Raw genomic sequence first — 57,671 nt, forward strand, 5'->3', positions numbered from 1 at the left:
CATTGATGCAGGCAATACGCGAGTAACTAATGTTGCGCCGGGCCGCGTCACAAAAGATAGTAAAGATGCAATCAATGGCGGTCAATTACACGCAGCATTAACCGACGTGGGCAATAAATACAACGCGCTTGCAGGCCAAGTAAACCAAATGGGCAAACGTGTGAATGCCGGCGTGGCCAGTGCGTTAGCGGCATCCCAATTGCCACAAGCCTTCATGCCGGGTAAAGGCATGGTGTCTGTGGCTGCCGGTAACTACCAAGGCCAAAATGCCGTCGCGGTAGGGGTATCGAAAGTTTCTGATAATAGCAAGTATATTATTCGACTTTCCGGTACCAGCGATTCGCAAGGCAAAGTTGGTGTAGCGGTAGGCGCCGGAATGCACTTCTAATCAACCTAAAGCAAAAGGCACAGATAAATTTCTGTGCCTTTTTTATTAAACAACAACACGAAAGTGCGGTCGTTTTTTGGTTCATTTTATTAGCCCCTTCTTATTCAAGATCTCTATCGACAACATTCATAATAAAAACCCACCGCACTTTCACGCTTGTTTTTTTTAAAAAAGACAAAAGCAATCGTTTGCGTGAAAACTAAAAATCTACTAAAATTCCGCCCTTATTATTCTCTCATAATTTTTTCCCTTTCTAAGGATCCTCACATGGAACATGAACAACAAACTGCCGAAGCGGATTTAGTCTATCGTTTAGAAGACAAACCGCCCTTTCTTAATGCCCTAGTCAGTGCCATTACGCATTTATTAGCGATTTTTGTCCCCATGGTCACCCCTGCCCTTATCGTCGGTGGTGCTCTTGGTTTACCGGTCCACATGACCGCTTATTTGGTCTCCATGGCCATGGTAGCATCCGGTATTGGCACCTATATTCAAGTGCATCGTTTCGGTTTTATTGGCTCCGGTATGCTTTCCATTCAATCGGTGAACTTCTCTTTCGTCAGCGTAATGATCGCCGTCGGGCTAAGTATGAAAGACAATGGTATTGATGAAAACACCATGATTTCTACCTTGCTTGGCGTGTCTTTTGTCGGGGCGTTTCTTGTGTGCGCTGCCGCTTGGGTTCTACCTTATTTAAAGCGTGTTATCACCCCAACCGTCAGCGGTGTGGTCGTGTTATTAATCGGTTTAAGCCTGATTGACATCGGCATCACCGATTTCGGTGGCGGTTTTGGCGCCAAAGGCACCGCCGCGTTTGGTTCGTTGCAAAATATCGGCTTAGCCTCCTTAGTCTTGGTTGTCGTACTCATTTTTAACTGTATGCGCAACCCGTTTTTACGCATGAGCGGCATTGCCGTAGGACTCATTGCAGGCTACATCGTAGCATTAACCTTAGGCATGGTTGATTTTTCACCGTTAAAAGACGTGGACTTTTTCACCATCCCTATGCCGTTTAAATATGGTTTTGCTTTTGATTGGTCAGCCTTTTGGGTGGCGGCCATCATCTATTTATTAAGCGTTTTCGAAGCCGTTGGCGACTTAACCGCAACGGCGATGGTTTCCGGTCAGCCTTATGAAGGCGAAGAATTCCGTCAACGTTTACGCGGCGGGGTCTTTGCTGATGGATTAGTTTCTGTGATTGCCACCGCGTTAGGTTCCCTACCGCTTACCACCTTTGCCCAAAATAATGGCGTGATTCAAATGACGGGCGTAGCTTCCCGCCATGTAGGGAAATTTATCGCGGCTATTTTGGTGTTATTTGGTTTATTCCCGATTGTCGGTCGCGCTTTCACCACCATTCCAAGCCCGGTACTCGGCGGCGCTATGGTGTTAATGTTTGGTCTCATTGCCATTGCCGGTGTACGAATCATCATGACTCACGGCATCAACCGTCGTGAAGCCGTCATTGCCGCAACGGCCGTCGGCGTAGGCTTAGGTGTCGCTTTTGAGCCGGACGTATTCAAAATGTTGCCTGAAGTCTTCCGTAATGCCATTGCGGCAGGCGGAATTACGGCAGTGGTGTTAAATTTAATTCTGCCGCGTGATAAACAGGATAAAAGTATTTATTTGACCGAAAAATAAACGAATGTACGATAAAAGTGCGGTGATAAAAGCATCTAAAAAAACGTTGTGATTTATCACCGCACTTTTTCTATGATCTATTTCAAGTTTTCCACATAAAGCCGTTTACAACCGCTTTATTTTTTCGCTAAATTCACCCTTCCGGTAACTTATTTAAAACCTAAGGAGATATTATGGATTTAATCATCGGGTTAGTGGCGATTATTCTGGTCGCTTACTATATCGTGAAAGGCTATTCCGCGACGGGCGTGCTCATGTTCGGCGGTTTAGTATTGTTATTGATTTCTGTGTTAATGGGACATTCCATTTTGCCGGAAAATGTGAAAAGCACCGGCTCAGCCTATTTCGACATTCTTGAATATGTGAAATATTTGCTTTCCAACCGCAGTGGTGGGTTAGGCTTAATGATCATGATCTTATGCGGTTTCTCCGCCTACATGACCCACTTAGGCGCCAACGACATGGTGGTAAAAATCGTTTCCATGCCGTTAAAAAATATCCGCTCCCCTTACATTCTCATGGTATTCGCGTATTTTCTCGCCTGTTTGATGTCCTTTGCGGTGTCCTCTGCAACAGGCTTGGGCGTGTTATTAATGGCAACCTTATTCCCTGTCATGGTCAATATGGGTATTTCTCGTGGTGCGGCGGCAGCCATTTGTGCATCGCCGATTTCCATCATCTTATCGCCAACCTCCGGCGATGTAGTGTTGTCCGCTGAGATTTCCAAACAATCATTAAGCGAATTCGCCTTTTCCACCAGCCTGCCGGTGTCCATTGTAGCGATTTGTGGTATTGGTACCGCCCATTTCTTCTGGCAACGTTATTTGGATCGCAAAGAAAAAGTGAACGCAAAACCGGTCGACATGTCCGAAATCAGAACCGATGTACCGACCTTTTACGCTATTTTGCCATTATTACCTATCATCGGTGTAATCCTGTTTGACGGTAAATGGTTTAACTTACCTGAATTACACATCGTCACCGTCATTATTCTTTGCTTTGTGATCACCGCAGTCATCGACTTCATACGTAATTTCAGTGCGAAAAAAACCTTCGACAATTTAGTGATTGCCTATCGCGGCATGGCAGATGCCTTTGCCGGCGTGGTGATGTTATTGGTTGCCGCCGGCGTGTTCGCACAAAGTTTAAGCACCATTGGCTTTATCACTAATCTGATTAATTCTGCCCAATCCTTCGGTGGTAGCGGAATGTTTATGATGTTAGTCTTGGCGGTGATTACGATTTTAGCTACCATGGCAACCGGCTCGGGCAATGCGGCATTCTATGCCTTCGCCGAATTAATTCCAAAACTTGCCACCCAAATGGGCGCAAATCCGGCCTATTTAACCGTGCCAATGTTACAAGCCTCCAACTTAGGTCGTGGCTTATCCCCGGTGTCCGGCGTTGTGGTTGCCGTATCCGGTATGGCAAGAATTTCCCCATTTGAAATTGTCAAACGAATGTCCGTACCAATGGCTGTCGGTTTCATTTGTGTGATTATCGCCACCGAATTTCTCATTCCGGCGGCTTAATCGCCTGCACTTAAAGTGCGGTGAGTTTTCGCAGCGTTTCGAAATTATGTAGCAGTTGCACAAAGCTGAAATGACGGTCACTGAGCTTGTCAAAGTGTAAGTCATTTCAGCTTCTCCGATACACAAAACGAATGCTTCGACAAGCTCAGCAAGCGTTTTGTGCATTTGCTACATAATACCGCAACGTTTTAAAAAACGCGCCGAAAAACCACCGCACTTTTGTTATAATCCCCGCTCGATTCCTTTTTCATTAATGCTATGTACTCAAATCGCTTTGCCGTCATCCTGTTGGTCATCGGCTGTATTTTATTCGGACTCGGCAGCCTTATCGTAAAATTTGTCCCCGTTGGTGCCTACGCCATCGCTTTTTGGCGTTTGCTTATCGCGTCGGGGATTTTTTGGGTATTAATGAAACTTTACCGTAAGCCCATTCCCAAAGCACCAAAAGCAATATTTTGGGCCGCTACTTCCGGTGTGATTTTAGCGTTTGACTTAGCCTTTTGGCATGAGAGTATTTACGCCGTCGGCCCGGGCATTTCCACCTTGCTAAACAGCCTGCAAATTTTCTTTCTGGCATTTATCGGTTGGTTGTTTTTCCAAGAACGGCAAAGTAAATTGCAACGGATAAGTTTGTTTATCGCCACTATCGGCGTTCTGCTTATTACCAGTCCCGAGTTGCAACATAACTTCAAAGCAGGCTATGGTATTTTCATCGGCCTACTCTCCGGCGCCTGTCTCACCGCCTCCATGGCAGCCATCCGCCAAGCACACAGCATTGAACCGATTTCTATTTTTCCATTAATGTGGCTTATCAGCTTCAGCGGCGCCGTAGCGTTAATACTTCCTGCGCTTATTTTTAATGCCGATTCCCTCTACCCAACCACGCTCACTGATATCGGCTTAATCCTGATTTATGGCGTGGTTATGCAATGTATTGCTTGGGGTATGATCGCCTACAACATCCCTCTACTCAGCCTAAGCTTAACAGGATTATTGTTACTCACCGAACCCGTCGCCGCCCTCGTCATCGACGCCTTTTTATTACACAAACCCATCAACACATGGCAATGGCTCGGTGCCTTTTTAACCTTAGCCGCAATTTATTTGGGATCGTTAAAAACCAAGTAAAAAAACGACCGCACTTTATGCCACAAAACGTTGCAATCGTTTACGTTAGATGGGGGAAATGGTAGAATGCGCCACGGTTTTATGTGCTAAAGTAAAAATTATTAACTATTCTTTTTATAGGTAATACTATGGGTGATTTTAATTTAAGTCCTATTAATATTACATGTGACCTAACACCATTAGTGAAAAGTATACCTAATAGTGTTAGTAAAATATTTGATTTAGTTTTTGGGAAAATGGTTGCTAAGACAGAAGCTACTAAAAAATTAATAGACGCACAAACAGAGAGACATACTCGATTGATTCTCGATGGTAAAGCCTGTTTAGACGTCAATAACAAACTTATTAATTTTGAGCAAGTAAAATCAGATAACGCCCAACAATGTTTAGAATACGCAGTAAGAGAAGCCTTACTTAAAGAAGGTGAACCGTCAGATGATGAGGTTTCTCGTACTTTTTTCAATAAATGGAGAGAGCAAGCACAATATATTGATGAAGATTCACTAAAGGAATTTTGGGCTAGAATCTTAGTTGAGGAAATTTACAAACCAAACACCATCAATCTCAGAGCATTAAATACGCTATCAATGATTTCATCAGATGATGCTAGAAGATTTAATGAAACAATGAAATATATTATTTTTGATAAATACTTAGCAATAGATTTCATTCCACTTGAAAATAAACAGTCAACAATTGAATTTTTATATGATATTGGCGTTATATCTAGTATACCTAAATCAGGATTACGGTTAGGTACCCAAATCTGGAGATTTAAAAAAGATAGCCATAACTATCATTTTTTCTACCAACAAAATAATAACTTCTGCATAACATTAAATGTTGAAGACTTCACCGATAACAATAATGATGGTTTATCCCTCGAACTACTAGAGCTTACAATAATAGGAAAAACGTTATACAAGCTAGCCATATCTATTGACGAAAACCTTTCTATTAACTTAACTAAAATGATAAATAGAGACATATTAGATAAAATAGATAGAGAAAAATCATCAAAAATTACTTCAATTAACGTATACCGATTAGAAAATCAGACTGTCACCGATAGTTTATTTTCTAAAAACTTTACATAACAGGGAAAACCATGACCAACATTCACAACCATAAAATCCTCATCCTCGACTTTGGTTCCCAATACACCCAACTTATCGCCCGCCGTGTACGTGAAATCGGTGTGTATTGTGAGCTTTGGGCGTGGGATGTCACCGAACAACAAATCCGTGATTTCAACCCGACAGGCATTATTCTTTCCGGCGGTCCGGAAAGTACCACGGAAGAAAACAGCCCACGTGCGCCTGAATATGTCTTTAATGCCGGTGTTCCTGTGCTGGGCATTTGCTACGGTATGCAAACCATGGCGATGCAGCTTGGCGGCTTAACAGAAACCTCAGATCATCGTGAGTTTGGTTATGCTTCCGTTTTAATGGAAAATCCGACCGCACTTTTCGCTCATTTAAATGATGGCGACAGCAAATTGGACGTGTGGATGAGCCACGGCGATAAAGTCACCCGCTTACCACAAAATTTCCAAATCACCGGCACCACGCCGACCTGCCCGATTGCGGCAATGTCTGATGAAAGTCGTCATTTCTACGGCGTGCAATTCCACCCGGAAGTCACACACACCAAAAAAGGCTTGGAATTATTAACCAATTTCGTGGTGAATATTTGCGGTTGTGAAACTAAATGGACCGCCGAAAACATTATTGAAGACGCCGTTGCCCGTATTAAAGAGCAAGTGGGCGATGACGAAGTCATTTTAGGTTTATCCGGCGGCGTGGATTCCTCTGTGGTAGCCTTATTATTACATCGTGCTATCGGTAAAAACTTACACTGCGTATTTGTGGATAACGGTTTACTCCGCTTACACGAAGGCGATCAAGTGATGGAAATGTTTGGCGACAAATTCGGTTTGAACATCACCCGCGTGGATGCTGAAAGCCGTTTCTTAGGTGAACTTGCAGGCGTATCCGATCCTGAAGCAAAACGTAAAATTATCGGTAAAGTGTTCGTGGATGTATTCGATGATGAATCGAAAAAACTGACAAAAGTGAAATGGTTGGCACAGGGCACCATTTATCCTGACGTAATCGAATCTGCCGCCAGCAAAACAGGCAAAGCCCATGTCATTAAATCCCACCACAACGTAGGCGGCTTGCCTGATTATATGAAACTTGGCTTAGTCGAACCGTTGCGTGAATTGTTCAAAGATGAAGTGCGCAAAATCGGCTTAGCGCTCGGTTTACCGGCTGAGATGATCAATCGCCACCCATTCCCGGGCCCGGGTTTAGGCGTACGTGTACTCGGTGAAGTGAAAAAAGAATACTGCGATTTATTACGCCGTGCCGATGCGATCTTTATCGAAGAATTACGCAACAGCGGTTGGTATGCCAAAACCAGCCAAGCCTTCAGTGTATTCTTACCGGTGAAATCTGTAGGCGTGATGGGCGACGGACGTAAATATGACTGGGTGATTTCCTTACGTGCCGTAGAAACGATTGATTTTATGACCGCACATTGGGCACATTTGCCTTATGATCTGTTGGGAAAAATCTCCAACCGCATCATCAATGAAGTAAACGGTATTTCCCGCGTAGTCTATGACATTAGTGGCAAACCGCCTGCGACGATTGAGTGGGAATAGTAATACCGCGGTTTCTACTGGTTTCAGATAATTCCAAAATAGCGATAACCCCTGACAAGTTCAGGGGTTATTTGTTTCTGGTAGATTCACACAGTTTCTAGCTATTTTACTTTATGGACGGTATAATCCACGGACCGACGCTGTAGATAGAGGGTAAAAACACCCCGTACCGACACCTGGCGACGGTATAAGGAGAGATTATGCTAACCGACACGAAACTAAAGGCTCTTAAACCAAAAGAGAAAATGTATAAGGTTACTGACCGCGACGGACTGTATGCGGTTGTGCGACCGACCGGACGGATTGTGTTCCGCTACGATTACCGAATCAACGGTCGACGGGAGACAGTCACGTTCGGGCACTATGGCCCGGACGGCATCTCGCTGGCAGAGGCTCGAGACCGATTGGTGGCAGCACGAAAACTCGTCAACGACGGCATCTCACCGGCGAGCGAGAAACAGGCAAAGAAAACCCAGCTCAAAGGGCCTGGTACGGTGACTGAGTTCGTACAGCAGTATATCGACAACGCCCCCATTGTGGGGAGTACTCGTGCTTTACGGCAGGCGACTCTCGACCGCGAGATTCGGCCGACGCTTGGCGGACGATTTATGGGGGAGGTGACAACCCAACAGGTGCGTGCGTTATGTGAGAAGATAAAAGACCGTGGCGCGCCATCGACTGCGCTCCTCGTGAGAGAGTTGTTGAATGCGACCTACCGGTACGCTATTAACAAAGGGCATCGACTGACAAATCCGGTCGAAACAATTACAGGAAGCTCGATTGCCACATTTAAGCCACGTGAGCGGGCGTTATCACCGCGTGAGATTGGTATATTTTTCAGTGCACTCGACAATATGCAATCGGACTTTGCCCTACGTAAAGCACTACGGCTTATTCTCTACACACTAGTCCGTAAAGGTGAAATCGTCAACGCTCGGTGGGACGAGGTCGACTACCACAATCAGGTGTGGACAATACCCGCTGAGAGAATGAAAGCCGGACGAGCGCACAACGTCTATCTTTCCAGACAAGCGATGGATATAGTTGTCGCCTTCCAGATGTACTCAGAGGGGTCAGAGTACCTGCTCCCCGGTCGGATGAACCGGAAAAAGCCGATAGCCCATAGCTCACTGAACCGGGTGATTTACAAGACACTGGAGCAAATTAATAAGGATGGCCGGGTAATGGACGATTTCACCGTGCATGACCTGCGTCGAACGGCGTCAACACTACTCCATGAAGCAGGCTACAATTCGGATTGGATAGAAAAATGCCTCGCGCACGAGAACGGAGGCATAAGAGCAGTTTACAATAAGGCTGAGTACGCCGCCCAGCGCAGAGATATGCTCCAAGCGTGGGCGGACATGGTCGACGGTTGGATTTACGAATTTGGGACGTAAGCCTCGTACGCAAGTTCAGTGTCAGCGCCGGCGTAGTTGCTCGAGAACGTGAACCCGGTCGTGGTAATGTTATATACCATCATTACTGCCACAAGACGCGAGTCGCGGAACTGGCAGATGTTAACGAACGGCGGCTCTGAGAACGTTTTCTTAAACGTGACATGCCACTCCTGGCTGTTACCCGCACCGGTTACTTTGAGTGATGACCGTAATACCTTGCGATGCTCATACTCCTTATATGGTGAGCTGCCACCTCCTGACGACGGTATTTTTGCGAGGACTGCATCTACGATAGTTTTCATTAGGCCATCGGGATTCAGTCCTATGTCTTGCTTGACAGCGGTAACCGCAACGCCTGGGATCTGGTTGACGACCTGACTCTTTAATACAGATAAGTCGTCTTTTCTCGCTAGTTCATGAGGGTCGTCAATTGCTGCGTACAGCCCTTGTAAAATCACTAACTCGCGGCGGATTGAATCCTCTACCCGCGTTAAATCATCACGATTTATGCCGGGAGGCGGAATCTCAGATTTTTTAGCATATAAGGTCAAATCCGGGATTTTTGGTAGCTCGGATTTCTTGGCATACGGGCTGAGGTCAACTGTCGGATAGTTTATTCCGGCGATCGCGCTATTGACATAGTTTGTTGTTGCGTATCCACCGAGTGCGGTGCTGACAAGCTCATTGACTTTCGTCTCTGTTACCCCACCTGACGGCCCCGAGATACTAGCCACCGCGGAGTTTATCTGCTCCGTGACCTGAGATTTAGTCGGGTAATTTGACAAGTCTGTCGGCGCCGGTAGTTGAGACGTTTTCACGTAACCTTTTAGTAATTCGCCGACCGCGGCATGTGAGGCAAACTCCGAGAAGTTAGGTAGAGCCGGTAACTCGGTGTTTTTTACGTATCCTGCCAGCGCTCGTTTTACTGATTGTGCAACAAAATCCTCTGTCGCAAGACCCGAGAGTGATGGCATCTGAGGGAGCTCAGATTTCTTGGCATACAGGCTGAGGTCAGGTGTTCTAGGTAGTTCGGATTTCTTGGCGTACAGGCTAAGGTCGGGTAACTCACTTTTCGTCGCGTACCCTGACAAGTCTGCCGGTTGCGGTATAGCGTCAATTCGGCTGTTCACAGCCGTAATGTCTGTCGCGACAACAGAAGCGAAATCTGTGCCCGCTTTACCGCCCTTGGCATCGTTGTAGTTTTTGAGTTGTTTCTTGTTAAATTGATTTAGGTCAAGTTCCGGGGTCGGTTCTGCGGTAACAGTAACCTTCGGCTTTGGAGTTATACGGATCCGTTTCATGTGAGAATGCCCTCATAAGATTTAAAGAGGGCGTGGGGCGTGTGGCAGGGATTATAGCATATACTATATCCAACCGACATTAGTCGGCTTATTAATCACTATCGGTATCGGATTATATATTTCTCTGGCCCCGCCTGACACTATCATATTGTCGCCGTGCCTATCACCAAGATTAGTGTTATATATCGGGCATATAAATGCCGCGCTAAACGACAGAAATCCGTCGTTTATTATCGGTAACGGTAGAGTGTACGAGTTTACGTGACCGCCTTCATGTTTAAATTTTCCGCGATACCCGAGATAAACTAGTTTATCTTTTCCGACGTTGCGGCCCCTACCCTTCTCAGCACAGATGTCGTATGGGTGATACCGGTCTTGGAATAGAGGCATAAAACCACCTGCGTTTACATGGTTCTGTTCGGGTAGTTCTTGTATACTCTGCACCGGTCGAACGACGTCCCAGTCACTCCGATAGAGCACTTGACCTGACGCTGAGCTTATTTCAATTCCGTACTCGGCATTCGGGAGTTTCTCTGCGTCTTTTATTCGGTAGAATACGTAGTAGTTAGCCGAGTAAAAGGAAGATGTGGCTCCGTCCGGTTTTAGCACCGAAAGCCACCACGAGCCGTCCCGCAAGAAGACTTGGGCATCAGTTGGATTAGCGTAGAACACCGTATCCGCGATGTCAATAGACCCGGGTATCCCGGTCCCACCTCCATTCCACCCGGCTAGTTTATCTACACTAGGACTGTAATCGCACTCCGTGAAAACAAGCGGATATTTATGTGCGGGTCCGAGCCGGATTTCTTTATAGTAACGTTGAGCAGGGTTCAGTTCGCTATGCCCCGTAGAGGCCCTCGTAATCTCCTCATACCGAATAAGTCGTTGGAATATTAAACACTGTTCTTCCCCTAGGAACAGTGGCAATGCGTCTGAGTAGATACCGAAGGTCATACTTTTACCCTCCAGACGAGGACTGCTACAACCGACATATCTATAAGCCACGGGTACGGCGCTTTGGCAGTGTCCCATATAAACTCAGTTGCGGATCCATCAGAGTCTTTTCTGCCGATATTATCTCTTGCAATAACAATGTCCGGGTACGTGCCCGTGTGTGACGCCCGGAGATATTCCGAACGACCGAACTGTGTGTCAGAGGTTAAGTACGTGCAGAAATGTTTGTGCCCTTCGACCGGGGTAATTTTATGGGTACCTTTTGTGTTTGGTGGGGTTGGGATAATGTCAACGAGCATTGCGACGTTTGAGTTATCACTTTTACCGTCGATGAAAATACCGTGGGTAGGTTCAGCCATTAGTAAGCCCTTTTCTGGCTTGGTTTGGGTTTATTCAGATTATTCCGGTTCACAAATTCGCGGCGCGCTGTCTCTGCCCAGTTATGGGCGCGCTCTAGTACTGCAAGCGCGTTATCGAAATCCGCGAGCTTTGTCGACGGATTTGTGACAAGGGCAAAGAAGTGCTGCTCGACGGCAGCGACAGCATTATTGTACACTTGCACTAGCGACCTCGCGTTGACGAACGTTACGAGAGAACCAGTCATCGACTTGCTTGGCGTCGAATAAGCAGATGTTATGTTTAAAGGTCGTCTCCAGCGGAGCCGGGAAAGGGTCACTTTCCCGGTTACGTAGACGCCAGATGGAGGTTTTGGAGATATTGTAAATGTTACGAATATCGTTAAGTTTTAGTAGTTTTTTGTCTGTCATAGTGTCATCTTGCGTTCTGTCCCCACTCGTGAGAAGTGGATACCGATTACGTGATAGACTTTGTCGCCTCTTTTCAGTTCGTGATAACGGGCAGTATGCTCGTCAACTTCCTCACGCACTGCCCACGAAGAAGCGTACATGTCCGGTTTGTACTCAAGGACGCCGAAGATAATCCGTTCGTCCGTCATTAAAACGACATTGTCGAGGTCGCAACAACTCAGGTTTTTATCAACCATGAGCACCGCGCCGCGGCGTAATTTAGATGTTGGTGTGTCAACTTCGATGCCGAATACCGAATCAACCACATTTAAAGCCATAATCTCGATTTCCTTAGTAATTTCTTTGCCTGACAAAAGGTATTTTATCGGTAAATTTTGTCTGGTGTATGTGTCAACAACAAAGGTATCTAGCCGGATGCCAAGGGCTTTCGTGAAACGCTCTAAGAATGATTGATTCAGTTTTAGTGTTCCGCGTAAGTACTTGTATAGTGCCGGCTGAGATATACCCATCTTATCGGCTACGTACTGCTGACCGTTGCCGGTCTCCCGCTTGAAATTATTGAAGGCTTCAACAACTTTGCGATGAAGGTCTGACGTGTAAACCGGTGTCCCTGTCGGGATGCCGGAAGTATTTGAATATTGCATAAAATAATCTCCGTAGTTATAAGCGACGGTGATTATGACATAAACTTTTTTACAATACAGCCTTTATAGCTTCTACCAATTGTTTGTACGACTTCAGCCGCCGCTCAAATTCATGTTTTGGTAGCCCGTTAAGCCATTCCTCCGGTGAGGTGTAAATGGCCCCGGCGCTCTTGAAACCTACAATCACCATGGCTTGTTGTCCACAGTCTACGGTCTCTTGTAGCAGTTTCTTTTGTAGCCCACTTAGTGCGGGTACAATGAGCGTAGAATCTTTTACAGGGAGTTTCTGTAGGTACTTGTACTCTATCCAGAGTGCTTTTCCTGTAACTTTACTACGATAATACGCGTCCGGAATTCCGCCCATGTATTCATCGCAGATTTTCCACGCCCAGATGTCGGGCGGTAAATGCTTATGTACCGCCCTCGTGAACTCAGACTCTATCATTGTTTCATAAGACCAAAATCTTCGTACACTTTCTTGAGTTGTGCGTATAACGCATCGCCCGCGTTACCGGCAAATTCAATGTCGAAGTTGTAATACACCGCGCCGTTCGGGGCTTTCGCCGGTTTACTGGACAGTGTCCACACCGAAGCAAAACGAGCAGCTTCACGGATTTGTGGCATGGAGTTCCATTGACGACTGACACGTAACTTGGAGCCTGACATCTGACATAAGACCGGGGTTTTAATTTCTCCGTTCTCGTCCAACAACACTAACAAGTGATTGTGAGTCTCTTGAATGTCGTATTGTTTCGGGTCGATAGTCGGGTCTTTTAATGCTTCGCGTGCTAATTCTTCGGTGTCAAATGACCCCAACATACCGCCGCCCGCGTCGCGTTTACGCCATACGGTGTATTCACGAGTGAAGTGCAAGTTAACACAGTACACCGCTTCGAAGAAGTCTTCGGTAAGCGTATTCATGAGTAAGCCTGGTTGTGCACCCTCGATATACTTTTCACTGCCGCGTGTGACTTCCGGCGACATCGCCTGTAGCAGTACTAGGCGTGGGATAAGTTGGTCTTCGGCAGCGACATTTTCGTTTCCTAAGCCCGCGTCAGCAATTGCTTGTGCAGCGAGCATGGCTGCCGGGTTAAAAGTTGTTACTGCGGTAGATTCAGATGCTTGAGTTTGTTTAGTCATGGTAGATGTTTCCTTTATATGATGTATGGTGGGTTCTATCTAAACCCACGTAGTGCATTTTATAACTTTATAGGTTATAAAACAAGTTAAAAATCAACTTTTAGGCCTTACGTACAGTGATTTTCGCCACCGTTGTAGGCTCTAGCCCTCTGACTTCGACCCCTTGCGCGAGCAGTTCACGGTAGGCGGTTGCATTTAGTCGGCGCTGGAATAGGTACAACATGTCATTGTCACGGGCGAAGGCATTGAAGTCATCCCAGTCAGTGATATTCGGTACAATCTCTTGGGACTTGATCACCTGACCGACACCGCGGACAGTGGCGTTGTCTAGACCGGTTTTATCGAGCGCGACCATCAGTTGCAGTTCGATTTCGTCTAGCTGTTCTTTAAGGGCTTTATCAGTTTTTGATAGCTCTTGGCGCTGTGCACGGATATGTTGGTATTCTGTAATGAGTGTTTCTAAAGTTTGTGGTTCGCTCATAGTCCAAAATCCTCCGGCTGCGCTACACGTTCAGTGACTTCAACGGCTTCGAGCTCGTTGCTGATGATATATTTCAATTTGCCGATGTTTTCGTCGATTTCAGTTAATTTATCCGCTTGCTGTTCGCGGTTCTTGCGCAGCGCTTGTAATTGGCGAGCGGTGTCTGCAATACCTTCAACAGCCTCCGGGTCTTCGGCTAGTTCGGTAAGTCTAGCTTTGAGCTCTGCTTCCTGTTCGGCGCTTTTAGCGGCGTCTGCATACACCGCTCGGCGTTGGATAAGTAGTTTAAGTTTTTGGATAGCTTTTAAGGTGCGGTCGTAGTTAAAGTTGATAGTTGCCATAAGTTAGTTTTCCTTTTTGAAGTTAGTAGTTAATGCGGCGTAGGATAATAACTCGTCCATCGCGTCGAGTTTCACACCGAGCTTGTCGTAGACGTCAAGTTCGACTGTGTTGGTTGCAGCAATCCGGATAGTCTCCGTCTTGCGCGTCTGTCCCGCCCGATAAATACGATGGCAGAACTGTTGGTAGTGTTCAGCATTATATGTCGGTGACGCCCAGATAGTGCGGTTACCCCGGGTCAATGTCAGCCCATGGCCGGCCGATTGTGGATGCGCAAATACCACTCGAAGTTTGCCCGACTGGAAGTCATCGACAATTTTTGCTCGTTCCTGGGCGGGGGTTTCACCGTCAATTACAGCAAACGCCAGTTTTCGTTTGGCTGCTTCTTCGGTCAACGCGATTCGCTCGTGGCGCCAGTTGAACGCCACAACACAATGGTCGGTTTCTTCGACGAGGTCGAGCACCAGTTTATAGCGTTCGGTATGGATGACATGTGCTTGGCCTTGTTCGTCATACACTGCACCTGTTAATAATTGGAGTAATTTACGTAAGCGTACGCCGGCGTTCATCGCACTGATTGCGCCGCTCTCGAGCATGAGCACGGATTCACGTTGGAATTCACGGTACTGCTGCATGATTTTTTGCGGCAGTTCAGTGTAGATAGTCCGGACATGATTCGGTGGAATTTCAATTACGTCCTCGAATTTCACGCGGAACGTGATGTCTGCCGTCATCGCAGTGCAAAGCGCCGTTGCTTTTTCTTTGTCTACCCACTTTGTAATCTGCTTCCCGCCCACAGCCAGAATTCGAGGCTCACAAACATGTGCACGGAAGCCGAAGAAGTTTTTCCCGAGGCGCTCACCGTCGTCTACGAGGTAGAGTTGATGCCAGAGGTCGGTTACAGTGTTTGAGTTCGGTGTCCCGGTTAGTACTACACGATAGGTGAAGCGGCTCGCGAGTTCTGCCATCGCTTTTGAGCGTGTACTTGTGCGATGTTTATAGGCAGTAGATTCGTCAATGACAAGAGTGTCGAAATCTTTCAAGAGATCCAGGTCATCGGCAAGGGCTTTGACGCCGTCATGGTTAATCAGCACGATGTCAGTGTCAGCGGCGAACGCTTTTTTACGGTTCTTGGCGTCGGCAACCGAATAAGTTAGCTGTGGCGTGAACTTTTTAATGTCTGCGCCCCACGACGCTTCAAGGATTGAAAGCGGGGCTACAACTAAAGCACGTTTACCCGTGTTGCGGGCAGCAATGGCGTCGAGGGTTGCTCGAGTCTTGCCGGTGCCCGGGTCGGAGAAGTTGCACATCCGCGGATGGGTAAGCCAGAACTCGGTAGCCGCTTTCTGGTGGGCAAATGGGGCCGGAATCATAATACTCTCCTAGATATTTGAGGCGTCGAAATAGTTTTTACAATGCCCTTCTTTGCCGTACCAGCAGAAGCGACAGGCGTTAGCGGACGGGGTTGCCGGGAATTCGGTTGCGGTCGTCATAATCACCGCGCGTTTATGTAGTTGCGGGCGGAACGCGAGTGCTTGTTGTCGTGTGTACTCACGAATTAATTTTTCGCCTTTGTCTACGTACCAGAATTCAATTTTTACAAAGTCTAGTTCGGGGTAACGCATGAATGCAGCAATAGCGTAATCCAGACCCTGTTCACCGTGCTTGAGCTCGTTGCCAAATTTCTTACCTGTTTTGTAGTCAATAATCAGCGCTGAGCCGTCACCTTCTGTATAGAAACAGTCGAGTTTGAACATCGCCCAGTAGACTTTTTCGTCAGGGTCTAATACTGACCAGTGTGGGTCGAACTTCCAGTTCTCCTCGCATGTAACCTTGCCCTCGGTATAAGCCTCGCGTAAGGCTTCGAAACCGCGGGTGAATTTGTTAAGCGGAACGGGGATGTCCGTTGGAATCTCGCCACGAACATATTTTTCTGCGACGTCATGGATTTCGGTTCCACGAGCAGCGGCTGGTGATGTCGGTTCGTAAATTTTATCGATGCGACTGAATGCTACCGAGCGCGGGCATTGCTCATACTTACTTAAACTCGAGAACGACCAGCTTGGCACCGGGCCGAGGATAAGGTCGGTCTCTAGCTCGTCTTTCTTTTTGTGAGGTTTTGGTACAAAAACCTTGGTATCTGTTTCAGTGGCGGTAGATTTCTCCACCGCTTTGCCAACTTTACCGTTCGGGGTGAATTTCACTATCTATCTCCTACTTGATTGAGGTGGATAACTTGGGTCGCCATCTCGACTTTTGTTTTTTCTTCGTTTGGCAGACTGTTAACAATGGCATCGACTTGGTCTTTTGGCATGTACCAAGTGACACGGGTACCGCGGGCTCCGGAAGGTTGTCTCCTACTCTCAACCCCATTCGCTGACAACAGACGACCGAACTTGTTTGCGGTCATCTCTCTCGTGCCCTCAACGAAGTGGTACATAATACGTAACTCCTCGTTTTCGACGAACGTTTGGCGTTCGAATTTGGCGTCGTGTAGCCATTTGAGCACCACCGTCCGACAACGGGCGGCGACACTCGCCATGGTCGGGTCGACCTCACGAGCTTCTAGCACTGTGGTGAAGTAATCCAAGTCGCCGCGACGGACTGCGCTAAAGAACGCTTCACTCGACGTTTTACCTGCTTCACGGGCCATTTGTTTTGCTTCGTTGTTCAGCGCAATAAATGCCTGCGGAATATTGACTTTGAAGTTGTGCAGGAACGCCGCCATTGCTTCAATCTCGCTTTCAAGTGCTTTATCTACATTCTCACGGTCATAGATAAATTCCGGGAACGCATCTTTGAGCATGATCTCTTGACGAGGGGCGACATTAAACCGACGGTCATTGTCCGGGATTGTCAACGCGTTTAAATCGTTAGTTGACATAATCAAGGACGCGTACGAGCGAATCTGCTCCTGCTCTTTACGCATAGCGCGGAGCGTGCGTTCATCGTCGGTGATTAAGGACTTGAGTGATGCCTCGGTCTTCTTGTGATTGCTCAATGTTTTCATGTTGAGTTCGTCAATCAAGACCAGTAGCGCGTATCGTTCCCAACCGTTCTTGTCGTCTTCAAAGTTACTGAGTTGCTTCTCGTAAGCGTACTTCTCGCCCCAGAGCGGGCGACACACGGTGCGGTAGAAGATACCTTTACCTGTGCCTTGTGTCCCTTGTAACACCCAGCAGGTCTGGGCCTTTTTGCGGGTCTGAAAGATATACGCAAACCAGTTTAAGAAGTGACAAATCACTTGGTCATCGTATGCCAGCATGTGCGAAATGACCTTGTAAATAGTCGGGCACACGAACTGCAACATGGTTGCTGTGTTGTATTCGATACCCTCGACCGGTGCCTCGTATTGTTTGCGCATATACTCGGTCGGTCGGAACGTGTTTACCAGTGTGTACCCTGTGAGCGGGTCTTCGGTAAACGGCTTAGTTGTCGTTGGGTCGAATAGGAGTTTTGCCGGTGGTACTTGCTCCGGAAGTGTGCGTCCGTAATGGTTAAACCATAACTCTGCTTTACCTTTGTCAGTGGCAGTTTCGTCCATGATAATGGCGTCTTCTTCCGGCGAATATAAAGTTAGTAGATAGTTGGTTGCACCCTCTAGAAACACCATAGGGCGTTTTTCAGTATTTCTGTCTTCTTTGGCCGGCGTGTGTCCTTTGAACCGTTCAAGGTGCTCGGCGTAAGTGTCCGGGTCAGCAGCCTCAAAGAGGAATGGGTCTTCACCTTTGAAGTTGTAGACGATCGTCGGGTTGGATAGGTGTACGTAATAAGCATTACTGTCGCCGGTCGGCCCTACGTTATAGTAGCAAAAGCGATCACTATGGTAAGCGTAACGCATACTCATGCGTGACGGGTTGTTAATGACCTTGTTGTTACTAATGACCGAATAGGACGCTCTAGTGTATTTGAGGCCCTTATCCTTATAGCATTTAGTTATAATAGCCTGTTGTAACTGCTCGTTTTGTTCTAAGTCGAGCTTTGCCACCTCAGCCGAGATAGAGGCGAGTTGTCTTAACCCTGGTACGACGACGACGCGTTGGCTGTTATCTGTAAACGGGTTCTTAACCCCCTCAAATGCCGGCGGCGCGATGTAGATGATTCGACTGTTGTCAGCTAAACATGGGTCAATTAGCCATTTAAGTGCTTTACCGTGTGCGGTAACAGTGAGCTTGTCGACAAAATACTTTAAGTTTAAGTGCTTGATGTACTCTTTCAGTGACTTAGGACTAATAGCCTGGTCTAAGAAAAAGTGTAGATGCACACGAGCGGTGTCAGCAATGCCGCACGAGCTTGATGCACAGGCTACAAACGCTGTATCTCTAAGCTCTGGGATGTCTTTGATGACTTCTTTGGCGACTGCGGTCAGGCGTTCGGCACCGTATTCACCTTTTAAGCTCATGCCACCGATAGGTAAACCGTCCACGTCAAGTACCATGACACGTGTTTCAGCGATTGTGTCGGTTTTATTGGCGCGGGATTCGTTGACCAACGGCGATTTTAATGGGCCTTTGTAGAGGCAGTGATTAAGCGCTGCGTGTTCGCGCAGTTTATTAGCGTAATCTTCAAGGGTGTCGACTTCTTCCACGTGACTGGTGAAGTTTTTCGCCAGCGGGTAAGAAGTGACTTCATTCGATTTGAAGACCTTATGGAGCGGTATTTTGGCGCTTAGGAACGTGATCTGCATTTTTGTACCCAATCAAAATCGTCTCGGCATTCTTCGGAACAGAAAAGTTTGTCCGTTGGCTCATGGCAATAGTGACAGAACCCTGTCGGTTTTAGCGCACCAGCGCGTTTGCGTGTATTTAGGGCGGTTTCGAATAAAAATGTTGAATGTTTTTCAGCGATGTCGACGTCGTCCATAGTGGTCTCCGGGTATAAGTAGAACCTAAAGAGATATAGTATAACTCTTTAGGTTATAATTTAAATTAAATTTTTTCATGCAAAACTACTATTTTGAGTAATTTTTTGCATATCCCCCTTCGGAATCAAGTGGGAGGTTCGGCATCCAGACCGGTGAAACACACATAAATTCTTGGATTTTAGCTTGAATATCATCAGGTGTGTATCTCGAGTCGTTGTCCTTGGCAATGACGATGATTTCGTCGTGGACTTGTAACACAATACGGCCTAGGTCGTTTTCGACTAGCCAACGGTCGATGTTGTTCATCGCCTGTTTGATAACTATGCCGGCTAAGCACTGGCAGATGTTTTCAATCAGGTTGGCCCCGTAGATTTTTTTCCAGAATTTACCGTTCCAGTACTCAAGCTCGTCGAGGTCATTGAATCGCAGCCCCGGGTAAGATAAGAATAACCCGTTCGGGAGCAGTAAGCCGTTGTGAATAACACGGAGTGGCCCCCATTGCAGGTCAATCTTCGGGTCCATCATCGCAAGTAGCATCTGTTGCGCTACTTGCCAGCTACGGGCAATTTCCGGATATTTACGGCGATAACCATATACACAGGTCTGTGCTAATTCAAGTGAGCACTCCATCGGTGGTGCACCCATCGGACCTGACTGTAGCGTCTGCTGGAATCGTAGGACGCCCATACCGTAACCAAGACCTAGGATACAGGTTTTGCCTACGTTACGTTCAGTTTTAGTGGCTTTCGACACCGGGTAATGGTATACAACCTCCTCAGCGAAGTTTGAATATACATCGAAGCCGTGTCGGAAGGCCTCGACAAGGTCGTTTTGATTAGCAAATGACGCATTCACACGGCAATTACTGACGATGTAACCGTTATAGGTGAATCGGTTTCGTGGGCCCGCGTTTATGATGTCCCAGACTTCTGTTTTCGAGGTCTGATTGGTGTAAGATTGGCTCTTTCTATGCACTGTTCCGGTGTTAGCCCCTGTTTGTGCCACAATAATATTGTTGACGGGTGCCGACCGGGACAATAGTCTCTGGCAAATTTGCTGACAGACATTGATTGACCGTCGTAACTTACTACCATGTTGCAGCGTCTTGTTTGTGCGTTTTGTTCGCGGTTCACTAGCCGTATGTTCCCTTCCTCGTAGTGGCCGTTCGTATCTATTCTGTCGACTTCCAGTCCAGAATAATCCGGTAACGGCATTAATTGCCATAGATAACGTACGAAGTGCGCCGGAGATTCGAATCGGTTTTCTACCCCCTTGTAGGTCTTTGACGACGGCTTGTTGGCCTTCAGCCTTGTTGTCATTGCATTGTAGCGACGCTGTAATTGCACCCTTGGTTTTTTTGGTATGTCCGGATAATCCGAATTTCCACAGCTTTTGCAAGCCGTTGATTTTCCATGCTCTAGGTCGGATGCAGTTACTAACGATTCTTTGCCACAATCGCACTGCACATGCAGGGTTACTTTGCTCGTGTCTAGCGGTATTGGTTTGTCTAGAACTGTCCATTTCCCGAATCGCTTGCCCGCCAATTTCTCCAACCAGCAGAGCCGCTTTAGTTGACATAGCCTCGCCCAGCGGTAGTTTGGTCCCGTCGGCAAGATAGACGACGTGGTCAGGTGTCGCCGTAATGCCTTTGTACGTGATGACATCGCGTTCTCCTTTGCATATTACTCCGTCATGGGTTATCCACTCTAATCCGTCCCATAGACGGTCTGATAGTTTAATGTCTTTGAGTTTTTTCAGGCCCGAATCAGTCAGCACAAGTCCATCTCCGTGGAGACATTCAATATTGCTCGAGTCTGCAACATACACTTGATACCCATCAGGGGCACAGAGCGCGAGGCGGTGGCGTGAACCTCGAGGAAGATTCTGGAGGTTTATGCCGTCGCAGTTGTGGACTAGCTTTCCGTTCGCCCAAAAACGGTGACGAGGGCCACAATTAATGATGTCGTATACTGGTTCTGTTATCATCATGGGGTATGGTCCTCGATTGGTATATATCGGTTTACGTGGATTTCTTCGCCGTTGTGAATCCAGCGGTTTTTTGTGGCGTCAAAATATGCGACAAGTACCTCATCACTGTCAGTTAATACGAGGCAGTCAACTCCGTTTTGCGGCTCGAAAAGTTTAGTTGGATACCACTTCATTTTTCAGTCCTTTTTTGCGTAATTGGTACTTGACCGTACATAAGTTTTATTGTGTAGTCTCGTGCCATGGCTCGTGGCAATGGGGAATCCATAATTGGTGTCCCTGAGTTTTTAAGTTCAGCTAATGTTCGCGTTTCACTTTTTGAAATAAAACAGGGGTGTTTTTTTGTGCCCGTGATTCCGTCATGCTTAATAACTTCTTGATAACCCATAAATTGCAATCCTTCATGCTGGACAAAATCCTCGCCGTCCCACACAAGGTCGTCATCTTGGAGTGCACCAAGCGCAATACACTCATGAGATTCACCCCGTTTTACGATAATTTTTGTGTCCGACGTTAAGCAGCCGCTGTACCTGCCCGTCGCTGCTCCGTAATACTTCAACGGCACCGGCAATGGCAGTGCACCATTATTACTACAGTTAAGCAGTGTTTGTGCTCGGGTGGCGGAGATAGTGGACTTTGCCAGCTCGCGAGCGATAAAAATAGGTTCGAGTTCCGGATTATCGTCCTTGAAGCGGATGTATGGCACATCTTTTTTACCAAAGGCGTAGGTTGCTGCGCCTTTGAGGTTCGTTTTCATCGGTGGTTTGAGACCGAAGACTTCGGAAAGTAATCTGGCATAACGAGGATTACTGCTGAATAGCTTCACGTCTAATGGTAAATCGAATGTGTCCGGCACACCACGTAGACGGACCGCTTCAAGGGCGCGCTCAATTGCGTTTTCGGTCTCCGTCACATCGTCGTGTATTGCTTCACGTAACAACGGCGCGTCAGTGACAAACATTGGCTCAGCGTACATACGGATAATCATGTGTACTTGATAGAGTTCTTCTTCCGGGAAACCAAAACTTAGTAAGGTTTTATATACGCGGTAAGTTAAATCTACATCTCGCTTATTGTAGATAGCCATCCGTTCGTGCTGTTCGGGCGTTAGTGTTTCCACGCCCAGGAACGATTCAAGGGTGCCGTGAATTTTATGCAGGCTCGGGTCATTCGGGAATAGCCGTTTACCCAGTGCATCGAGCGACGCGGATTCGCCCGGCCAATATGCGCGGGACATCGACATGGTGTCAGCGTACATGTCAGGGCGCACACCGTAATGCCAGTTTAATGCAGCCGCGTCGAACGCCGTATTTTGACCGACAAATGTCCACGGTCTCGGTAAATTGCTAATAAAATCAATCGCTTGTGGTATGTTTTCTGTATCATAGTATTGTGTTTCTTGGTCTTCGACCTTAATCGCGAGACTTTGTAGTTTAAATTTTGGGTGACGAATGTATTCGGTCATCGTCATCTTTTTTAGGCTATACTCACTGTCATAATAAGTTTCAATATCGATTGTCACATCCATTTTTTGCTTCTTCCCGTTCGATTAAAAATTCCAGTTGTGCTTCTTCGTGTTCAGCGGCCATTTTTGTGATTTCCTCGGCACGAAGTTCGTTTGCCAGTTTACGGGAATCTGCGAGGTATACTTGGTATACCCGCTGTTCGCCGAGTGCACTAAGTGCGGCGTCCATAGCAGAAAAACGCGCGTCGACACGTTTTTCTAACGCCTCCGGGTCAAATTGGGCCATTAATTTACCTCTTGATAAAATCTATATTTACCTGTCGCTTTCGCGAGAGCGCGGAAATGGTCCATAATGCGGTCTTCGGCTTCTTCCGGTGAAATAACATCTTTTACCAGGATACCGAACGAGTGATTGATGCCGTTAATGGTGGCATTAAATACGACCATATCCTCTGTCTGTTTTCGCTGTACGCGGAGTAATTCTTTTAGTTTTTCGCGGAGTTCAACTGTTGAATCTGCGACGATTGCGGTTGTATCGTGGTACGTAACTAAATACATGTTATCCCTCCGGGTTGTAGAACTTAATTGCGTTTCTTGTTCCGTTCTGTATAATTTCTTCCGTGTACACGTCAAGGCATGCAGGAGGCGGGTCGAGTAAAGTTAAAATGCGCGCCGCTTTGAAACCGTCGATACTAAGCTCAATCTGTTTCGCAGCGAAACCTTGTGGGGTGGCAAACGGGTGAAAATCCGGTATGTGTGGAGACAGGCACTCGCGGAATTTCACCAGTTCGCCTTTTTTCATTTTCTTGCCTGTTGGCTCAAATCGAATTTTTAGTAGTCGTGTCTGTTTTAATAGCTCACGGTGGCGGCGTTGGCCGATAAACCACTGCTCGAAGTCAGCAAGTGTGTCGGCTTTAAAATGCACGACTTGGTGTTCAATTTTGTCCGTCTCATACTTTGTCAACATCGAACCAAGGACGTTGTACACATGAAACGGTGCTAGGACTGCTCTTAGCGGTACATCGCCCATGTCATAGGGGCTTGCCACCCAGAACATAGTGAGCTTGTGGTTCGGGTTGGCTTTCTCGAATCGTTCAACCAGAGACTCTGCGATATAATCGTTAAGTTCAGAGAGTGTGACCTCGGTTTGTGTAAAGATGTTTTCTTCTTTGTCGAGGTACACCTCCCCGTCGGGGTTGCGGCAGATAACACCGCTGTGGATATTCCACTTCCAGCGTTCAGTCTTTAACGCCACCTCTTGCAGCTTAGTAATTGCTGTTGTTTGTTGACTCTTGCGGTCATAGACCACGGTTCGTGGTCGTAGACCTGTTCGACCGCCCTCTAGCTCTTGACGGTCGACACAGTTAGAGATAACGAGGTTTTTAAGGTCGTAGGCCGCTTGTACCCGCATGCGTTTGTTGCGGTCGGAGCGGACGACTTTACCGTTTTTACGGCGGTTTTTACTCGTTGCCATCGGTAACCCCTGCGTTGCATCCAACATGTTGACAGGTTATTTTCCTTACCGGGAGCTCTCTGACCGCCTTCCATAGACGGTATTTTTGGGTAATTGGTATCGGTAAATCGTTAGGGTAAAACGTGAAGTAACTAAACCCGTTTCCTATCCATAAACTCATACCTGAATTCTTGTGTTGTACCATATAATTGGTTTGTGACCACTGCTCGGGGTGCTGCTCGAGAGTTTCGATTAGCTCCTTATAAGGTGACACCGGCTCACGTTGTAAAAGTCGTGCAATGAGTAGAAACATTAACCGCAGCCCTCCATGTCTTTTAGCCATAAATACAGCTCACGAACTTTTAGTAACGCTTCTTTATAAAGCTCGTCGGCTAACTGCTCTGTGTTGGCTGTTAATTCAAATATGACGTACGATGTCGGTTGTACAACCGTGTTACTTGCTAATGGTGCTACTGTCGCACGGACACGGAAAAAATCTCTACGCTCTTTAACAACTTCTACCGTTACCGGGCAGCCTATCGGTGCTCTGAATTTGGTTTGCATAATTAATCCTTAAATACTGTGTATGAAACTCCTAGGAAATCATTGAACAGATTAACGACACTCGCCATCAGTTCTGCATCGTGTTTTGTTGAGATAAATGAGAATCGAATTACCCACTCCGAGCCTTGTCTTGTTTCTATGAGGTAGAGAATCTGTGGGTAACGTTTACGTAGGTCAGCAGTTGCTCGTTGTAGGTACTCTCCGTAGTGTGTGTTACCTACTTCAACCTCACGATAAGGGATGCCGATACGGACTGTTTTCACTGTACGGAACAGTGAAAAAAGAAACTTAATCATAGGTCAGCCTTATAGTATTTACTCATAATTTTACGTCCGGTAATCCGACGCGCGGCAAGCGCCGCCATCTGATGATATTCGGCACGAACTCGGGCGTGTTTTTTGTATTCCGGGTCAGATTTTTTGACTCTAGCGAAGCGTTCTTCGACCGCTTTCAGGAATTGCGACAACGAGCCTAAGAAACAGCCTCTGGTCGCTAACACACCTTTTTTTGCTTTGTAAATTGTTAGGCGCCCCTTTTCCATACCGACGTTCTCGATCACAATAAAATCATTCTGGGAGTCAATCTGTGCATCGACAAAGTCGCCCGCCATAATTTTGATTGTTTCGCTGCCGGAACTTTTTGTAGTGCCAATCACTGAATCACGTAAACAGGTGCTGTTTTGTATACGGGCCATTTTATTAATGGTTGTCGACACTACAGACGCAGTGTTTGTAATGAGGCTAGACGCGTATATCGAAGAATCTCTCACTTGTGCGCTGCCAAAGACCGATGTCCCACCATATACCACCGAGTTAATGACTTTCGCTTCATCAGAGATATGCGTAAAGTCGTATATTCGGGTTGTATCTCCTATTACTTGAGCGTTTTCAACAACGGTAGCACTATCCATTACGATGGAGTTACCCCAAACCCAGCAAGAACCTTCGTGAGAGAGGTTTTCATCGGACGCGATATACCCGCCAAGTCGCCCCTCGGTGACATTTTTGTTGTCGGCGACAAAGTCTTTTACCGCCATAATGCGGTAGACTCTTTGTGTTGGGCAGTTTTCACGAACAATGTCGCGGTAATCGTCATCGAGTATGATGTATTTGAGCCCATTCTCTTGCGCTAATCTGATTCTATCTCTAAGCTCCATGGCTATAGCTCCGGAATTTCGTTACCTACAATGTCGTAAATTACGTCAAAAGCCTCGACGCATTTATCATACATACGGCGTGCATCTTTCTCACTTTCATACGTCTGTGAAAATAGGTCTAGGATTTGTACATCATCTTCGGTGTCTTCTCGCACCATTGCGTGAACTTCAAAAAAGTCATCTTCTTTTTCTAGTAGCAAGACTACAGTATCCTTGGTGATTTGACGCCACTCAGTGTTCTTCAAAATCATAGCTTTATCTCCCCTCGAGCAAACGCTAAAAACTTTTGTTTACCCGGATAAGTGACACCTAAATACTCACAAAAATTGGATAGGTGTCTTAATGTAGTCACCGTGTAATTGCTTGGGTTATTGTTTGCATACGTCCAACCGGAATACTGGTCGTATGTCGCCATGTGGGTTTCATACGACACACATCTGTATTCGCTGCCTTCTATAATAACTATGGCGTTATTAGCTAGCTTAACTACTTTCATTAGATGTTCTCCATGTTCTTTATTGCCATCTCACGGCGTTCGATCTCCTTCTTCCACCCGTAGCCGTAGTCAATACCGGGTAATGGGTCTACGACGCCGAGTGCGACATAGAACGTGTCAATGAGCGCCGGGATGATTTCGTGGTTAATTTTATGTACCCGTTCCGGGTCTTTTAACAGACCTGCGTGCGGGTTGTTCGATAAGTGCATACCGCCGCGATTTAATACTTCTGCCATTTCTTTGTGAAAGTAAATAGACTTAGTCATCTCCAAGAACAGCCACAGACGCCAGTCGCTGTTCAGCGGCATATCAAATTCATCAGGTACGGTCGGTATTGCTAGTGACTTACCGAAAACATGGTTAAGCGCGTCATACCACATTTTGCCGGTATCATTTAAGACACTATCAAGGTGCGTGTGGAACCAGTCTCTAACGTTATCGGATACCGGCCGTAAATAACCAAACGACCAGTACCAGTTACACTCCCATTCAGGGCGGATAAGATACATATCACCAAAATCGGGATGATTACCGAGAAATACTCTTTCCGGGTAATCTCGGAGTAGTTGTGGGGTTGTATCTGCCATGAGTTAGGTCTCTTGTTCTCTACGCTCGCGTTCTTCTGCCGCGAGTCGTTGTAATTCTTCATACACCATTTGTCCGTTGTCACAGGCATGGAGCGCTGTGTAAGCAGCAAACGGCGTGAGTGGAGTTTCTGTCTCCACGCTTACGATTCGGGATAAGGCGCGGGAGACAAGCGCGCCACGGTTCATCCACATAAGCGCGGAGTACAGAAATTTGTCATTACGTAAGTAAATGGTTACTAGATTTTTGAGTTTGTCTAGGTCGAGGTTATTAGTCCCCGGCACTAGGTAAGGGGTTAGGGACTGTTGTGTCTTCACTGGCTTGTGTCTCCTGTTCAATAATCAGGTCAATATAGTGGCGAGCTTTCTGTAAATCTTCTATGTTGCCCTTATTTACCCATCGGCAGATGGATTTAATTACGCTACCCTCCGCATACGGGATTTTGTTTTTGTAGATGAATTCAAACGGTTGAACAGCAAAACTATGATAGTGGTTACCGCCAATCTGAATGTCGGTCACTGCCACTGGTGTTAGTTTTTCTACTATGTGACCGTTTTTTACTTCTACGTTAGGCCAAATGGGGGTTGTTTTATAGAGTTTTGCTGAATACATATTTGACGATTGTCTACCGGTGTATTCGGTTGAAATTCCGAGAGATTTAAGGTCATCAGTTAGGTTGGATACCATAATGACTTTTTCGTTGTGCTCGAGCTTTGACATATCAAATTCGAGCACAATATAATCGTCGGCGCTACTTGCAGAGTTCATAGTGTAACAAACCCCGAATAAAATGTTTGTTGTGTGCATTATCTATCCTTCCAATCAGTTAAAAATGTTGTAGATTCCGCCACGGTTCACGGGTAAGAAACGCCTCGCCTACATGGAACTCGTCAACGGTGAATTCAATCGATAAGTGTTCAGAATCCACACTAAAATCCGCCTGCACCTGAACTGCTCCGTCGCACACATCAAGGATGATTGTCGGTGTAATGGCGGTCGCATTTACATAGCGTTGTAGTGCGCGTTCAACGAGCTGTGGGTCACACCCCATACCCCAGGTACGGTCGTGACGTAGGTCGATTCGAAGTCCAAGCGTGTCTAACGCTTGTTCACGGAAAATTGTCATCGTGCCGATGCGATTGCCGGCGCTACGGATAATTACGTCGATGATGTCTTCCGAGTGTGAACGCTCATGACTAATAGTGATTATCACGTTTACACCATCTTCTTGAGTGACATAGTCCGTGTCCTCGGTCACAAACACCCAGTCCGGGTGCTTGGTAAGCAGTTCCTGTAAAAACTCCTGGAACTGTTCTGACCGACAATATCCGGTCTGGTTGTCAAATGATGAAGTTAACGGGTACACGTTAATGCCTCCTTAATGATTCCTTCTCCATATTTACGGACATAACACCGTATAGCAGTGATCGCGTACCGCTTATCACGTTCCGGTGATTTATGAGTTTTGTACCGTTCCCGCGCACGTTCCCGCTCACAGTCGCGGCACCACGAGTGATACCGGTCAAGGGAATCTAACCACCGAAAGTTGTCGGTGGTTAGCGGTAGTTGTTTACGACAGCGGTAACAGGTACGGTTAATGAGAGTAGAGTTATTAATCACGATGTCTTATAACTCCTTTGTATAAGCTAGTGCTTGCTGATAGATGTACTCGAAGTCGCGACTTCGAGCAGGGTCAAACGGCAAGCGTGTGAGAAACTTGTGCTCATTAAACGAGTTTCCGCGACGGTTCATTTTCGGGCGCATGTAAATGTTTAACCCGTCTCTGAACGGTAACGCTTTGTAGTGAACGGGAGCCTTGTTATAGACCCCCGTATAGATTACAAAGCGTTGGCCGTCTGCCACACGAGTGGATACTTTAAAAGTGATAATATACCTCCTTCGGTTATACCATCAGGTAAAATTAACCTTTTCGCGGACCGCGACGACTTCTCATAGCATTAAGCCAGGCTTGTGCATCTTCCTCTGTGCGGAAGCAGTTGCCTTTGGTTATCACCGAAGCGTCGGTAAAACGCGCTACGGAGCCGGTAACACCCGTTAATGTAATTGAATAGTATGTATCGTCGTGTTTAGGCCAGAACGGCTTCGGGAGGTTGTTAAGATCAATGTCCCGGTCGACGTTAATACCAAAGTCAGGGAGCGCTTCACGCGATACGTAGTAAGAATTGCCTACAGTGTCAAATAACCACAAGCCGGCTTTGTGTGTGTTAGCAGCGGCATCAAGTGGTTTGTACTTACATGACAGAATCGATTCCAGGCGCAGGCATAGTGGCGTTTCGGTATTGTAGCCTACATACTCGACTGTGAACTCTGCATGTTCGGTCTTTACAGTGTCGCCAACTTTTAGGGTGTCTAGACTGTAATAAGTTGTTGGGACGTCTTCGGTGTCAGCGTCAGCATCAGTAATATTGAAGTTACCCAGAAAATCAACGTTTACCCACCATTCTGTGCCGATGCTGTCGAAGACACAGTGTTGTTCTGTATCGGCTGTAAGGGGGGTATATTTACTGGATTTAATCAATGTTAGACTAAGACAAATCGGTCTCACGTCGTCGTTAGAGTCGAGTCCGTCAACAACAAATGTCGCGTGTTCAAGGTCTAGGATGTCGCCTACTTTTAGGTCTTTTAAATTATATTGTGTCATGATGGTTTGTCCTATGTAAAGCTCAGAGGCCGAGTGTAGAAGACCTCTGAGCACATGTATGGGTGGACGTTAAACGGTGCCTTCGTAGATGTCTGCAACCGCGGACAGGTTGTCACGGATAACCGACAAGAAGTACGCGTTAATGTCAGTGAGGTGGCGCTCGTAACCGATAATACGGGTACGGAATACCGGCACGTTACCTTCTTCCGCTGCTACTACACGTACGTGGAACGTAAATGCAGGTGCGCCTGCGTAGGCTGAAAGCGTAATGGCGAATGTGGTCGGTAACAAGTGCTCGGACGCGCTTTCTACTTGTGTCATTAGCGACGCCGATGCATGCGAACGATGCGCTTCATCATCCAAGTGGCTATTAGTCCGGCGCACGTGGTTAATGTCAGCGTTACGGATAGCCGCAACTGCCTGCGCAATAGTCATCTGTTTCTCGCCTGCATACGGGATAATGTTCTCCGGCCAGTCTTCAAGGGTATCGATTAGACTACGTTGAGACAGTTTTGCACCGTTAAGCCCGTCGAATAGCGCTCTCGCTTCCGCCGTATGGGAAACTTTTATCTGCGCAACATGTTTCGCCTGCCCCGGGTGGTCTGGTGTGCCCTCGTCAAAGGCCATGACTGCACTGCCATTGGCAGGGTTGACAAACAATGTCGGTTTTGTAGACTCGGTTGTGGCCGCTGGCGCGTACGCTTTGACATAGTCCACGAACGCTTGAAGGTTGCTCGTGGCGAAATTACGGGTAAAGAATCGTGCCTGCGGCGCGAAACACGAGAGGTCGTGCAGTGAGTAATTATCCGGTAACGCTACTACGTTACCAGGCACAGGTTTTTACATCTGTGCTTGCACTGTAGCGTTGTCAATGATCTCTTTAATGGCGGTTTTATCCATAGTTACATGTCCTGTGAATGATTGTGGGTTAATGGGAGGATTGACAACCGACCGCCGCGTCCGACATACATTGGCGTGACTGTGGTGTCTTCTTCTAACAGCTTACCGCGGCGGGTAGGCATGTCATATTTCAATTTGTGCGTAATCTGCACCTGGTCGGAGTCGTTGTCCGCTTTCTTGATAGAAAGTTCTAGGACAATTTTTCCTTGTTTATTCTGCGTGACTACACCCAATGCCACTTGTGCAAGAGCGGAGGTCAGTTTGTTTGCAAATACACCGGCGTCAAGTTCTGAGAGCACATCCTGAATCGGTGTACAGTCGTTACGTGTCGTCGGTAGTTGTTGAGGTTGAGGCATAAGGTCTCCTTATTATCTAAGATTATAGTTGTACTCTTACATACTGTCGGTTCGATAATGCTTCTACACGTAGACTTTTAAACGCCTCTGATCTTTTTAGTACGGCAACCAACGCGTATACATCGCAAAAATACGTCGGTAGAACGAGGTCACCAGCGGCATCGGTATACGGTGGCGCCGGATTCTCGACATTGTCTTGGCTATACGACAGTTTTATATAGAGCGTCCCCTTGTTTGGGGCTAAATCAATCGCCTTTTTTATGTTCAACAGTATGTGTTCGTGTGTTTTCTCGGTCGCGGCATTTGACCAATCTTCTCTGGCTTGTAACCAGTAATCTCTCAATAGTTCCATGCGGAAACTCCTTACTCGTTGTCAGTGATTATCGACACTAGGTCTGTTTTACACTCGTTGTCAGCGATTATCGACACTAAATCTTCGTCAGATTCTCCGCCCATGGACGCACGACCGTCTTCCATCCAGCTGTCAACGTGACCGCGGAAAATACCATCAGCAGCGAAAACGACCCCTTTGAACGGGTACATCGCACTTGGGGTTATTGTGTCATGCGAGATAACTTGAGCCTTTCTGCCGCTACGGGTGCGGTAACACTTACCCGGCTCAATGGAGAGGGTCGGTTGTACAGACTTACGGTCATCGACGATGGCGTAACGCACCAGAAGTTCGGTTTCTACCCACCAACTTTCACTCGAAGTTGTGAAGGAGAAAATTTTCGGGTGTTTAGCGTCGGCTACAAACAATCCCGCCGGTAACGGTAGCGTAAGGTCTGAACCTATTAAGGTCAGTTCTACGGGCTGGAAGGGGTCTTTAAGGTCCAGGTCGGTTACTTTGAAATAAGTCTTATCGACCTCGACGATGTTTCCAACCGCGAGTCGTGTTAGGTCATAGTGTTTATCCATCGGGAAATCTCCTTTGTTTATGTAAGAGGTATAATATAACTGAAACAGTTATAAGTCTAATAACATTTCGGCATAAGCCGGGTTTGTTAGCACTGGCATAAGACCTACACACAGAGCCACGAGAGCACACACGAGATGCCGTGCACGACCGGTGAACGCGTAGGCTGCCATGAACGCAAGCCAGGCGTCCTGTGCATAGGGTACAAGATAATCAATAGCCATACACGTCCTCCCAGTCGAAATCGTCACTTGGCGTGTGTTCTTGAGGTAGGTTTAAACCATGTTCACTCATCTGTTGTCTCCTGTCATGGGTTGCTGAAAAAGTACTGTATAAAATGAACATTAAACAATACTCAGAATTTATCCACTACTCAGAATTTTTGAGTAGTACTCAGAATTTACTCAGAATTTTTTTTCACTGAAGCCAGTCAGCGTAAGGGTTCTACTCAGAATACTCAGAATTATGTTATGTTTACTGGCTAGAAATAAAAAAAACAGGTGTAACAGTGTGTGTAGCACCTACAGTGAAATGCGACGTGAAATTCCGGTATATTTGAGTATTCTGAGTAAAAGCCTTGTGCCACGGGCCTTTGTCCATTACTCAGATTCAAGAAACCCCGTTTTTAATCTGAGTAAACTACTCACAATTCTGAGTAGTAATCTGAGTAATTGACATTTTTCAGTGATAATGGTCATTTTTTAGTCGACACCGTCCGTTATCACTGTGCATTTATACAGAACCACTGTATAAAAAGTATGTTTTTTGTTCGACAATGGTTTGTGACCCCTGTCACATATCGCCGTTTTTGTGTTCACTAACCGATAACATCTGTCACATATCATTGGTTAGTGTTCTACTCTTTTTCCTTCGTCATTCGCTCACTGTCGCGTTTTCTTTGTTACTTGGTATGGTTTCATCGTCTTTGTCCTTTTCCTTCGTCTATGGCTCTCCTATTGTGTTATTTGTCTTATAACTATTTCTTATATCGTTTGGCGAGGGACAAGGGACGAAGGCAGCGTTAATCAAACCGGAAGCTAAGACAAAAAACTACTGTATAAAGCCTCTGACACAATCAAGATGTCTGACACAATTTCTGTCAGTACTGACAGAATTCTGACAGAATTTTTTCTCGGTTGAAGCCTTGCCCACACCAGGTTTCTGACAAATCTGACACATTTTTATGGTACTTGGACTAGAAAAAAGAAGTTACCTGTAACACCTGTGTGTACCACCTACAGTGGAATGGGGTCAAAAAAAAAACGCGTATTCTGCGTATTCCGCGTTCAACCCGCATGAACACTGAGAGGTGTATTTTTTGGATCCGCGTATCCAGGAAAAAATTCCGCGTATATTGAGTGAAATTCCGCGTATATTCCGCGTACCTGTGTTTTTTGTCGTTTTTCAGCCGATACTGGTCATTTATACAGTTTTTCACAAAAAACACTGTATAAAACGGCTGTTTTTTAACCGCTTCTCATGTCCACTTCTCATGCCCACTAACCAATAACATCTGTCACATGTCATTGGTTAGTGCCCTATTTCTTCGCCATTTGCCCGTTGTTACATCATCTCTACTCCTTCGTGCGGCTCTATCACCCCCACTCCTACCTTTTACCAATCATCATAGGTTGGGAGTCTGCGACTTCGGGCATGAATCGGTACAGGGTATTGGGGGGGGGCTAGAAAACTACTGTATAAACACACGAACAGAACATCAGGTCAATTGCCAGAATTATTGCCGGAATTGCCAGAATTTTTCCAAAAATTGCCGGAATTGCCAGAATCAAAAAACAGGCTGAGCACAGGCGGGGCAAGGGCTCTTGCCGGAATTGCCGGAATTATGACGTGTTTACCGACTAGAGAATGAAAAAGAGCTCTCACAGCGTGTACACAGTACCACAGCAGTATGCGGTGAAAAAATCCGGCAATTCCGGCAATTCCGGCAACAAACCAGTGCTGGCGCGGGTCTTTGACAAAAAAAATCCGGCAATGGTTAAAAAGTAATCTGGCAATTCCGGCAATAATTCTGGCAAATTTTCGTAAATTCTGGCAACAGGTCACTTTTTACTCAGCAACACTCTTTTTCACTGTATATTTATCCAGAACCACTGTATAAACTGTATATTTTTTGTCCTTCGCCCTATTTCTTCGCCAATCAACCATAACTGTATTTTTTGTTCTAGGCTGTAGGTCTGTATCACTTGGCCTGTGTTCGTGGCTCTGTGCGTGGTATTTGACGCGGAACAGTGTTCAGGGTTAACGGAGACCGGTGTCAGTGTCATGTGAACATTGACCTTTATCAGTGTCATCTGAACATTGACGGTTGATAATGGTCGGGATTAACGGAGATTTGGTGTGAACATGGACATTTACTACAGGCCCGTACCAACGTCATGCAAACAGTGACCTTTGACCTTTGACCTTTGACCTTTGACCTTTGACCTTTGACCTTTGACCTTTGACCTTTGACGTGGGGCAGTGTTTGTGTTCAGGGAGCAGGGCTAGATGACGGAGAACGGTAACTATTAATAAACTGCAATTTTGAGGGCAGGGGTTCGTAGAGGTAGGCTAGGGTCTGCGCCCTTGATTGTGAGAAAATTTAAAAAGACCGAGGCATTACACCTCGGTCTTGGTTAGTGGGTATTACAGGTTGTCAAGGTCGATGACGCCGCTATCCACGGCGACAGTCTCAACTCTCGCCAACTGTTTAGCGTCAGCTTCTGTACCCTCTGCAAGGAGCTTCTCTTTGCGGCGGCGGTACGCGGCAGTGACAGCTTGTGATTCAATCGGGAACGCTTTGATAGCCTCCTCAATTGAATCGAACTCTTTGCGTAAGTCCTCATACACTTGACCATCTTCACTGACATAGACAAAGTGCTCATAATCAGGGAGTAGACTTTCGAGTGTAGCCATCTCAGACTTGCTTTGCGGGCGAACCTTGAATGTTGGCAATAAGCTACGACCGCCATACTCGTATTCAGTATGTTTCACTGCTTTGGCCCATAGCTTTTTGAACATCTCGCTACGAACGACCGTATCGACGCTATTGAAACGCTCTTCCATGCCTCGGAACCAGCTGAGGTACTCCTTGGATTCGTCGTCACGGTCAGTTTCACCGGTCACATACTGGTTGTCAAAACGCCCTTGATAGCGGTTATACCCCACCCCCTGGTTAGCCAAGAACTCTGCGCGCGCACGAGATGGTGACGCATAGTTGGTTTTTTGGTAGGTTTCGCCCCACTCCTTGACAATAGCAGCAATTAACTTCCATGCCGGAGCATCCTCAGCACCTTCCACGACCAATGTGCGGGCGTAAGCAGCCATGTCAGCAGGCATCGCCGCGAGCAAACTTTCATTTACAAGGCCTTTCTTCCAGTAATCGTAGAATTTTTCTACCGCTTCCAGGTCGATGTCGCTGAGCTTGTCGATAATATCCATCTCGCCGTCTGCCGCGGTGAACTGTTTGTACGTACGACCGGCGTCTGCTGGGCGGTGTGGGTCGTAGACCGGTAAGTCCACAGTAACACCGTCGAGACTGATACCGTAACGGGCGCAGTGTGTCATCAGCGCAATATCAAGCGCTTCGGCTGTTTTCAACGTTTGTGGTAACGCTTCAAGTAAGCGGTCACAGAAACGCTCCTGTTTACTCTGGAAGATTCCGCGGTAGAGTGCGCCGTTGATGGTTGTGCGGTACCCGCTCATAAGGTGGGCATAGAACCCTTTTGCAGAGCCGAACTCTTTAACGTACGCCACGCGAGCGTTAACAATACGAATAAGTTCTTCGGAAGGGTTGATAGCAGTTACGTTTTGGTTTAAAGTTACGTTAGACATAATATAGTCTCCATGATTAGATAGTTATGTTCAGCCCGTCCTCAGTGGTGCAACACCGAAGACGGGCGCTTAGTTGATGGTGTATTAGAAACCATCACATAAAACACACGGTGTATGTTTTATAGGATAGTCACTATGGCAAAGCACAAAGCGTTCTATCATCACTCCCTGAGAGCGCCCAAGGTTAAAGACCCGCGACAACCCTTTAAGCCGTTTGAGTGGCAAAAACCGCGAACCGTGAGGGATACAGGCGGCGTTGGTAGTAACCATATCACCGATGGTGAGAATGCTACTAGAAGTCACCGCAGTAAGTGGGTAGGCCCTCTTTTCGTCGGCGCCAGTGATAGCTGTAATATGGCGCTGCACAATACCGAAGGCGTCGTCCCCGAACCTGAGTGGTACGAAGACGACGGTACTGGACAACCCGTAAAGAGTTAAGATAAAATGCCTCCAGACATGGTTGTGGTTCCTTTCATGTTTAGCTGTCATTGAACATTGCGAGTGTTCTTTGGCAGCGCCCCTTCTCACGCAGCAAGCGACAAAAACGCAATGCCGACACCGACCGCAGCGGCGAAGACCAGTGCTCCGCCGATGATTTCGATAGCGTCTTTCAGTTTCATGTGTTATCTCCTGTGTTAGAGTAAAAATAAAGCCATCAATGTGATGGCCGCGATTGGTAAGTACATAGCGATTGCTATGATTAGTTGTTTAGTGCTCATGGTTTTTCTCCTCTGTTAGATGGCAAAGCATGCCAATAATGTTAATGCTGCGACGATTGCATATACGGCCATCGCTACCGCTAATTGAAATTTACTCATAGTCTTTTCTCCTCTGTTGTTATGTTAAGCCCAGTCATAGTCGAATTCGCCGCGCTCCATGGCGACGATTCTGTCCATGTCCACCTCTACTGTGCACTCAAAGTAGGACTCGTTATCTTCTGTGCACACGTGCTCGGCGTAGATTGAACCCCACTCTGCGCCCTCGAGCGCTAACGCTTTCACGATTTCGTGGACACTTTGTTTGCTATCGAGTGAATCGAACATTGGGTCATCGGTAAGTAGTTTGAATGATTGGTTGGTTGTCATAGTTTTGTCTCCTCTATGATGGTTAGTTATATAGGCCTATGCCCTCGGCTATAATTTTTGGCCGTAGGTTCAAGCCCTGGATTTTGACTTTTGTCAGTAAAAAGCGGAAAGGAACATACACCCCACTTTCACAGCGACACCCATATAGAAAGAAACATTTGTCCCTTGATATTTGTTAATTTGTATTTACCCCCTAACATTTACCCCTTGATAATTATAACTCATAAGGTTATAATACTGCTCGCATAGGCTTACCTCATACCTAGCAACAAAAACCCCTGTCAGTTCCGCCCAAAGCCTGACAGGGGTTTTTGTATATGAAAACCGAACAGGGTACCCCTTTCTCTCGCAAAGGGTACGTTAAAAATTTTTATAGATTTTTGAGGCCCCTAACATTTACCCCTTGATAATTATAACTCATAAGGTTATAATACTGCTCGCATAGGCTTACCTCATACCTAGCAACAAAAACCCCTGTCAGTTCCGCCCAAAGCCTGACAGGGGTTTTTGTATATGAAAACCGAACAGGGTACCCCTTTCTCTCGCAAAGGGTACGTTAAAAATTTTTATAGATTTTTGAGGCCCCGAACTTGTGAGGAGTTTCTAGGATAAAAAAGGCCCCCGTCTTTCGAAGGGGGCTAACGTCAGTCTTCTAACTTAAGGAACCAATATACTAATAAAAGTGGAGAGTCATGCAATTATCGATTGGTAGTGCCATCTTACTTGCTTATCCATCACCTGTCAAGTTATAATATTACTTAATATGTTATCACTTCCTGAAATTAGGGATGAACTCCCGCTTCTAGACATCGAACGACTGACCCCGAAAGAGGAGCTGTATATCCAGTATCGCTTACGGGGGCTTACCCCCTTAGCCGCTGCAAAGCGGGCGCAGCTTGGCATCACCAACATGGAACAGCTGAATGCGCTACACGACAAGAAACCACAGCTGGACTCCGCGCTCATCTATTTTCGTGAGCGTGTACGCGAGAAAGCGATTAATGATGGGGTTGAGATTACCTTCACCCGTGCTGACGCGCACATGATGTACCTCCATGCACACTCGCACGCAGCTGATGCGACCGAAGAAATCCGTGCGGTGGATTCCATGGTTAAATTGTGGGGCTTAGCGGCACCCGAGAAGAAACAGGTTGAGATTAATAACAAAAAACAACTGGAGATGCTTTCAGACCAGGAACTACAGCAATTAACCGGCATGACCTACAACCTAGACCCAGGCGACTACAAGGTGTCCCATGACTAAGTATGTGTCAGTACCAACGGTTATTTGTCCCGGCTGTCGTAAAACAGTCGAGGCGTCAACACTCTCTGACGGTGTGTGCCAAGCGTGTGCACGTAAGATGGGTAACCCACTTAGTACCCGTCGTACTGACCGCGCTCAGGGTATCGTAGCAGCGGAAACGCAGAAGTCGGCCGAACAGATGGAGCGCGACGACCGTGATCGCGAGAGACGACTACTCGCGGAACAAGACCGTGTAGCACGTGAACGTGAGGAAGAATTTAACCGTGAGCAGGAAGCACAGAAAGAGCTCGCCCGTCGTGAGGCAGCGAGACGTAACCTGCTGCCGTTCGTCATGTATTTCAACGACGACTACATGCCCGGTTGGGTACACGCGGATATTTGTCGGCGCCTCGAACAGTTTTCTCGCGACGTGGCGGATAAGAAGTCTCCGCGATTGATGCTGTACCTTCCGCCTCGGAGCGGAAAACAACTTGCGGATAGCACACCGATACTGACGACTGACGGGTGGAAAACCCACGGTGAGCTCGCACCTGGCGACCACGTGTTCCACCCGAGCGGACGACCGGTGCGTGTACTGGCTGTGAGCGAGAAAACCCCATCAGATTGGGTGGTAACATTCAGTAATGGTGAGCAGGTCCGCTGCCACGAAAACCACGAGTGGACTGTATCGCACGACAAGAAGGGGTTTGCTACGTATAGCACTGAGTGGCTATCAAAACACCTCACTCGAACAGAAGGTAAAAAGACCCGTTACATCGCCCGACTACCCGATATATCTCCGGTCGAGTATAGCCACAGAGCACTACCGCTTCACCCATATGTACTAGGGCTCTGGCTTGGCGACGGGTCTTCGAGTAAGGCAGCTATCACACACGATAGAAAAGACCAGCCGATGATCGATAAAGTCGTAGCGTGTGGACATAAAATTTCATCCGTCTGCATACACAAACACACCGGGGTGTATACGACGTATTTCGACGGGCACAGAAAAACTGGCAGCGACGGTAAACGAACCCGTTGCGGTTTGATGATGGCGCGCTTACGTGAGCTCGACGTTATAGATAACAAACATATCCCGGATGAGTACCTCGTGGCGAGCATCGAACAGCGTTTGGAGTTGTTGGCGGGGCTTATAGACTCTGACGGCTGCTGCGATAAAAAAGGCCGTCTGTCGTATGCAACAACCAATGAAAAACTTTTCAGGGCTGTTATGCGCCTCGCGACTGAGCTTGGTTTCAGACCTTACTACCATCGGACAGAACCGACACTTAGTACATCAGGTATCCAAGGGCGCTTAGCGGTTTACACTGTGGGCTTTAACCCGACCAGACCTCTACCGCAGGCTATTGATAGAAAGATACCTAAGCGCGCGGGGCTTCGCCGGGCGGTTACTATCCGTAGTATCGAACATAAGCCTAACGGCGAACAAGGGCACTGTATTCAGGTTGACTCGGCCGACGGCTTGTATCTTGCGGGCAAAAAACTAATACCAACGCACAACAGCGAGATTGCCTCGAAGACGTTTCCGGCATGGCACCTAGGACACAATCCGGGGCACGACATCATCGGCGCGTCATATTCGGCGGCGCTTGCGGTCGACTTCTCCCGAAAAGTGCGCGGGCTCCTGCAAGACGAGCGATACCATAATATCTTCCCCGGCACGCACATGGACGAGAGCTCACAATCAGCGGAGCGATGGAACACTGCCGAGGGCGGCGGGTATGTCGCAGCCGGTGTTCAAGGTCCGATAACCGGTCGAGGGGCGCACATTGCAGTTATCGACGACCCGGTAAAAGACCGTAACGACGCTGAGAGTGAGATAACCCGACAGGCGGTGAAAGACTGGTACTCCTCTACCCTGTATACACGTCTTGCGCCCGGCGGCGGCGTGCTGGTTATTATGACCCGATGGCATGATGATGACCTCGGTGGTTGGTTACTGTCCTGTATGGCCGAGGCTGAACAGGAGCTCGCCGAGACTGGCGAGTGGCCCGAGGACGCTGACCGCTGGGAGGTGGTCCGCTACCCGGCTATCGCAACGCATGACGAGCCGTACCGTAAAGCGGGTGAGGCGCTTCATCCGGAGCGGTATGACCTCAAAGCACTTAACAAGATTAAACGGACACTTATTCCCCGAGACTGGGAAGCACTGTACCAGCAGAACCCGGTGTCAGCCGAGGGTGACTACTTTAAGAAACAAGACTTCCGTTTGTACGAGACCGCTCCGCCTATCGAGACACTACAGATATACGCGGCGTGGGACTTGGCTATCGGTAAGAAGGACAGTAACGACTTCACCGCCGGTTTCGTTGTGGGGATCGACCACAACCTCGACTGGTGGGTGCTTGACCGGTATTACGGGCGATGGTCCGCGTCTGAGCTCATCGACAAGTTCTTCGAGCTACAGCGTGTATGGAAACCTACACTACAGGGTATTGAGCACGGGCAGATTGAGATGACGCTCGAGCCGTTCATTCAGAAAGAGATAGCCGAGCGCAAAGAGCAGTTTAACTATATTAAACTCAAAACCCGTGGTAACGACAAGATGACCCGGGCACGACCACTGCAAGGACGCATGCAGCAGGGTCGGGTTCACTTCCCGAAAAACGCACTATGGGTACAAGAACTTACCAATGAGATGTTGGCGTTCCCGTCCGGTAAGCACGATGACCAGGTGGACGCGCTCGCATGGATAGGTCAGATGATACTTATGCTCGCCCCACAACGAGAGAAAAGACCACCGCCTAAAAATTCGTGGCGGCAACGGTTGGGTAAACAATTACGTGGCGGCGGACGCTCGTCCACATCACACATGGCAGCTTAGAGGCATAACTAATGGCGGACAATAAAGAACACATCGACGATGCGGCGCTACGGGCCGTAGCAGAGGACAACTGGCAGCGTTACGTACACGCGCGTGACCTACGACACCGTAACTTCATCAAACGGGCGCAGCGTAACGACCGCATGTATCTCGGCGAGCAGTGGACAGACGCTGACCGCCAGGCGCTCGAACGTACCGGTCGTCCGGCGCTGACTATGAACCTGATTCTGGGGACGGTTAACGCGGCTATGGGTGAGATGGCACGTTCACAGGCCGACGTGCAGTTTAAGCCGGCGAGAGGGGCTAACGAGCAGGCGGCAAAAGACATGAACTATGTCTATCAGTACGTAGCCCAGCAGAATGACCTCGAGAAGCTGGAGCTAAAAGTTATCATGGACGGGTTAATCCTGGACCGCGGATACTTCGACGTGCGTATGGACTTCACCGATAACGTTCTCGGTGACATAAAAGTGACGGTGGAAGACCCATTGGACGTCATCCCTGACCCAACGGCAAAAGACGAAGACCCGTCATCGTGGGCTGAGGTGTTCATCACCCGCTGGATGACGATGGACGAGCTTGAGGCTATCTACGGCGAGAAAAAAGCCCGCGAACTTCGCCTGCAAGCCTCTGGCGGGTTAGCTGCCGACGCCGACTGCTTTGAAATGCGCGAACGTACTTACGGCGGCGAACAGATGTCGAGCGAATTCACCGGCACGTTGGCAGAGAAGGATATAAAACGTGTGCGCGTGGTTGAGCGTCAATACTATAAAACTCGACGCGTGTTGCAGTTTGTGGATGCACAGACTGGTGACGTGCGCGACGTAACCGAGAAGATGGCAGCTGACCGCGAGAAGTTGGCGCTACTCGTGTCCACACAGCCTACTGTGACGTTACGTGAGATTACTAAACGTGCTGTGCGCACGACTATCACTGCCGGTTACGTAGTGCTATACGACGACTGGTCGTTATACGACACGTTCACGATTATCCCGTACTTTCCGTATTTTCGACGTGGTAATCCACTCGGTATGGTGACAAACTTGGTCGGCCCACAAGAACTATATAACAAGGTCAGTTCACAAGAGCTACACATCGTTAACACCACAGCTAACAGCGGATGGATTATCGAAGAAAACTCATTGGTGAACATGGACGCTGACGAGTTAGCAGAACAAGGTTCGAAGACCGGTACCGTGCTTGAGTACAAAAAAGGTTTCAATGCGCCGGCGAAAATCACACCTAACATGATTCCGCCTGGAATCCACAATATTTCACAAAAAGCTGTAAGTTCAGTGCGCACTATCTCCGGTGTCAACGAGTCCATCATGGGTACTGACCGTGCTGACGTGTCCGGTGTAGCTATCACACAGCGTCGTGAAGCTGGTCAGGCCCAGCTGACAATGCCTGTGAAAAATATCAATAGCACCCGTAAGATGTTGGCGCGTAAAGTCCTTGAGCTCGCGCAGAAGTTCTTTACTGAAACGCGGACGTTTTTTATTACTGATTATTCTCAGGCCGGGCACCCACAGACTGAGCACTCGGTAAACGTGCCCGACGAGACCGGACAAATCCCCGCTGACTTAACACGTGGTAAGTACGACATCGTTATCGGTATGCAGCCGTCACGTGACAGCGTCGACGAGACAATTTTCAGTGAGGCAATCAGTATGCGCAGTGCCGGTGTTGCTATCCCTGACCACATCATTATCCAACACTCAAATCTACCGAAACGCTATGAGATCGCCGAGATGGTGGCTAAGGCGCAGGGCTTTGGTGAATTGTCGCCGGAAGAACAACAGATGGCAGCGGCGCAAATGCAGCAACAAATCGCAGCCGCAGCGCAAGCGCTTGAGAAGACCGAGGCTGAGATTGAAGAACTCAAAGCACGGGCAGCGTTACAAGCAGCGAAAGCCGACACTCTCGATGGCTACAGTGAGCACGCTATTAGACTTTCCGAGCTACAGACAAAACGTGATATGGCAGCGGATATGTTAAAAACCCGTGTAGCACTTGCACAGCTAGCCACTGCACGCAGCGAGTCCGTGAGCCAGCGCTCCGCAGCAACGAAGATTGCTAGCGACATGCTAAAGCTCGGTGGTAACTATGAAAGATAGATTAACCAATCATTTACTGACAACCAACCCCCACGAGGAGAAAATTAAATGGCACAACAAGATGTAACAATCGGCAGTTTACCGACCGTAGAAGTGGACGAGAGCGCGTTCTCGGGTTCGGGCGGTGTAACTGAGAGTGAGATTATCGAGGGAGACGACCGCGGCGACACTCTTGAGCCGGTAGAACCTGCAAAAGCTGATGAGTCTGAATCTGAGCCCGAGCCTGAACCTGAGCCTGAATCTGAGCCTGAATCTGAGCCCGAGCCTGAACCTGAGCCTGAGCCTGAGACCGAAAAAACACCCAAGAACCGCGTCCCGTATGACCGATTCAAGAAAGAGGTAGAAAAACGTAAAGCACTTGAGGCAGAACTGCGTAAAGTTCGTGAAGCTGCGCCAGCTGGTGATGTAGGTGACCTTGATGTTGATGTGACCTTTGATGAGGCTAATTTCAAAAAGATGGCTGATGCGTTCGTGGATGGCGACACCGCTACCGCACAGGCAGCATTCACCGAGATGGTAAAAGGCGCAGCACAGGCAGCGGCGAAAGCGGCAGCAGCTAAAGCCTACGAAACCGCTCGCGACGAGTCCGAGGGCGCATACCGCGCGCGTGTGTTGGTGCAAGAGGCACAGGAAGCGGCTGACTTAGTGCAAGCTGAGTATGACATCTTCAACGATAAGACCGAATCCTTTGACGAGGTATTGTTTGAGAAAGCACTTACTCTGCGTGATGCCCTGATGACGACCGGTATGAGTGTTGGCGAGGCTATTATCGAAGCCGCACAGATGGTCGCTGCCCAGAACGGTGTCGCTGGCAATAGCACTAAGGCACAGAATAGTGAACCCGCCAAAAAACCGGCGGTCAAAGCCCCGAATATCGAACGTAAGCTCGAACAGGCGGCGAAAAGCCCGCAAAAATTAGGTGGCGAACCAAACGCCTCGACCCCTGAGCTCGACATTATGGAGATGTCGGACGAGGAGTTCGAGAAACTGACCCCGGCCGAACTGGCCCGCTTACGTGGAGACATCATCTAATGGATCAATTAAATACTCAAGGTGAGAAACTCATCGGGAAATCCCGTAAACAAGGTAATTCACTCGACGCTGATGGCATGAAACAGGTGTTTATCACTCTTATTGACGCCCTCGAGTTATGCCGTGAAGATTCAGCCGAGCATGGGACATTAAATAGTAACAAGGAGGCACTCATTGACCAGGCTCAGATGAAACTGGTTGAGGCCTCGATGTGGGTCACGAAAGCTGTGACCTACGGCAGATAATGTATAAAACCGCTAGAGATAGCGGTTTTTGTTGCACGCATATAAGCTATAGAGTTATAATATAACCATCTCGATTAACGGACGTATAACCGTTAGCTTACTTCTGAGCTTATCAGCTGCCAACATTCTTATCGCATTTCCACGTCACGGATAGAAACAACACTAACTTTAACCCTAATTCTGAGGCATAGAATGGCATTAACGAATTTCGCCGCTCTGACAACAGAGCAGAAAAAAGTATGGGTGCGTGACCTGTGGAGACAAGCCCGTTCAAAAATGTTTATCAACAAGTTCCTTGGCACAGGCCACGACTCTGTTGTTGAACATATTACCGCATTAACAAAAACCACCAACGGTGACCAGGCTGTTATCCAATTAATCGCTGACTTAGGCGAGGACGGCGTAACAGACGACTACACCTTGGAAGGTAACGAAGAAGCGATGAAAGCATACGACCAAGTGGTTAAAATCGACCAACTGCGTCACGCTGTTCGCTCCAAAGGTAAAATGGCCGACCAACGCTCTACTGTTCGCTTCCGTAACAATGCGAAAGACCAGTTAGCATTCTGGTTAGCTGACCGTATTGACCAAGCCGCGTTCTTGACTCTGTCCGGTATCACCTACGACAACACCAACTCCGGTGCAACTCGTGCCGTCAAAGCTACCGGCCAGAACTTGAAAGACTTGGCCTTTGCTGCTGATGTAACCGCACCAACTGATGCCCGCCACTTGCGCGTGTCCGGCAACAAGTTAGTTGCAGGTAACACCGCGAGCATCACCGCCAACGACCGTTTGGGTTATCGCCACATCGTAGAGTTAAAAGCCTACGCTCGCGATAACTATATCCGTGGTACAGGCGCTAACAACGATAAGTACCACTTATTCTTAACCCCTGCTGGTTTAGCGCAGTTAAAACTTGACCCAGACTTCATGGCAAACGCCCGTGCTGTGAACATTAACTACAACCAAAATATCTTGTTCGGTGGCTCCACCGAGATGTTAGTGGTTGACGGTGTTTACATCCACGAGTACCACCATGTATTCAACACACGTCGTGCAACCACCGGCAAAAAATGGGGCGCGGCAGGTGCAATCGACGGTCAACGTGTGCTGTTCTGCGGTGCGCAAGCATTAGCCTTTGCTGACATCGGTGCTGGTGAGTGGGAAGAAGACACCTTCGACTACCACAACCAACAAGGTATCAGCTACGGCAAAATCTTCGGTTTACGTAAACCGGTGTTTATGGACAAAGTATCCGGCAAGAAACAAGACTTCGGTGTCATCGCCCTGGATACGGCAATCTAATCACGGCGTGGGGCTGTGTAGGGCGGGTGACCGCCCTTTTTTCTAGAAGGACATAAAAATGGCTACATTGAAAAATACAGGTGCAGACGCCGCTCGCGTCTTTGGCCCAGTCGGTGCGGTAATCCGTGTCGAGGCTGGCGAAACCGTCGAGGTCCCGTACACTCCGGCTGAATTACAGGTTGAAGTCGGCGGCAGTATCGAGGTCTCCGACAAGCCTGCTAAGGCGGAGAAAAAACCTGAACCCGCTAAAAAAGAGGGTGAATAATCATGGCGCGGGTAACGGTAGCGGAACTCATTAAACGAGCCAAGACCACCGCACAGGACATTGATTTTGTGCAGTGGATCGAGTCTGAGTGGCTTGACTGGTATAACGAGTGTCTATTAACCCTCGTAACGGTTGCGCCTAATGCGGTCGCTGTGAACCGTACCCTCACCCTTGTACAAGGTAGTCGTCAGACTATCCCTGAAACCGCTGCCCGCTTGGTAGACGTCGTTCGTAACACTACCAGTGGGCGAGCGATCCGGAACATCGACCGAAAAACCCTCGACGAACAGTTCCCGGTATGGCACAAAGACCTTGCAGACGAGGCATACTTCTACGTTTATGACGCCGGTGTGCCGACCACATTCTATGTATACCCCGCTCTAAAAACCGCCGGTGTTCAGATTGACGTCGTACTGGCCGAAAAACCGGTGGCAGCGACCCAAACATCTGATGTGATTGCCGTCTCTGACTGGTATGCCCCGGCCATTGTTGACTACCTACTGTACCGCGCGTACCTCAAGAACGCGGACTACACCAACGACCTCGGGCGTTCTGATAATTTCTATAACAAATTCCTGAGTAAACTCGGGGTGTCTAATGGAGGCTAACCCGTGCAATACACAAAGCTGGCTGAACGAATCGCACTGGAATCTGGCGGCATTCCTGACTTTATTCTCGCGCAGTTACTCGTAACCTGCGCCGACGAATTCTTCCACGACTCACGGCTCTGGCGCGTGACAGGTGAAATTACCCTTAATCTCGATGATGACGAACCGCAATACAACCTCCCTGCGCTACTCCCGGCAGACACCTATATGGTGCGGGTTGAAACCCTGTCGTACGAAGACGGTACGCGAATTCCGGCGGTATCTAACACCGGGCGTTACCCGGAACTAGGTCTAGCGTTCACCTCGAGTACGGATAATATCGAACTCTTTGGGTCGGAGTACCCCCCTGAAAAGTTGCAAATACAAGTAAGTGTAGCACCGACCGCAACAAACAGCGTTATCCCTGACGACCTTCTCCCGTACTGCCGTCGCGCACTAACCGCCCTCGTATTATATCGCGCGTATGCAACACCTAACCGTGAATGGACAAATACCGAGCAAGCAACTTTCTGGGCTGGACAGTACGAAATGTTACTGCTCGAAGCCATGCGCCGCGGTCGCGCAGACAAAGTCAACACACATAAGGAGTGTAAATTCTCATGGTAAGACATCAAGTGACCCCAGAAACAGAGTACCAATTCCTGCACGACCTCTATAACGGCAATCAAGAGGCAATCAACATATTCATGACTATGGCACGCATATCTCACGCCATGGACGACCTTATCGACAAGGATAATGAGGTCAGTGATGTTGAGATTGCCGAGGCATTCTTCATGGCAATTTGTGTACTACCGTCAATCAAACTATACCGTGACAACATCGACGACTTCCGCTCGTTTATGTTTATGGTGTTCACCGACTATATTTCATCAGTGGAGCTTGAGAAAGGCACAGAACACGAGAGAAATATGGCGTTCATGCTTCGCGACAGCTTGACAGGGCTTGCTACACTAATCTGCGCGCTTTTATATGGCAGAACCGTGGCGATGCAAAAGGCCGCTGAGATTCGCCGCTTCTTCCATGACGAACACTTAGAAGAATATAAACAACTTTTACCTACAACGCCGGTAGACAACTCTGCCGACACACAAGGAGACGAATAATGTGCGGCGGTGGCGGTGGCGGTGGCCAACAAAGAACACCGGAAAACGAGCTCGCGTCAAAAGGTATCGAATCTGAACGTTACAACCTCGCCGCGGGTGTGAACTCCCAATATTTGCCAAAATATGTTGAGGAGGCTAAACGTGACTTCTCACACATTTCCGGCGGTCTCGCCAATGCGGACATAATGTCTCAAAGTAAGAACGACTACGTAGGCGCCGGCGCTAACTACATGGCCGCTAGCGACTCGCAGAATTCGTTAGCTAATACCCGCAACACGGCCATTCTTAAAGCCCGTGGCGCAGCAGAACGGACGCGTATCGAGAGTACTGACAGCGCACTACGCGCCCTGAACGGCGCAGCACAATCAGCGGCGCAAGGTCTGGTGGCCTCGGCCCGCCGTGAGAGCGACGAAGCAGTGACCTCCGCAAATAATCGTCAAAATACACGACAAACGAATATCGCCGGCGCGGTCTCTCTTGCCGGGGCGCTTGGAGGTATCGGGTATGATATGTATTCCCGCGGTGAGCTCTTTGGAAAGACCCCAAAACGCGCGGACGGTGGAGCTCCTGTCGTCGAGGCCAAACCCGTCTGGAGAAAGTAACCGATGGCAACTAATTACGAAAAATGGCAGTACAGACGTAACGCTCAAGGCAATACTGAGGCGCAACTCGCAAGTGCGTACCGTGCCGATTGGGCTACCATCGCGCCACACTTGCAAGACTTACTACAGACCGAAGCTGACGCCGTAACCAGTACCGGCATCGTTGACGCGGCACAGCGGCAGATACAGCGCTCTGCTATGGGTTCCGACGAGAGCATGAACGCCCGGCAACAGATGCGTGCTAACACCAATCTCACACCATCTCAGCGGCTGTCGTTAAGCTCTAGCGTGTCTCAAGCTGCGGCGGCCAACAATACAGCTAACATGAACACAGCGCGGATTAATCAACATGAGAGCAACCTCTCCGCGTTAAACCGCCTCATTGCCACAACAAACGCGATGAAACAGGGTTCTGCATCTACGCTCAATGAGATCGCCTCTAACGAGTCAATGCGTAAACAGGCGAATGACACTGCTAGAGCGCAGAAACGCCAACAAAACACCCAGACCGCCGTGAGTGCTGTGGCAACAATCGCGACAATTGCAGCCGCTGCATGGTAGGTGTATGGGGTATTTGACCGAAACTATCGAAGCTGTTCAACGAGCGCGTCGCCCGCTATTCCAGTTTTCAGGCGGACGCGACTCATTATGCACCCTGTTTTTACTCTACGAGTCCGGTTGTTCAAACTTCGACATAGTCTGGGTCAATACCGGTGATGCAGCACCTGAAACGACAAAACTTGTTAATTACATAAAGACTTTGTGGGGCGACAGGCTCTACGAGGTGCGCACAGATTCTCGTACGTGGCGAAAAACAAACGGAGACCCGTCGCCACTAGTGCGTTGCGAGGAAGCCTTCCCGTGGGTGGCTGAATGTTCGAACGAACAGTACCACGTTCAGCCACAAAGTTCATGTTGTGCAGCCAACGTCATGAACCCGATGCACGAATTCACTGTCAGCGGCGGCTACGACCTGGTTATTCGAGGAAATCGCGGTAGCGAACCGCTGAAAACCGCTATCGGGCACTTACAAAAATCTGACGCCCCGTACATGCTCGCCTACCCTATTTACGACTGGACGACCCCACAAGTGGACATGTATCTAGTCAAGCGAAATATGCTCCCATCGTTCTACGAGTTTATGGATTCCGGCGTCGACTGTATGACCTGTCCGGCGTTCTGGGGTAACGGGCACCAAACATGGCTCGCGACACATTACCCTGATGTAGCACAAGAGCGACAACATAATATCGAAAAACTTATGAGCTATATGTCAAACGTCATACAGCTTGGATTTAATGAATTAGACCTTAGAGGTGTGTAATGGCAACTAACGGAATTCTGGAAGGCATCCAAGGCGCTTCCGCGTTACTCAACATGTATCACGGCATCCGCGACCGCCAAGACCGTCGCGAGGCAGACGCGCGTGATTTCGCGCATAAAGAGGCCCGCGAACGCCTGGCAGACACCCAATGGCAGATGAACTACGACCGTCAAGGTGACCAGTTCAATCAACAGATGGACCTACGACGCCAAGAGCACGCGGATAACATGGCTTATCGCCGTGAGGCATTGGCCGAACAACGTCGTTCGCACAACATGAGTCACGGACTGTCGGCTGCTCGCTTTAGACGCGAAGAAGAACGCTATCGCCAAGAACGCGCGGACGCGGAAGCGGCACGGAAAGCAACAGAGGATTTCTATCGCCAACGTGTACTTGGCGTCGATGGAAAGGACAGCAATATCAGCTACGGCGAGGCGGCTGCTATTCCGGGCGTGATTAAAGAGTCCCTCGGTGAGACAGGAAACATGTTACTGGCTGCTGCCGGCTTCAAACTGCCGGAGGGCACGCCCGGTAACGCTGTCGTCGGGGCTATGGACGACAAAAAAGGCGGTATCATCCCTGTAGCTATTTCAAAAGACGCTGAGGGTAGAGGTCGTGTGGAAGCAATTTCCGGTCCAGTTCCGCGCGAGCAGGTGTCTGAGTTTGTGGCGAACGGTGGTAGCCAGCTAGCAGGGACCGCGTTTGCTGCTGCGCTCGGCGTGCAAGCGGCACAGGACACGAACAAAGTTAGAGATGCTCAAGACGCCCGCGACAACCGCGAGTACAACCTTGCACGCATTGACCAAGCAATTTCTATAGTCCAAAACCCTAAAATCAGCAAAGAAATCCGCGAAGAAGCCGCACAGGAGCTCGAAGCCTACCGTGTCGCCGGTGTTGACACCAAGCTCCGTGGCCGTTCCTTAGTTGAAGGTGTGGCAAGAATGCAGGAAGAACAAAAAACTGTGCGCAAAGCAGAACTAGACGCTCTTGGAACAGTGACGAAGACTGAGGCCGAGGCCCGTCTTGATAGACAGCGCGACACCGCGACAAATAAAGAGTTTGCAACACTGCGCAAAGACCTGATTACCTCAGCAGGGGATTTGTACGACAAGAAAGACCCACGTTCACGTGTTGCTGCCGGGCTCGTTGATGCCGGTTTAACTTATATCGAGGACACTCAGGGTCGTCGAGCAGGACAAGCAAATAGCTCTGCGTTTAAGGCACAGTTCAACAACATTATCCGCACCGCAGTTAATCTGAAAACTGACGACTTCGCGGCCGCATACGCAGCGACACAGCGCTACGGCGGCACCGGCAATGAGAATCAGACAGATATATTGCTTGGCAGCTATAATTCCGCGCGCAGACTCCTCGAGGAGGCCGGCATGAGTGAAGCCGAAGCAAACCGTGCGCTGACACAGGCTACTGACGCGCTATTGAAACACGATAAACAAACAAACTTTAGCGAACTTCCACGCTACATTACGGAAAAATACGGTATCAAAGGTAACTAATCTATGGCAGAAAATAAATGGCTTGACGGCGACACAGTAAAAACGGGCGGCACCCCCCGCCCACGCCGTATGTTAGGGGTTGATACCACCGAAACTAAACACGAAGAAGGCAATAAAGGCTGGTCAATTGACGCCTATATCGCTAAGCATATCGCTCAAGGTACTGACCAGACAGTCACAGGTACCGGACGTTACGACAAGTATGGCCGCGAACTCGCCACACTATCCACAGACGATGGCGGCCTTACCAGCAACGAAAAACTGATTCGTGCCGGTCTCGCCGGTACATCCGGCAGTGTTGCTAATCTCCCTGATGACGTTGCATCCGCGCGACATGAACGAGTCCGAAACGCGCTCGCAGGCGTGCCCGATAGTGACGAGAATGTCCGCAACATCGGCCAACTGACTCGTAACCTAAACACTGCCGATAAAAGCGGCCGCCTACAAGGTATCCGTGTCGGCTCTCATGCCCCTAGTCAAAAACGTGACGGGAACGTTTTGACAAATTCCCTCGCCCGCGGTGTTGACCAAACCCAAATGATGCTGTACGGCACTGCGGCGGCGATGGCGAATGCTATCGGCAACGACGACCTACAGAAGTGGGGCGAAGAAGGTATGGCCGCTAACAAATACCAACTTGAGCGCAACCAGCCGGAAACAAGTTCATATAAGGACATCGACGGAGTTGGTACCGCTGTAACCTACGCCATTGAACGTGTATCTGAGACCGCCGCACAGCTCGCGGGAACCGCAGCAGCAGCAGCGGTCGGCGCCGGTATTGGCGCTGCAACTACCGGTGGCGTGGGAACAATCCCCGGTGCTTTCGCCGGAACCTGGCTCGCCTCCTCGGCTATGAGTAGTGGAGAGCTCGCCGGTGATATGAAAGAGGCTGGCGTTAAGGACTATGGTGTTGCCTCACTTATTACCGGTGCCGGCATGGGCGCCCTGGACGCGTTCAGCTTCGGTAAGATGGGCTCTGCTGTTATGGGCGGTCTCGGGGTCAAAAAGCGTGCTGCAATGGAGGTTGCCGGCTATCTGGGTGCAGGCAAGGAGATTGCTAAAGCAGCTGCTAAAGGTTTTGTAACTGAAGGCACAACTGAGGCTATGCAAGAAGGTGTGAAAGAGGTCGGTATTCGTGCTGCCGGTGGTGACACATCTAAACTCGGCTCACTCACTGACCGCATGGCCGAATCATTTGTCGCCGGCGGTATGGTCGGTGGCGCACTAACCGGGGCGGGACGCACTGTACGTGAGGGTGTTGCGTTACGGAAACAGAACCAAGATGGTCGCCTATCTGACACCGCGCCCGATGACGCGTCAGGTAACGTAGTTAACGACCGTGGCGAGGTAACAAAAGGCGCAACAGTGACCTATGACCCGACCGCTGAGAATATCGAGGCTGAGAAAGGTTCACCTACCCACGTGAACGACCCTGCAGTCGAGACTAAAACTGTAGAGTCTGTAAAGGAAGTTGAAACTAAACCTGCAGAGGTCGTTGGGGAAGTTGAGGCTAAACCTGCAGAGGTCGTTGGGGAAGTTGAGGCTAAACCTGCAGAGGCCGTTGGGGAAGTCGAAACTAAACCCGCAGAGGTCGTTGAGGAAGTCGAAACTAAACCTGTAGAGGTAGCGACCAAAGAACCGGTTAACAGCAAGACTAACTATACCGGCGTTAATCTCCGCCCGTTAATTGATGCGACCTTGGCCGATGACCAGAACGTGCCACAAGAGATTCGTACCGCGCTCAAAGACTATATGACCGGCGGGTACGTCTCTAAAGAAGCGCTTATGCAAAACCCACACAACCGTGGAGCATACGTCGACCAATATGCCCGCGACCCAAATGTACCTGACTTGGTGCAAGGTGCGTTCAACAAGGCCCGCGAACAGTTGCACGGGAAGATTCAAGAGGCAAAAGCCGCCAACCAGAACACAGAGGCAAAACGGCTTGACGGTGAACTCAAGAAACTTAACACATACGAGCAGACATACCGTGTAGAGAACGCACGCAAGAGTGTAGACTTTGCTAAGGCTAAACATGCGGCCTATGACGCTGTCGTGCGCGACATCAACAATCGCCATGAAGGTGCAGACAGCATCGTGCGCGCGCTGCGTGCAGCTATCGGTCGTAATGATAAAGCAACAATCCAGCGTATCGTCAAAGACCGCACCAATATCGGTTTTCGCAACGCCGACATTGTCACCCAACTATTGACAACTGATAAGACCACGCTGGAAGAATTCGCTAAAGACTACGGCGATGGAACCCACACCCCTGAGCAGGTCTACGACCGCTTGGCAGCAACCTACCTCATCGGTCAGTCACAGGTATTCAGTGAGAGTGGTAAATCTGGTGACAGCGCCCGCGTAGCAAAAGCGCTACACGAACCAAAACAGCAGGAGCAACTAACAGAAACGCCCGCCACTGAACGCCAACAACCGACAAAAACGGTACTCGACGCTAAAGCTGAGAAAGACCTTAGCGACTATGTACGCCGCGCGGTGTATGCCGCCCAGCGTGGCGAGACCCGTGTCGAAAGTAAAGCATTTGAGTCAGTGGAAGATGACAGCGGTGAGACTCAGGTATCCACGGTCGAGAGCGCCAATGACGGGATCGACCCACGTAATCCACGACAGCTCGAGGCACTACTCGGGGCACTTGAGGCAGGCTGGCTAAACGATAAAGGTGAGATGGTCCGCAATAACGCTGAACACAAACGCGAAATCCGTAAAGTGTACGATGGTCTTGCTGCACAGTTCCCGGACAAGTTTAAGTGGGTTATCTCCGAGCGCGAGGGCAAAGAGCCCCCGTTCCACCTCATTAAAGCTGCCCTGAAAGATGGTCTACAACCGATGATTGAGGCGGCAGAAAGCCAACAAAAACAAGATTTTACGTCCGTCGTACGCAACATGGTTGACGCGAAAGCGACAATGTACAACCTCGGGTCTATCGCCAAGAAGACCGGTAACGACAACATCTTCGCGCTTGCTGACCGCGTACTCGAAGCAGCTAAGCCTACTGAAGCTCAACTTGACGGGCTGGCAGCCCAGTTCGGTGTTGAACGTTCTCGTGTTGAAGCTGTGCTCAAAGATATAGATGTCGCGGTCGAGAGCTACATTAATGACATCGACAGTGGTGCTAAACCCGATGTTGCCGCAGTAACCGCAGCGCAAACACTTGACGAGTACACAGAGAATAAGGCTCTCTCTGTGTACTTACAAGAAGTACTGGCTGACCTTAACACAAAACGTGTAAGTAAAGAGACCATTAATCACGCCATGTCTGTACTCGAAAAAGAGGACATGAGTAATGCGTTGCCGGAAGACGTTATTACCCGTTTGACTGAGCTTGGTATTATGAACAACGCCGAGGTCGACAACAACGTGAGATTTGTCAACCGTCATGCAGCGGTCCGTTCCGACACGAAAACGACAGATGTGCTTGAAGTACCGACCTCGCGCGGTAACCTTCGTCGTGTGAACTTACCTCGCCTTGTGGCCGCCATTATGGAGGAGAACAAGGGCGAGAATCTCACACCGGCGCACGCGTTTGTATCCGCCGTGCAGGAAGCAGTTGCGCGACTCGAGACGTTAGAAGACAGCCACGGTTATCGCTTGGAGAATGCCGCCCGAGCGTTTAATGAGATGAAACCTGAACAGGTACTGTATCGTTCCGGTAGCCGTGAGGTGACTATGGCCGATTACCGCGGTATTGTCGAGGATATGGTTAGTGTGCAGAACGCCGCAAGCGGGTATACCCAACTCAACGAGCTACGTAAAGCGGCAGTCGGTCAGATGCATGAGGTTATCGAGCGCTATACTCCTGAAGGTCGTGACCGCTATCGTAAAAACAACCCGATTCTGTGGCCAATCCCACACCGCGCTGAAAAAAACGAGGTCAGCTACCGCATTGAGCGCGAACAGATGGATACCCTACTCCAAGATGTAATGTCATTGGACGAGGGCGCGTTCGCTCTTGAAAGTGAGATGAAAGCGAGCCCTGAATATCAGCTTAAAGACGTTGTTGGTGGTAAAGACCCTTGGAATGACTTTATCTCTGATTTCCTTGAGGCAGTCGACGTTATGAGCAATGACGACTACTCCGGTAGAAACACCAAAGACCTCGACTACGACGCCGCTAAGAGGACAATCGACAACTCAATCAAGACCCTGAAACGTATCTCCGCATGGGTATCGGCTGACCTACGTAATAAACGAAACCCGGAGGCTGGGGTCCGTGCCGGGTTGAGTAAAGAATTCTCAAAACGTGTCCGTGCGCTAACAACAGGGCTTACCCGTAGTTACTATCGTCTAGCCGCTATCCAACGTAAACTAACTGAGCGCCACTACGCCCTCGAAAAAATTGACGAGATGTTCGGCACAAAATCCACAAATGAACGGACTGAGCGCGCGTTTATTGTTGATAATGGCATCGAGACGTTGGAAGGTGAAGGTCTCGAAACCGTGACCTATACCCGTGAGGATAATATCCAATACGAGTTTGACTCTACGGTTCGTGACAATGACATTGCGTTTGTCGAGGAGCAGACTAATAAAAAACTCTCCCGCGACACTCGCCGTGTATTCGTCGAGAACATGAACGGTGCGAAGAACTTTATCGTGTACTCCACTAACGGTGATAATGTCACTGTGACCGAGTTCAATAGAGGTAAGAAGGTCGCAGAGCACTCGCTCGATAGCGCCGACACTGAACGCGCGTCAATGTTGGGCGACAAATACGAAGGCTGGTTGGCACTACACTACGGTGAACGTTCCGGCCTCCCAATCGAAACCCAGTCCCGTGTACTTGCTATCGACGTCAAAGATATGGTGAACGGTGAGGATGGGCTCGGACTCAAAGGTTTTGAGGGCGGCCTCGATAACCTCGACTTCGCCTATGCACAGCTATTCGGTGTCGGTGAGTTGCCGCCACTCCATGAACGTATCGCAAAAGTGGCACAAGGCTCTGTGTCCTACAACCCACAAGTAGCCCGACCGGTCGTGAAGCCAGCGAAAGGTGGCATAGTCAATTACTTCGATGATAACCCGCGAATCAAGTTCTACGGCAAAGAAATGCGCCCACTTGACGTAGGTGCCGCTGACCCGAAAGGGCTTCGTGCGCGTAACTACCGTACTGTACACGAACTCGTGACCGCTACCGGTATCAAAGAGCAGGTGAACATTATCCAAGGCAGTGACATCGAAACCACCCGGGTCGAGACAGTCAATGGCGAATACAACATTCACCTCCCAATGCTTACATCGAAGAACGCCCACGAGTGGCTACTGTCGCTCGGCCACGAGCTAGGCCACGTAATGCTTGACCCGTATCTAAACGCGTTTGACAAAGGTGCGTTACCGAACGACACACGTGAGGTAATTAGTAGCCTCTACAGCGGCGTGTTGGATGGTGACAAAGCCGCTATCGAGGGTTTTGCCGACAGCTACGCCCAACACTTTATCGAGCCGTTAATCGGTAAAAAGGTCGAAGTCAATGAGCAGAGCAAACATATCCTCGGTAACATCTATATGCGTTTTAAACGTCTGGGGCAGAAAGTCGTTGACACACTCAATAGCCTACTTAAGGATTTTGAACTCCTAACCGGGCGTAAACAGAAAATCAATACCTCGGCGCAGAAGGCGTTTCTCGATAAACTCGCCGGCGAACGCGAGGCTATGCACGAGCATTTGAGAGAGGTTAATGAGAACTTACTCGGCAAGATGAAAGTCAACCCTAAACTAATCGGGCGAGCTATCCGTGAAACACTTCACGCGTTGCGCCCGACGTGGGGCCGCCTTAATAGCATCTCACCGGAGGTAGCGGCCATGTTCCAAGCTGCGGGCGACGGTAACAGACCTGCATACGTGAACCTCATGCGTCGATATACCCGTAACGCACAAGGTAAGCGTGTTATGGGTGACCTCTACGACGGTAAAAAGTCCAAGAATATAACTAAAGGGTATAAAGACCTAATTGCCGGCGTCGACAGTGAAAATGCCCGCAACGTGAGACAGTGGCTCAAGAATGTCCACGAGATGTTTATAAAGGACATTGACCCTAATAACATCAACGCTTACGGTGTACGTGACCCCGAGGTTGACCGCGTTCCGTACCGCTTAGACCCGAACAAGGTCAGTGAAAACGTTCATGAGGTCCGGGCAATCTTGCGTGAACTTGGTTATGTTGAGGATGACGTAACCGGGCTTGTGAATGCGGCTATTGAAGGCAGTGACGCTACTGACAATCGCGCCGTTCGCTGGCAGTCAGTGCTATCTAACGACACCCACCGAGTGCGACTTGAGAAGTTCCTCGACCATAACGGTGTAAGCGTGATTAACGCTTATATCCATAACCTCGCTAAGACTATGTCTATGCGCCAAGCGTTCGGTGCCCACCTCCGCGGGCGTGACGGCAAGCTCTTACGTGATGACAATGGACATGCGGTATTCATGCCGATGGGTAAACTTAACCACTATGTACAGCGGATGAACGACACTGACGCATACACCGTGTCAGCTGCGCTGCGAGCAATCAATGGCACATACGGCTTTAAAATGCCTCAACCGGTACGCAAGACTATGGGGACAATTAATGCGGTCGGTAATATGGCTGTGCTCCATCTTGCAGGGCTATTAAATATTATGGATAGCGCAGTACCTCTAATTATGACCGGTGACACCGGCACAGCACTACGCACACTCGGCAAATTTATCTTCTCCGGCAAAAGTCGCGAAGAAGCCGTTGAAATGGCACACATGCTTG

General features: G+C 48.6%; 55 protein-coding genes (2 of these 55 cut by a window edge). 23 read left to right on the forward strand and 32 right to left on the reverse strand.

The features are described 5' to 3' along the window. From DK428_RS09990 to DK428_RS10020, 7 genes are all read left to right on the forward strand, one after another. A protein-coding gene (locus DK428_RS09990) for a YadA-like family protein (RefSeq protein ID WP_109092185.1) crosses the window boundary here: on the forward strand, nt 1–388 show its final stretch. The gene continues 7,643 nt to the left of window position 1, outside the view; only the last 388 of its 8,031 coding nucleotides appear in the window; its start codon lies off the left edge, out of view; its stop codon occupies nt 386–388. Nucleotides 389–655: 267 nt separating this feature from the next. Then, on the forward strand, nt 656–2,029 hold the full coding sequence (locus tag DK428_RS09995; protein WP_109063819.1) for a uracil-xanthine permease family protein: 1,374 nt from the start codon (nt 656–658) through the stop codon (nt 2,027–2,029). Between the two features lie 173 nt (nt 2,030–2,202). Next, a complete protein-coding gene (dcuC, locus tag DK428_RS10000) occupies nt 2,203–3,561 on the forward strand; it encodes an anaerobic C4-dicarboxylate transporter DcuC (RefSeq protein ID WP_083015837.1) in 1,359 nt (452 codons plus the stop codon). Between the two features lie 258 nt (nt 3,562–3,819). Beyond that, nucleotides 3,820–4,689, forward strand: a complete 870-nt coding sequence (locus tag DK428_RS10005; protein WP_109063820.1) for a DMT family transporter — start codon at nt 3,820–3,822, stop codon at nt 4,687–4,689. Nucleotides 4,690–4,817: 128 nt separating this feature from the next. Then, nucleotides 4,818–5,786, forward strand: a complete 969-nt coding sequence (locus tag DK428_RS10010; RefSeq protein WP_109090015.1) for a DUF2806 domain-containing protein — start codon at nt 4,818–4,820, stop codon at nt 5,784–5,786. Nucleotides 5,787–5,797: 11 nt separating this feature from the next. Further along, on the forward strand, nt 5,798–7,357 hold the full coding sequence (guaA, locus tag DK428_RS10015) for a glutamine-hydrolyzing GMP synthase (RefSeq protein ID WP_109063822.1): 1,560 nt from the start codon (nt 5,798–5,800) through the stop codon (nt 7,355–7,357). Between the two features lie 200 nt (nt 7,358–7,557). Beyond that, a complete protein-coding gene (locus DK428_RS10020; RefSeq protein WP_109092186.1) occupies nt 7,558–8,757 on the forward strand; it encodes a tyrosine-type recombinase/integrase in 1,200 nt (399 codons plus the stop codon). On the opposite strand, the gene DK428_RS10025 is transcribed toward DK428_RS10020, so the two are convergent. The 30 genes from DK428_RS10025 to DK428_RS10180 all read right to left on the reverse strand — a co-directional run bounded on the left by DK428_RS10025 (nt 8,739) and on the right by DK428_RS10180 (nt 31,788). Further along, nucleotides 8,739–10,058, reverse strand: coding sequence for an H-type lectin domain-containing protein (locus tag DK428_RS10025; protein WP_109092187.1), 1,320 nt, complete (start codon nt 10,056–10,058; stop codon nt 8,739–8,741). The genes DK428_RS10020 and DK428_RS10025 overlap by 19 nt on opposite strands. A gap of 63 nt (nt 10,059–10,121) precedes the next feature. Continuing rightward, nucleotides 10,122–11,012, reverse strand: a complete 891-nt coding sequence (locus DK428_RS10030; protein WP_109092188.1) for a hypothetical protein — start codon at nt 11,010–11,012, stop codon at nt 10,122–10,124. Then, nucleotides 11,009–11,371: a hypothetical protein gene (locus DK428_RS10035; RefSeq protein ID WP_109092189.1), complete on the reverse strand. Its 363-nt coding sequence runs from the start codon at nt 11,369–11,371 to the stop codon at nt 11,009–11,011. Before DK428_RS10035 ends, DK428_RS10030 begins: the two co-directional genes overlap by 4 nt. Nucleotides 11,372–11,775: 404 nt before the next feature. Then, nucleotides 11,776–12,423, reverse strand: coding sequence for a helix-turn-helix domain-containing protein (locus DK428_RS10045; RefSeq protein ID WP_109092191.1), 648 nt, complete (start codon nt 12,421–12,423; stop codon nt 11,776–11,778). 441 nt (nt 12,424–12,864) lie between these two features. Next, nucleotides 12,865–13,563 carry a hypothetical protein gene (locus DK428_RS10055; RefSeq protein ID WP_109092193.1) on the reverse strand — a complete coding sequence of 233 codons (699 nt, stop codon included), beginning with the start codon at nt 13,561–13,563 and terminating at the stop codon, nt 12,865–12,867. Between the two features lie 100 nt (nt 13,564–13,663). Continuing rightward, on the reverse strand, nt 13,664–14,044 hold the full coding sequence (locus tag DK428_RS10060) for a hypothetical protein (RefSeq protein WP_109092194.1): 381 nt from the start codon (nt 14,042–14,044) through the stop codon (nt 13,664–13,666). Continuing rightward, nucleotides 14,041–14,385 carry a hypothetical protein gene (locus tag DK428_RS10065; RefSeq protein ID WP_109092195.1) on the reverse strand — a complete coding sequence of 115 codons (345 nt, stop codon included), beginning with the start codon at nt 14,383–14,385 and terminating at the stop codon, nt 14,041–14,043. Before DK428_RS10065 ends, DK428_RS10060 begins: the two co-directional genes overlap by 4 nt. Nucleotides 14,386–14,388: 3 nt before the next feature. Further along, nucleotides 14,389–15,756 carry an SNF2-related protein gene (locus tag DK428_RS10070; RefSeq protein ID WP_109092196.1) on the reverse strand — a complete coding sequence of 456 codons (1,368 nt, stop codon included), beginning with the start codon at nt 15,754–15,756 and terminating at the stop codon, nt 14,389–14,391. Nucleotides 15,757–15,765: 9 nt separating this feature from the next. Continuing rightward, a complete protein-coding gene (locus DK428_RS10075; RefSeq protein WP_244173079.1) occupies nt 15,766–16,587 on the reverse strand; it encodes a RecB family exonuclease in 822 nt (273 codons plus the stop codon). Then, nucleotides 16,587–19,070, reverse strand: a complete 2,484-nt coding sequence (locus tag DK428_RS10080; protein ID WP_109092198.1) for a primase-helicase family protein — start codon at nt 19,068–19,070, stop codon at nt 16,587–16,589. Before DK428_RS10080 ends, DK428_RS10075 begins: the two co-directional genes overlap by 1 nt. Then, entirely contained in the window at nt 19,052–19,246 is a 195-nt protein-coding gene (locus DK428_RS11650) for a DUF2116 family Zn-ribbon domain-containing protein (RefSeq protein ID WP_167391925.1), read from the reverse strand. The genes DK428_RS10080 and DK428_RS11650 overlap by 19 nt, the downstream gene beginning before the upstream one ends. 88 nt (nt 19,247–19,334) lie before the next feature. Further along, nucleotides 19,335–21,236: a DNA polymerase gene (locus DK428_RS10085; protein ID WP_109092199.1), complete on the reverse strand. Its 1,902-nt coding sequence runs from the start codon at nt 21,234–21,236 to the stop codon at nt 19,335–19,337. Nucleotides 21,237–21,405: 169 nt separating this feature from the next. Next, entirely contained in the window at nt 21,406–22,761 is a 1,356-nt protein-coding gene (locus DK428_RS10090; protein ID WP_109092200.1) for a 3'-5' exonuclease family protein, read from the reverse strand. Next, a complete protein-coding gene (locus tag DK428_RS10095) occupies nt 22,739–22,984 on the reverse strand; it encodes a hypothetical protein (protein ID WP_109092201.1) in 246 nt (81 codons plus the stop codon). Before DK428_RS10095 ends, DK428_RS10090 begins: the two co-directional genes overlap by 23 nt. After that, nucleotides 22,984–23,256 carry a hypothetical protein gene (locus tag DK428_RS10100; protein WP_109092202.1) on the reverse strand — a complete coding sequence of 91 codons (273 nt, stop codon included), beginning with the start codon at nt 23,254–23,256 and terminating at the stop codon, nt 22,984–22,986. Before DK428_RS10100 ends, DK428_RS10095 begins: the two co-directional genes overlap by 1 nt. Nucleotide 23,257: 1 nt before the next feature. Further along, nucleotides 23,258–24,199 (reverse strand): hypothetical protein, encoded by a 942-nt coding sequence (locus DK428_RS10105; protein ID WP_157952202.1) that lies wholly within the window; start codon nt 24,197–24,199, stop codon nt 23,258–23,260. Nucleotides 24,200–24,463: 264 nt separating this feature from the next. After that, the gene (locus DK428_RS10115) at nt 24,464–24,715 is read right to left on the reverse strand and encodes a hypothetical protein (RefSeq protein WP_109092205.1); all 252 of its coding nucleotides are present in this window, start codon (nt 24,713–24,715) and stop codon (nt 24,464–24,466) included. A gap of 2 nt (nt 24,716–24,717) precedes the next feature. After that, the gene (locus DK428_RS10120) at nt 24,718–25,011 is read right to left on the reverse strand and encodes a hypothetical protein (protein WP_109092206.1); all 294 of its coding nucleotides are present in this window, start codon (nt 25,009–25,011) and stop codon (nt 24,718–24,720) included. After that, nucleotides 25,008–25,871 carry a hypothetical protein gene (locus tag DK428_RS10125; RefSeq protein WP_109092207.1) on the reverse strand — a complete coding sequence of 288 codons (864 nt, stop codon included), beginning with the start codon at nt 25,869–25,871 and terminating at the stop codon, nt 25,008–25,010. The genes DK428_RS10120 and DK428_RS10125 overlap by 4 nt, the downstream gene beginning before the upstream one ends. 2 nt (nt 25,872–25,873) lie before the next feature. After that, on the reverse strand, nt 25,874–26,122 hold the full coding sequence (locus DK428_RS10130; RefSeq protein WP_109092208.1) for a hypothetical protein: 249 nt from the start codon (nt 26,120–26,122) through the stop codon (nt 25,874–25,876). Continuing rightward, complete coding sequence (locus DK428_RS11900) at nt 26,119–26,367, reverse strand: DUF8033 domain-containing protein (RefSeq protein ID WP_109092209.1); 249 nt, start codon at nt 26,365–26,367, stop codon at nt 26,119–26,121. Before DK428_RS11900 ends, DK428_RS10130 begins: the two co-directional genes overlap by 4 nt. After that, complete coding sequence (locus DK428_RS10140) at nt 26,367–26,954, reverse strand: hypothetical protein (protein WP_109092210.1); 588 nt, start codon at nt 26,952–26,954, stop codon at nt 26,367–26,369. The genes DK428_RS11900 and DK428_RS10140 overlap by 1 nt, the downstream gene beginning before the upstream one ends. A 3-nt stretch (nt 26,955–26,957) precedes the next feature. Then, nucleotides 26,958–27,146 (reverse strand): hypothetical protein, encoded by a 189-nt coding sequence (locus DK428_RS10145; protein WP_157952203.1) that lies wholly within the window; start codon nt 27,144–27,146, stop codon nt 26,958–26,960. Between the two features lie 76 nt (nt 27,147–27,222). Next, the gene (locus DK428_RS11715; RefSeq protein WP_208618348.1) at nt 27,223–27,759 is read right to left on the reverse strand and encodes a DUF3310 domain-containing protein; all 537 of its coding nucleotides are present in this window, start codon (nt 27,757–27,759) and stop codon (nt 27,223–27,225) included. A gap of 19 nt (nt 27,760–27,778) precedes the next feature. Then, on the reverse strand, nt 27,779–28,210 hold the full coding sequence (locus DK428_RS10155; protein WP_157952204.1) for a hypothetical protein: 432 nt from the start codon (nt 28,208–28,210) through the stop codon (nt 27,779–27,781). A 663-nt stretch (nt 28,211–28,873) separates the two neighbouring features. Continuing rightward, nucleotides 28,874–29,614, reverse strand: a complete 741-nt coding sequence (locus DK428_RS10160; RefSeq protein WP_109092213.1) for a hypothetical protein — start codon at nt 29,612–29,614, stop codon at nt 28,874–28,876. 69 nt (nt 29,615–29,683) lie between these two features. Continuing rightward, nucleotides 29,684–30,448 (reverse strand): DUF2303 family protein, encoded by a 765-nt coding sequence (locus DK428_RS10165; protein WP_109092214.1) that lies wholly within the window; start codon nt 30,446–30,448, stop codon nt 29,684–29,686. A gap of 68 nt (nt 30,449–30,516) precedes the next feature. Continuing rightward, nucleotides 30,517–30,870 carry a hypothetical protein gene (locus DK428_RS10170; protein ID WP_109092215.1) on the reverse strand — a complete coding sequence of 118 codons (354 nt, stop codon included), beginning with the start codon at nt 30,868–30,870 and terminating at the stop codon, nt 30,517–30,519. A gap of 22 nt (nt 30,871–30,892) precedes the next feature. Next, complete coding sequence (locus DK428_RS10175; protein ID WP_109092216.1) at nt 30,893–31,222, reverse strand: hypothetical protein; 330 nt, start codon at nt 31,220–31,222, stop codon at nt 30,893–30,895. Between the two features lie 11 nt (nt 31,223–31,233). Further along, on the reverse strand, nt 31,234–31,788 hold the full coding sequence (locus tag DK428_RS10180) for a hypothetical protein (protein WP_109092217.1): 555 nt from the start codon (nt 31,786–31,788) through the stop codon (nt 31,234–31,236). 1,864 nt (nt 31,789–33,652) lie between these two features. Here DK428_RS10180 and DK428_RS11600 point away from each other — a divergent pair. Beyond that, the gene (locus DK428_RS11600; protein WP_157952205.1) at nt 33,653–33,793 is read left to right on the forward strand and encodes a hypothetical protein; all 141 of its coding nucleotides are present in this window, start codon (nt 33,653–33,655) and stop codon (nt 33,791–33,793) included. A gap of 639 nt (nt 33,794–34,432) precedes the next feature. On the opposite strand, the gene DK428_RS10185 is transcribed toward DK428_RS11600, so the two are convergent. Continuing rightward, nucleotides 34,433–35,620, reverse strand: a complete 1,188-nt coding sequence (locus DK428_RS10185; protein WP_109092218.1) for a hypothetical protein — start codon at nt 35,618–35,620, stop codon at nt 34,433–34,435. Between the two features lie 842 nt (nt 35,621–36,462). Continuing rightward, nucleotides 36,463–36,705 (reverse strand): hypothetical protein, encoded by a 243-nt coding sequence (locus DK428_RS10195; protein ID WP_109092220.1) that lies wholly within the window; start codon nt 36,703–36,705, stop codon nt 36,463–36,465. Between the two features lie 763 nt (nt 36,706–37,468). On the opposite strand from DK428_RS10195, the gene DK428_RS10200 reads away from it, so the two are divergent. The 15 genes from DK428_RS10200 to DK428_RS10275 all read left to right on the forward strand — a co-directional run. After that, a complete protein-coding gene (locus DK428_RS10200) occupies nt 37,469–37,969 on the forward strand; it encodes a hypothetical protein (protein ID WP_109092221.1) in 501 nt (166 codons plus the stop codon). A gap of 97 nt (nt 37,970–38,066) precedes the next feature. Next, nucleotides 38,067–40,793: a phage terminase large subunit gene (gene terL / locus DK428_RS10205; RefSeq protein ID WP_167391926.1), complete on the forward strand. Its 2,727-nt coding sequence runs from the start codon at nt 38,067–38,069 to the stop codon at nt 40,791–40,793. An 11-nt stretch (nt 40,794–40,804) separates the two neighbouring features. Further along, entirely contained in the window at nt 40,805–42,910 is a 2,106-nt protein-coding gene (locus DK428_RS10210; protein WP_109092223.1) for a portal protein, read from the forward strand. A 48-nt stretch (nt 42,911–42,958) separates the two neighbouring features. Then, a complete protein-coding gene (locus DK428_RS11605; protein ID WP_157952206.1) occupies nt 42,959–43,942 on the forward strand; it encodes a hypothetical protein in 984 nt (327 codons plus the stop codon). Further along, a complete protein-coding gene (locus DK428_RS10225) occupies nt 43,942–44,187 on the forward strand; it encodes a hypothetical protein (protein WP_109092225.1) in 246 nt (81 codons plus the stop codon). Before DK428_RS11605 ends, DK428_RS10225 begins: the two co-directional genes overlap by 1 nt. A 192-nt stretch (nt 44,188–44,379) precedes the next feature. Continuing rightward, the gene (locus DK428_RS10230; protein WP_109092226.1) at nt 44,380–45,492 is read left to right on the forward strand and encodes a phage capsid family protein; all 1,113 of its coding nucleotides are present in this window, start codon (nt 44,380–44,382) and stop codon (nt 45,490–45,492) included. Between the two features lie 58 nt (nt 45,493–45,550). Beyond that, nucleotides 45,551–45,757 (forward strand): hypothetical protein, encoded by a 207-nt coding sequence (locus DK428_RS10235; RefSeq protein WP_109092227.1) that lies wholly within the window; start codon nt 45,551–45,553, stop codon nt 45,755–45,757. A 2-nt stretch (nt 45,758–45,759) separates the two neighbouring features. Then, the gene (locus tag DK428_RS10240) at nt 45,760–46,365 is read left to right on the forward strand and encodes a phage adaptor protein (RefSeq protein ID WP_109092228.1); all 606 of its coding nucleotides are present in this window, start codon (nt 45,760–45,762) and stop codon (nt 46,363–46,365) included. Nucleotides 46,366–46,368: 3 nt separating this feature from the next. Beyond that, nucleotides 46,369–46,971 (forward strand): hypothetical protein, encoded by a 603-nt coding sequence (locus DK428_RS10245; protein ID WP_109092229.1) that lies wholly within the window; start codon nt 46,369–46,371, stop codon nt 46,969–46,971. Next, the gene (locus DK428_RS10250; protein WP_109092230.1) at nt 46,965–47,471 is read left to right on the forward strand and encodes a hypothetical protein; all 507 of its coding nucleotides are present in this window, start codon (nt 46,965–46,967) and stop codon (nt 47,469–47,471) included. The genes DK428_RS10245 and DK428_RS10250 overlap by 7 nt, the downstream gene beginning before the upstream one ends. Further along, nucleotides 47,471–48,073 carry a hypothetical protein gene (locus DK428_RS10255; protein WP_109092231.1) on the forward strand — a complete coding sequence of 201 codons (603 nt, stop codon included), beginning with the start codon at nt 47,471–47,473 and terminating at the stop codon, nt 48,071–48,073. The genes DK428_RS10250 and DK428_RS10255 overlap by 1 nt, the downstream gene beginning before the upstream one ends. 3 nt (nt 48,074–48,076) lie before the next feature. Then, entirely contained in the window at nt 48,077–48,634 is a 558-nt protein-coding gene (locus DK428_RS10260) for a hypothetical protein (protein ID WP_109092232.1), read from the forward strand. A 4-nt stretch (nt 48,635–48,638) separates the two neighbouring features. Further along, entirely contained in the window at nt 48,639–49,397 is a 759-nt protein-coding gene (locus DK428_RS10265; protein WP_109092233.1) for a phosphoadenosine phosphosulfate reductase domain-containing protein, read from the forward strand. Next, nucleotides 49,397–50,911, forward strand: coding sequence for a hypothetical protein (locus tag DK428_RS10270; RefSeq protein WP_109092234.1), 1,515 nt, complete (start codon nt 49,397–49,399; stop codon nt 50,909–50,911). The genes DK428_RS10265 and DK428_RS10270 overlap by 1 nt, the downstream gene beginning before the upstream one ends. Nucleotides 50,912–50,914: 3 nt before the next feature. After that, a protein-coding gene (locus DK428_RS10275) for a hypothetical protein (RefSeq protein WP_109092235.1) crosses the window boundary here: on the forward strand, nt 50,915–57,671 show its 5' portion. It continues 944 nt past the right edge of the window; the window shows 6,757 of its 7,701 coding nt (coding positions 1–6,757); it begins with the start codon at nt 50,915–50,917; its stop codon lies beyond the right edge, outside the window.

This window comes from Aggregatibacter kilianii (assembly GCF_003130255.1).
In the GTDB taxonomy this organism is placed as follows: Bacteria; Pseudomonadota; Gammaproteobacteria; order Enterobacterales; family Pasteurellaceae; genus Aggregatibacter; species Aggregatibacter kilianii.

What these genes read in the sequence shown, in the direction of transcription:
- DK428_RS09995 (WP_109063819.1), top strand. Translation starts at nt 656, where the DNA reads ATGGAACATGAACAACAAACTGCCGAAGCGGATTTAGTCTATCGTTTA.
- dcuC (WP_083015837.1), top strand. Translation starts at nt 2,203, where the DNA reads ATGGATTTAATCATCGGGTTAGTGGCGATTATTCTGGTCGCTTACTAT.
- DK428_RS10005 (WP_109063820.1), top strand. Translation starts at nt 3,820, where the DNA reads ATGTACTCAAATCGCTTTGCCGTCATCCTGTTGGTCATCGGCTGTATT.
- DK428_RS10010 (WP_109090015.1), top strand. Translation starts at nt 4,818, where the DNA reads ATGGGTGATTTTAATTTAAGTCCTATTAATATTACATGTGACCTAACA.
- guaA (WP_109063822.1), top strand. Translation starts at nt 5,798, where the DNA reads ATGACCAACATTCACAACCATAAAATCCTCATCCTCGACTTTGGTTCC.
- DK428_RS10020 (WP_109092186.1), top strand. Translation starts at nt 7,558, where the DNA reads ATGCTAACCGACACGAAACTAAAGGCTCTTAAACCAAAAGAGAAAATG.
- DK428_RS10025 (WP_109092187.1), bottom strand. Translation starts at nt 10,058, where the DNA reads ATGAAACGGATCCGTATAACTCCAAAGCCGAAGGTTACTGTTACCGCA.
- DK428_RS10030 (WP_109092188.1), bottom strand. Translation starts at nt 11,012, where the DNA reads ATGACCTTCGGTATCTACTCAGACGCATTGCCACTGTTCCTAGGGGAA.
- DK428_RS10035 (WP_109092189.1), bottom strand. Translation starts at nt 11,371, where the DNA reads ATGGCTGAACCTACCCACGGTATTTTCATCGACGGTAAAAGTGATAAC.
- DK428_RS10045 (WP_109092191.1), bottom strand. Translation starts at nt 12,423, where the DNA reads ATGCAATATTCAAATACTTCCGGCATCCCGACAGGGACACCGGTTTAC.
- DK428_RS10055 (WP_109092193.1), bottom strand. Translation starts at nt 13,563, where the DNA reads ATGACTAAACAAACTCAAGCATCTGAATCTACCGCAGTAACAACTTTT.
- DK428_RS10060 (WP_109092194.1), bottom strand. Translation starts at nt 14,044, where the DNA reads ATGAGCGAACCACAAACTTTAGAAACACTCATTACAGAATACCAACAT.
- DK428_RS10065 (WP_109092195.1), bottom strand. Translation starts at nt 14,385, where the DNA reads ATGGCAACTATCAACTTTAACTACGACCGCACCTTAAAAGCTATCCAA.
- DK428_RS10070 (WP_109092196.1), bottom strand. Translation starts at nt 15,756, where the DNA reads ATGATTCCGGCCCCATTTGCCCACCAGAAAGCGGCTACCGAGTTCTGG.
- DK428_RS10080 (WP_109092198.1), bottom strand. Translation starts at nt 19,070, where the DNA reads ATGCAGATCACGTTCCTAAGCGCCAAAATACCGCTCCATAAGGTCTTC.
- DK428_RS11650 (WP_167391925.1), bottom strand. Translation starts at nt 19,246, where the DNA reads ATGGACGACGTCGACATCGCTGAAAAACATTCAACATTTTTATTCGAA.
- DK428_RS10085 (WP_109092199.1), bottom strand. Translation starts at nt 21,236, where the DNA reads ATGATGATAACAGAACCAGTATACGACATCATTAATTGTGGCCCTCGT.
- DK428_RS10090 (WP_109092200.1), bottom strand. Translation starts at nt 22,761, where the DNA reads ATGGATGTGACAATCGATATTGAAACTTATTATGACAGTGAGTATAGC.
- DK428_RS10095 (WP_109092201.1), bottom strand. Translation starts at nt 22,984, where the DNA reads ATGGCCCAATTTGACCCGGAGGCGTTAGAAAAACGTGTCGACGCGCGT.
- DK428_RS10100 (WP_109092202.1), bottom strand. Translation starts at nt 23,256, where the DNA reads ATGTATTTAGTTACGTACCACGATACAACCGCAATCGTCGCAGATTCA.
- DK428_RS10105 (WP_157952202.1), bottom strand. Translation starts at nt 24,199, where the DNA reads ATGTTGGATGCAACGCAGGGGTTACCGATGGCAACGAGTAAAAACCGC.
- DK428_RS10115 (WP_109092205.1), bottom strand. Translation starts at nt 24,715, where the DNA reads ATGCAAACCAAATTCAGAGCACCGATAGGCTGCCCGGTAACGGTAGAA.
- DK428_RS10120 (WP_109092206.1), bottom strand. Translation starts at nt 25,011, where the DNA reads ATGATTAAGTTTCTTTTTTCACTGTTCCGTACAGTGAAAACAGTCCGT.
- DK428_RS10125 (WP_109092207.1), bottom strand. Translation starts at nt 25,871, where the DNA reads ATGGAGCTTAGAGATAGAATCAGATTAGCGCAAGAGAATGGGCTCAAA.
- DK428_RS10130 (WP_109092208.1), bottom strand. Translation starts at nt 26,122, where the DNA reads ATGATTTTGAAGAACACTGAGTGGCGTCAAATCACCAAGGATACTGTA.
- DK428_RS11900 (WP_109092209.1), bottom strand. Translation starts at nt 26,367, where the DNA reads ATGAAAGTAGTTAAGCTAGCTAATAACGCCATAGTTATTATAGAAGGC.
- DK428_RS10140 (WP_109092210.1), bottom strand. Translation starts at nt 26,954, where the DNA reads ATGGCAGATACAACCCCACAACTACTCCGAGATTACCCGGAAAGAGTA.
- DK428_RS10145 (WP_157952203.1), bottom strand. Translation starts at nt 27,146, where the DNA reads ATGTGGATGAACCGTGGCGCGCTTGTCTCCCGCGCCTTATCCCGAATC.
- DK428_RS11715 (WP_208618348.1), bottom strand. Translation starts at nt 27,759, where the DNA reads ATGCACACAACAAACATTTTATTCGGGGTTTGTTACACTATGAACTCT.
- DK428_RS10160 (WP_109092213.1), bottom strand. Translation starts at nt 29,614, where the DNA reads ATGACACAATATAATTTAAAAGACCTAAAAGTAGGCGACATCCTAGAC.
- DK428_RS10170 (WP_109092215.1), bottom strand. Translation starts at nt 30,870, where the DNA reads ATGCCTCAACCTCAACAACTACCGACGACACGTAACGACTGTACACCG.
- DK428_RS10175 (WP_109092216.1), bottom strand. Translation starts at nt 31,222, where the DNA reads ATGGAACTATTGAGAGATTACTGGTTACAAGCCAGAGAAGATTGGTCA.
- DK428_RS10180 (WP_109092217.1), bottom strand. Translation starts at nt 31,788, where the DNA reads ATGGATAAACACTATGACCTAACACGACTCGCGGTTGGAAACATCGTC.
- DK428_RS11600 (WP_157952205.1), top strand. Translation starts at nt 33,653, where the DNA reads ATGAAAAAGAGCTCTCACAGCGTGTACACAGTACCACAGCAGTATGCG.
- DK428_RS10185 (WP_109092218.1), bottom strand. Translation starts at nt 35,620, where the DNA reads ATGTCTAACGTAACTTTAAACCAAAACGTAACTGCTATCAACCCTTCC.
- DK428_RS10195 (WP_109092220.1), bottom strand. Translation starts at nt 36,705, where the DNA reads ATGACAACCAACCAATCATTCAAACTACTTACCGATGACCCAATGTTC.
- DK428_RS10200 (WP_109092221.1), top strand. Translation starts at nt 37,469, where the DNA reads ATGTTATCACTTCCTGAAATTAGGGATGAACTCCCGCTTCTAGACATC.
- terL (WP_167391926.1), top strand. Translation starts at nt 38,067, where the DNA reads ATGGGTAACCCACTTAGTACCCGTCGTACTGACCGCGCTCAGGGTATC.
- DK428_RS10210 (WP_109092223.1), top strand. Translation starts at nt 40,805, where the DNA reads ATGGCGGACAATAAAGAACACATCGACGATGCGGCGCTACGGGCCGTA.
- DK428_RS11605 (WP_157952206.1), top strand. Translation starts at nt 42,959, where the DNA reads ATGGCACAACAAGATGTAACAATCGGCAGTTTACCGACCGTAGAAGTG.
- DK428_RS10225 (WP_109092225.1), top strand. Translation starts at nt 43,942, where the DNA reads ATGGATCAATTAAATACTCAAGGTGAGAAACTCATCGGGAAATCCCGT.
- DK428_RS10230 (WP_109092226.1), top strand. Translation starts at nt 44,380, where the DNA reads ATGGCATTAACGAATTTCGCCGCTCTGACAACAGAGCAGAAAAAAGTA.
- DK428_RS10235 (WP_109092227.1), top strand. Translation starts at nt 45,551, where the DNA reads ATGGCTACATTGAAAAATACAGGTGCAGACGCCGCTCGCGTCTTTGGC.
- DK428_RS10240 (WP_109092228.1), top strand. Translation starts at nt 45,760, where the DNA reads ATGGCGCGGGTAACGGTAGCGGAACTCATTAAACGAGCCAAGACCACC.
- DK428_RS10250 (WP_109092230.1), top strand. Translation starts at nt 46,965, where the DNA reads ATGGTAAGACATCAAGTGACCCCAGAAACAGAGTACCAATTCCTGCAC.
- DK428_RS10255 (WP_109092231.1), top strand. Translation starts at nt 47,471, where the DNA reads ATGTGCGGCGGTGGCGGTGGCGGTGGCCAACAAAGAACACCGGAAAAC.
- DK428_RS10260 (WP_109092232.1), top strand. Translation starts at nt 48,077, where the DNA reads ATGGCAACTAATTACGAAAAATGGCAGTACAGACGTAACGCTCAAGGC.
- DK428_RS10265 (WP_109092233.1), top strand. Translation starts at nt 48,639, where the DNA reads ATGGGGTATTTGACCGAAACTATCGAAGCTGTTCAACGAGCGCGTCGC.
- DK428_RS10270 (WP_109092234.1), top strand. Translation starts at nt 49,397, where the DNA reads ATGGCAACTAACGGAATTCTGGAAGGCATCCAAGGCGCTTCCGCGTTA.